This is a genomic window from Metabacillus sp. 84 (genome assembly GCF_050107715.1).
GTDB lineage: Bacteria > Bacillota > Bacilli > Bacillales > Bacillaceae > Metabacillus_B.
Window position 1 is genome coordinate 229186 of record NZ_JBNILN010000003.1, and the last position, 56465, is coordinate 285650.

General features: G+C 45.2%; 60 protein-coding genes, 1 other RNA gene and 1 riboswitch (2 of these 62 only partly in view). Of the genes, 49 read left to right on the forward strand and 12 right to left on the reverse strand.

The annotated features are described in order from the left end of the window. The 11 genes from panB to ACQCV8_RS07955 form a co-directional block, all read left to right on the forward strand. Positions 1 to 347 carry the 3' portion of a 3-methyl-2-oxobutanoate hydroxymethyltransferase gene (gene panB / locus ACQCV8_RS07905; protein WP_426844032.1) on the forward strand. 493 nt of this gene lie to the left of the window's left edge, so 347 of the gene's 840 nt are visible here — the last part of the coding sequence; its start codon lies off the left edge, out of view; the stop codon is at positions 345 to 347. Continuing rightward, complete coding sequence (panC, locus tag ACQCV8_RS07910) at positions 344 to 1201, forward strand: pantoate--beta-alanine ligase (RefSeq protein ID WP_426844033.1); 858 nt, start codon at positions 344 to 346, stop codon at positions 1199 to 1201. Before panB ends, panC begins: the two co-directional genes overlap by 4 nt. Positions 1202 to 1219: 18 nt before the next feature. Further along, positions 1220 to 1606, forward strand: a complete 387-nt coding sequence (panD, locus tag ACQCV8_RS07915; protein WP_426844034.1) for an aspartate 1-decarboxylase — start codon at positions 1220 to 1222, stop codon at positions 1604 to 1606. A gap of 163 nt (positions 1607 to 1769) precedes the next feature. Continuing rightward, on the forward strand, positions 1770 to 4571 hold the full coding sequence (gene dinG, locus ACQCV8_RS07920; RefSeq protein ID WP_426844035.1) for an ATP-dependent DNA helicase DinG: 2802 nt from the start codon (positions 1770 to 1772) through the stop codon (positions 4569 to 4571). A 207-nt stretch (positions 4572 to 4778) separates the two neighbouring features. Then, complete coding sequence (locus ACQCV8_RS07925; RefSeq protein WP_426844036.1) at positions 4779 to 4949, forward strand: YpmA family protein; 171 nt, start codon at positions 4779 to 4781, stop codon at positions 4947 to 4949. A gap of 13 nt (positions 4950 to 4962) precedes the next feature. Further along, positions 4963 to 5487 (forward strand): hypothetical protein, encoded by a 525-nt coding sequence (locus tag ACQCV8_RS07930; RefSeq protein WP_426844037.1) that lies wholly within the window; start codon positions 4963 to 4965, stop codon positions 5485 to 5487. Positions 5488 to 5499: 12 nt separating this feature from the next. After that, positions 5500 to 6684, forward strand: coding sequence for a pyridoxal phosphate-dependent aminotransferase (locus ACQCV8_RS07935; protein WP_426844038.1), 1185 nt, complete (start codon positions 5500 to 5502; stop codon positions 6682 to 6684). A 122-nt stretch (positions 6685 to 6806) separates the two neighbouring features. Further along, positions 6807 to 8099 carry an asparagine--tRNA ligase gene (gene asnS, locus ACQCV8_RS07940; protein WP_426844039.1) on the forward strand — a complete coding sequence of 431 codons (1293 nt, stop codon included), beginning with the start codon at positions 6807 to 6809 and terminating at the stop codon, positions 8097 to 8099. Between the two features lie 169 nt (positions 8100 to 8268). Next, positions 8269 to 8970, forward strand: coding sequence for a DnaD domain-containing protein (locus tag ACQCV8_RS07945; RefSeq protein WP_426844040.1), 702 nt, complete (start codon positions 8269 to 8271; stop codon positions 8968 to 8970). Between the two features lie 34 nt (positions 8971 to 9004). After that, positions 9005 to 9670 (forward strand): endonuclease III, encoded by a 666-nt coding sequence (nth, locus tag ACQCV8_RS07950; RefSeq protein WP_426844041.1) that lies wholly within the window; start codon positions 9005 to 9007, stop codon positions 9668 to 9670. Continuing rightward, positions 9660 to 10208 (forward strand): YpoC family protein, encoded by a 549-nt coding sequence (locus tag ACQCV8_RS07955; RefSeq protein WP_426844042.1) that lies wholly within the window; start codon positions 9660 to 9662, stop codon positions 10206 to 10208. Before nth ends, ACQCV8_RS07955 begins: the two co-directional genes overlap by 11 nt. Before the next feature lie 161 nt (positions 10209 to 10369). Here ACQCV8_RS07955 and ACQCV8_RS07960 read toward each other — a convergent pair whose 3' ends face one another. Beyond that, a complete protein-coding gene (locus ACQCV8_RS07960; protein WP_426844043.1) occupies positions 10370 to 12979 on the reverse strand; it encodes a PBP1A family penicillin-binding protein in 2610 nt (869 codons plus the stop codon). Between the two features lie 58 nt (positions 12980 to 13037). Further along, positions 13038 to 13634 (reverse strand): Holliday junction resolvase RecU, encoded by a 597-nt coding sequence (recU, locus tag ACQCV8_RS07965; RefSeq protein WP_426844044.1) that lies wholly within the window; start codon positions 13632 to 13634, stop codon positions 13038 to 13040. Between the two features lie 128 nt (positions 13635 to 13762). On the opposite strand from recU, the gene ACQCV8_RS07970 reads away from it, so the two are divergent. From ACQCV8_RS07970 to ACQCV8_RS07980, 3 genes are all read left to right on the forward strand, one after another. Then, positions 13763 to 14752, forward strand: coding sequence for a DUF2515 family protein (locus ACQCV8_RS07970; RefSeq protein ID WP_426844045.1), 990 nt, complete (start codon positions 13763 to 13765; stop codon positions 14750 to 14752). Positions 14753 to 15046: 294 nt separating this feature from the next. Then, a complete protein-coding gene (locus tag ACQCV8_RS07975) occupies positions 15047 to 15301 on the forward strand; it encodes a hypothetical protein (RefSeq protein WP_426844046.1) in 255 nt (84 codons plus the stop codon). Between the two features lie 35 nt (positions 15302 to 15336). Further along, a complete protein-coding gene (locus ACQCV8_RS07980) occupies positions 15337 to 15693 on the forward strand; it encodes a DUF1798 family protein (protein ID WP_426844047.1) in 357 nt (118 codons plus the stop codon). A gap of 119 nt (positions 15694 to 15812) precedes the next feature. Here ACQCV8_RS07980 and ACQCV8_RS07985 read toward each other — a convergent pair whose 3' ends face one another. Beyond that, positions 15813 to 15974: a hypothetical protein gene (locus ACQCV8_RS07985; protein WP_426844048.1), complete on the reverse strand. Its 162-nt coding sequence runs from the start codon at positions 15972 to 15974 to the stop codon at positions 15813 to 15815. 164 nt (positions 15975 to 16138) lie between these two features. On the opposite strand from ACQCV8_RS07985, the gene ACQCV8_RS07990 reads away from it, so the two are divergent. Then, positions 16139 to 16591 carry a YppG family protein gene (locus ACQCV8_RS07990; RefSeq protein ID WP_426844049.1) on the forward strand — a complete coding sequence of 151 codons (453 nt, stop codon included), beginning with the start codon at positions 16139 to 16141 and terminating at the stop codon, positions 16589 to 16591. Between the two features lie 1837 nt (positions 16592 to 18428). Here the strand turns inward: ACQCV8_RS07990 and ACQCV8_RS07995 are convergent. Both ACQCV8_RS07995 and ACQCV8_RS08000 read right to left on the reverse strand, forming a co-directional pair. Beyond that, positions 18429 to 18560, reverse strand: a complete 132-nt coding sequence (locus ACQCV8_RS07995; RefSeq protein ID WP_426844050.1) for a hypothetical protein — start codon at positions 18558 to 18560, stop codon at positions 18429 to 18431. Between the two features lie 70 nt (positions 18561 to 18630). After that, positions 18631 to 19071: an Hsp20/alpha crystallin family protein gene (locus ACQCV8_RS08000; RefSeq protein WP_426844051.1), complete on the reverse strand. Its 441-nt coding sequence runs from the start codon at positions 19069 to 19071 to the stop codon at positions 18631 to 18633. A 187-nt stretch (positions 19072 to 19258) separates the two neighbouring features. Here ACQCV8_RS08000 and ACQCV8_RS08005 point away from each other — a divergent pair, with 187 nt between their 5' ends. The 13 genes from ACQCV8_RS08005 to ACQCV8_RS08065 all read left to right on the forward strand — a co-directional run bounded on the left by ACQCV8_RS08005 (position 19259) and on the right by ACQCV8_RS08065 (position 33137). Next, positions 19259 to 19759 carry a PTS sugar transporter subunit IIA gene (locus tag ACQCV8_RS08005; protein WP_426844052.1) on the forward strand — a complete coding sequence of 167 codons (501 nt, stop codon included), beginning with the start codon at positions 19259 to 19261 and terminating at the stop codon, positions 19757 to 19759. Positions 19760 to 19909: 150 nt separating this feature from the next. Beyond that, positions 19910 to 22210 (forward strand): DEAD/DEAH box helicase, encoded by a 2301-nt coding sequence (locus ACQCV8_RS08010; RefSeq protein ID WP_426844253.1) that lies wholly within the window; start codon positions 19910 to 19912, stop codon positions 22208 to 22210. Then, positions 22161 to 23447 carry a ribonuclease H-like domain-containing protein gene (locus ACQCV8_RS08015; protein WP_426844053.1) on the forward strand — a complete coding sequence of 429 codons (1287 nt, stop codon included), beginning with the start codon at positions 22161 to 22163 and terminating at the stop codon, positions 23445 to 23447. Before ACQCV8_RS08010 ends, ACQCV8_RS08015 begins: the two co-directional genes overlap by 50 nt. Before the next feature lie 321 nt (positions 23448 to 23768). Beyond that, positions 23769 to 23993, forward strand: a complete 225-nt coding sequence (locus ACQCV8_RS08020) for a CotD family spore coat protein (protein ID WP_426844054.1) — start codon at positions 23769 to 23771, stop codon at positions 23991 to 23993. A gap of 56 nt (positions 23994 to 24049) precedes the next feature. Beyond that, positions 24050 to 24598 (forward strand): DUF1273 domain-containing protein, encoded by a 549-nt coding sequence (locus ACQCV8_RS08025; protein ID WP_426844055.1) that lies wholly within the window; start codon positions 24050 to 24052, stop codon positions 24596 to 24598. A gap of 95 nt (positions 24599 to 24693) precedes the next feature. Beyond that, positions 24694 to 24990: a cell division regulator GpsB gene (gene gpsB, locus ACQCV8_RS08030; RefSeq protein WP_426844254.1), complete on the forward strand. Its 297-nt coding sequence runs from the start codon at positions 24694 to 24696 to the stop codon at positions 24988 to 24990. Between the two features lie 97 nt (positions 24991 to 25087). After that, positions 25088 to 25482: RNase P RNA component class B (rnpB, locus tag ACQCV8_RS08035), an RNA gene on the forward strand. A gap of 136 nt (positions 25483 to 25618) precedes the next feature. Beyond that, positions 25619 to 26761 carry a THUMP domain-containing class I SAM-dependent RNA methyltransferase gene (locus ACQCV8_RS08040; protein ID WP_426844056.1) on the forward strand — a complete coding sequence of 381 codons (1143 nt, stop codon included), beginning with the start codon at positions 25619 to 25621 and terminating at the stop codon, positions 26759 to 26761. A gap of 57 nt (positions 26762 to 26818) precedes the next feature. Further along, entirely contained in the window at positions 26819 to 27016 is a 198-nt protein-coding gene (locus ACQCV8_RS08045) for a hypothetical protein (protein ID WP_426844057.1), read from the forward strand. Positions 27017 to 27154: 138 nt separating this feature from the next. Then, the gene (locus ACQCV8_RS08050; RefSeq protein WP_426844058.1) at positions 27155 to 29092 is read left to right on the forward strand and encodes an ATP-dependent DNA helicase; all 1938 of its coding nucleotides are present in this window, start codon (positions 27155 to 27157) and stop codon (positions 29090 to 29092) included. Between the two features lie 252 nt (positions 29093 to 29344). After that, a complete protein-coding gene (locus ACQCV8_RS08055; protein WP_426844059.1) occupies positions 29345 to 30850 on the forward strand; it encodes a carboxypeptidase M32 in 1506 nt (501 codons plus the stop codon). 99 nt (positions 30851 to 30949) lie between these two features. After that, positions 30950 to 31051, forward strand: a riboswitch (purine riboswitch). A 182-nt stretch (positions 31052 to 31233) separates the two neighbouring features. Beyond that, positions 31234 to 31821 (forward strand): xanthine phosphoribosyltransferase, encoded by a 588-nt coding sequence (locus ACQCV8_RS08060; RefSeq protein WP_426844060.1) that lies wholly within the window; start codon positions 31234 to 31236, stop codon positions 31819 to 31821. Further along, entirely contained in the window at positions 31818 to 33137 is a 1320-nt protein-coding gene (locus ACQCV8_RS08065; protein ID WP_426844061.1) for a nucleobase:cation symporter-2 family protein, read from the forward strand. The genes ACQCV8_RS08060 and ACQCV8_RS08065 overlap by 4 nt, the downstream gene beginning before the upstream one ends. Positions 33138 to 33508: 371 nt before the next feature. Here the strand turns inward: ACQCV8_RS08065 and ACQCV8_RS08070 are convergent, their stop codons facing one another. Then, complete coding sequence (locus ACQCV8_RS08070) at positions 33509 to 33922, reverse strand: chemotaxis protein CheX (protein ID WP_426844062.1); 414 nt, start codon at positions 33920 to 33922, stop codon at positions 33509 to 33511. Positions 33923 to 34074: 152 nt separating this feature from the next. Here ACQCV8_RS08070 and ACQCV8_RS08075 point away from each other — a divergent pair, with 152 nt between their 5' ends. The 9 genes from ACQCV8_RS08075 to ACQCV8_RS08115 all read left to right on the forward strand — a co-directional run bounded on the left by ACQCV8_RS08075 (position 34075) and on the right by ACQCV8_RS08115 (position 42654). Further along, the gene (locus tag ACQCV8_RS08075) at positions 34075 to 34611 is read left to right on the forward strand and encodes an N-acetyltransferase family protein (protein ID WP_426844063.1); all 537 of its coding nucleotides are present in this window, start codon (positions 34075 to 34077) and stop codon (positions 34609 to 34611) included. A gap of 125 nt (positions 34612 to 34736) precedes the next feature. Then, complete coding sequence (locus ACQCV8_RS08080; RefSeq protein WP_426844064.1) at positions 34737 to 35837, forward strand: type III polyketide synthase; 1101 nt, start codon at positions 34737 to 34739, stop codon at positions 35835 to 35837. After that, positions 35834 to 36388, forward strand: a complete 555-nt coding sequence (locus ACQCV8_RS08085; RefSeq protein WP_426844065.1) for an isoprenylcysteine carboxyl methyltransferase family protein — start codon at positions 35834 to 35836, stop codon at positions 36386 to 36388. Before ACQCV8_RS08080 ends, ACQCV8_RS08085 begins: the two co-directional genes overlap by 4 nt. A 465-nt stretch (positions 36389 to 36853) precedes the next feature. Continuing rightward, entirely contained in the window at positions 36854 to 40429 is a 3576-nt protein-coding gene (locus tag ACQCV8_RS08090) for a dynamin family protein (RefSeq protein ID WP_426844066.1), read from the forward strand. Further along, a complete protein-coding gene (locus ACQCV8_RS08095) occupies positions 40426 to 40617 on the forward strand; it encodes a hypothetical protein (RefSeq protein ID WP_426844067.1) in 192 nt (63 codons plus the stop codon). Before ACQCV8_RS08090 ends, ACQCV8_RS08095 begins: the two co-directional genes overlap by 4 nt. Then, positions 40618 to 40878, forward strand: coding sequence for a DUF2533 family protein (locus tag ACQCV8_RS08100; RefSeq protein ID WP_426844068.1), 261 nt, complete (start codon positions 40618 to 40620; stop codon positions 40876 to 40878). 64 nt (positions 40879 to 40942) lie between these two features. Then, complete coding sequence (locus ACQCV8_RS08105; protein ID WP_426844069.1) at positions 40943 to 41083, forward strand: hypothetical protein; 141 nt, start codon at positions 40943 to 40945, stop codon at positions 41081 to 41083. 215 nt (positions 41084 to 41298) lie between these two features. Continuing rightward, a complete protein-coding gene (locus ACQCV8_RS08110) occupies positions 41299 to 42192 on the forward strand; it encodes a 5'-3' exonuclease (protein WP_426844070.1) in 894 nt (297 codons plus the stop codon). A 195-nt stretch (positions 42193 to 42387) separates the two neighbouring features. Further along, positions 42388 to 42654, forward strand: coding sequence for a DUF6123 family protein (locus ACQCV8_RS08115; RefSeq protein ID WP_426844071.1), 267 nt, complete (start codon positions 42388 to 42390; stop codon positions 42652 to 42654). Between the two features lie 50 nt (positions 42655 to 42704). On the opposite strand, the gene ACQCV8_RS08120 is transcribed toward ACQCV8_RS08115, so the two are convergent. Further along, positions 42705 to 43094 (reverse strand): reverse transcriptase-like protein, encoded by a 390-nt coding sequence (locus ACQCV8_RS08120; RefSeq protein WP_426844072.1) that lies wholly within the window; start codon positions 43092 to 43094, stop codon positions 42705 to 42707. 153 nt (positions 43095 to 43247) lie between these two features. Here ACQCV8_RS08120 and ACQCV8_RS08125 point away from each other — a divergent pair, with 153 nt between their 5' ends. Together ACQCV8_RS08125 and ACQCV8_RS08130 are read left to right on the forward strand one after the other, a co-directional pair. Beyond that, positions 43248 to 43907: a reverse transcriptase-like protein gene (locus ACQCV8_RS08125; RefSeq protein WP_426844073.1), complete on the forward strand. Its 660-nt coding sequence runs from the start codon at positions 43248 to 43250 to the stop codon at positions 43905 to 43907. A gap of 14 nt (positions 43908 to 43921) precedes the next feature. Beyond that, positions 43922 to 44098: a zinc-finger domain-containing protein gene (locus ACQCV8_RS08130; protein WP_426844074.1), complete on the forward strand. Its 177-nt coding sequence runs from the start codon at positions 43922 to 43924 to the stop codon at positions 44096 to 44098. Positions 44099 to 44331: 233 nt separating this feature from the next. Here the strand turns inward: ACQCV8_RS08130 and ACQCV8_RS08135 are convergent, their stop codons facing one another. Next, positions 44332 to 44604: a DUF2564 family protein gene (locus ACQCV8_RS08135; RefSeq protein ID WP_426844075.1), complete on the reverse strand. Its 273-nt coding sequence runs from the start codon at positions 44602 to 44604 to the stop codon at positions 44332 to 44334. A gap of 199 nt (positions 44605 to 44803) precedes the next feature. Here ACQCV8_RS08135 and ACQCV8_RS08140 point away from each other — a divergent pair, with 199 nt between their 5' ends. Beyond that, complete coding sequence (locus tag ACQCV8_RS08140) at positions 44804 to 44989, forward strand: hypothetical protein (protein ID WP_426844076.1); 186 nt, start codon at positions 44804 to 44806, stop codon at positions 44987 to 44989. 50 nt (positions 44990 to 45039) lie between these two features. On the opposite strand, the gene cspD is transcribed toward ACQCV8_RS08140, so the two are convergent. After that, positions 45040 to 45240, reverse strand: coding sequence for a cold-shock protein CspD (cspD, locus tag ACQCV8_RS08145; protein ID WP_426844077.1), 201 nt, complete (start codon positions 45238 to 45240; stop codon positions 45040 to 45042). Positions 45241 to 45517: 277 nt separating this feature from the next. On the opposite strand from cspD, the gene ACQCV8_RS08150 reads away from it, so the two are divergent. The 3 genes from ACQCV8_RS08150 (at position 45518) to ACQCV8_RS08160 (ending at position 47152) form a co-directional block, all read left to right on the forward strand. Further along, positions 45518 to 45670, forward strand: coding sequence for a hypothetical protein (locus ACQCV8_RS08150; RefSeq protein ID WP_426844078.1), 153 nt, complete (start codon positions 45518 to 45520; stop codon positions 45668 to 45670). 94 nt (positions 45671 to 45764) lie between these two features. Next, a complete protein-coding gene (locus ACQCV8_RS08155) occupies positions 45765 to 46457 on the forward strand; it encodes a class I SAM-dependent methyltransferase (protein ID WP_426844255.1) in 693 nt (230 codons plus the stop codon). Then, on the forward strand, positions 46457 to 47152 hold the full coding sequence (locus ACQCV8_RS08160; RefSeq protein WP_426844079.1) for an AIM24 family protein: 696 nt from the start codon (positions 46457 to 46459) through the stop codon (positions 47150 to 47152). The genes ACQCV8_RS08155 and ACQCV8_RS08160 overlap by 1 nt, the downstream gene beginning before the upstream one ends. 38 nt (positions 47153 to 47190) lie before the next feature. On the opposite strand, the gene ACQCV8_RS08165 is transcribed toward ACQCV8_RS08160, so the two are convergent. From ACQCV8_RS08165 to metA, 3 genes are all read right to left on the reverse strand, one after another. Then, entirely contained in the window at positions 47191 to 48183 is a 993-nt protein-coding gene (locus ACQCV8_RS08165) for a metal-dependent hydrolase (protein ID WP_426844080.1), read from the reverse strand. A gap of 65 nt (positions 48184 to 48248) precedes the next feature. Beyond that, positions 48249 to 49409, reverse strand: coding sequence for a diglucosyl diacylglycerol synthase (locus tag ACQCV8_RS08170; protein WP_426844081.1), 1161 nt, complete (start codon positions 49407 to 49409; stop codon positions 48249 to 48251). A gap of 297 nt (positions 49410 to 49706) precedes the next feature. After that, the gene (gene metA / locus ACQCV8_RS08175) at positions 49707 to 50630 is read right to left on the reverse strand and encodes a homoserine O-acetyltransferase MetA (protein ID WP_426844082.1); all 924 of its coding nucleotides are present in this window, start codon (positions 50628 to 50630) and stop codon (positions 49707 to 49709) included. 184 nt (positions 50631 to 50814) lie between these two features. Between metA and ACQCV8_RS08180 the strand changes: the two genes are divergently transcribed. The 6 genes from ACQCV8_RS08180 to ilvD form a co-directional block, all read left to right on the forward strand. Further along, positions 50815 to 52500: a formate--tetrahydrofolate ligase gene (locus ACQCV8_RS08180; protein WP_426844083.1), complete on the forward strand. Its 1686-nt coding sequence runs from the start codon at positions 50815 to 50817 to the stop codon at positions 52498 to 52500. Next, positions 52500 to 53018, forward strand: a complete 519-nt coding sequence (locus ACQCV8_RS08185) for a hypothetical protein (protein WP_426844084.1) — start codon at positions 52500 to 52502, stop codon at positions 53016 to 53018. The genes ACQCV8_RS08180 and ACQCV8_RS08185 overlap by 1 nt, the downstream gene beginning before the upstream one ends. 3 nt (positions 53019 to 53021) lie before the next feature. Beyond that, positions 53022 to 53522 carry a glutathione peroxidase gene (locus ACQCV8_RS08190; RefSeq protein ID WP_426844085.1) on the forward strand — a complete coding sequence of 167 codons (501 nt, stop codon included), beginning with the start codon at positions 53022 to 53024 and terminating at the stop codon, positions 53520 to 53522. 38 nt (positions 53523 to 53560) lie between these two features. Next, a complete protein-coding gene (locus ACQCV8_RS08195) occupies positions 53561 to 54196 on the forward strand; it encodes an HD domain-containing protein (protein ID WP_426844086.1) in 636 nt (211 codons plus the stop codon). 35 nt (positions 54197 to 54231) lie between these two features. After that, positions 54232 to 55362 (forward strand): conserved virulence factor C family protein, encoded by a 1131-nt coding sequence (locus ACQCV8_RS08200; protein WP_426844087.1) that lies wholly within the window; start codon positions 54232 to 54234, stop codon positions 55360 to 55362. A gap of 295 nt (positions 55363 to 55657) precedes the next feature. Next, positions 55658 to 56465, forward strand: the beginning of a protein-coding gene (ilvD, locus tag ACQCV8_RS08205) for a dihydroxy-acid dehydratase (RefSeq protein ID WP_426844089.1). The gene runs 899 nt beyond the window's last position; the window shows 808 of its 1707 coding nt (coding positions 1–808); the start codon lies at positions 55658 to 55660; its stop codon lies beyond the right edge, outside the window.

The following is a 56465-nucleotide window of genomic DNA, read 5'->3' on the forward strand; positions in this document are numbered from 1 at the left end:
AAGATGCGAAATCGTGTGAAAAAGCAGGTGCAGTTGCCCTTGTGCTTGAATGCGTGCCGCGGCAGCTGGCTGCACTAATAGCGGATCAGCTATCCATTCCGGTCATCGGAATAGGCGCAGGAGCTGGAACAGATGGCCAGGTCCTCGTTTACCATGATGTAACAGGCTACGGGGTCAGCCGGGTTCCGAAATTTGTCAAACAATACGGAAACAGTGACCTTGAGATGGAGCGTGCATTAGCTCAATATGCAGCGGATGTAAGAGAAAAGAAATTTCCGGCAGACGAGCATACGTTTACGATGAATGAGGAACTGCTCGGCGGTTTATATGGAGGAGTTTCAAAATGAACGTCGTCAGCAAGGTGAGTGAAGCCAGAAAAGAAATTGCAGCATGGAAAGAATTTCACCAACTTTCTATCGGCTTTGTCCCAACGATGGGTTTCTTGCATGAGGGACATTTAGAGCTGATCAAAAAAGCCAGGACTGAAAACGATAAAGTAGTGGTCAGCATCTTTGTGAATCCCGCCCAATTCGGACCGAATGAAGATTATGAATCGTATCCAAGAAATCTTGACAGGGATCTTAAGCTTGCCCAGGAGGCAGGAGCGGATCTGGTGTTTACTCCTGATGCCTCTGAGATGTACGGTCCTGTCCCGGCTGTTTCCTTGAAGGCTTCGGCCCGGACGGATGTTCTCTGCGGAAAGTCCAGACCAGGCCATTTTGATGGGGTTGTAACGGTTCTGACCAAACTCTTCAACATTATTCAGCCTGCCAGAGCCTACTTCGGCAAAAAGGATGCACAGCAGGCTGCGGTCGTTAAAGGTCTGGTGGATGATCTGTTTTTTCCGATCGAAATCGTTCCTGTGGAAACTGTAAGGGAAAAGGACGGACTTGCGAAAAGCTCCAGAAATGTTTATTTGACGGACACTGAACGGCAGGAAGCTCCTAAAATATACAAAAGCCTGCTCGCGGGCAAAAATTTGTTTATGGAAGAAAAGCTGTCCGCTGAAGAAACCAAAGAATATATCCTTTCTCTTTTGAACGAAATACAAGGGGCGGAAGTAGATTATATGGAAGTTCTTCCATATCCTGAACTGATCCCCGCTGCCGGACAAAGCAAGCAAATGATTGCGGCCGCTGCTGTGAAATTCTCAGGCGCCAGACTGATTGATAATATCATCTGGAACCTGGAAGAAAAATAAAAAAACGGAGGGAATCCAATGTTTCGCACCATGATGAATGCGAAAATCCATCGCGCCCGTGTTACAGAAGCCAACCTGAACTATGTAGGCAGCATTACGATTGATGAAGATATTTTGGATGCTGTCGGAATGACGGCTAATGAAAAGGTCCAGATCGTAAACAATAATAATGGTGCCCGATTTGAGACGTATATTATTCCAGGTCCGAGAGAAACTGGGGTAGTATGCCTGAACGGTGCAGCGGCTAGGCTCGTCCAGGAAGGGGATGTCGTGATCATCATTTCCTATGCCCTGATCGCTGAGGAAAACGTCCGCAGACATGTTCCGAAGGTTGCTATTATGGATGAGCATAACCGGATTGCAGAAATGCTCGGAACAGAGCCTGCAGCCACCATCCGCATGTAATGACGGATAAAATGACGGCCGGCGCTGAGCCGGTTTTTTTCTTTACAGAGCTAAAGGGATTCCGCTTCCTTTGAAATTTCCGCAAAGCCGCCATTCTGCTTGCGCGATTATTAAGGGTTAATGGTACAATGGACGAGAATGCAAGCTGATTGAGGTGTCATGAATGGAACAACGCCGTTTTGTTGTATTGGACGTTGAAACAACAGGCAATTCTCCAAAAAAAGGGGAAAAAATTATCCAATTTGGTGCAGTGGTCATTGAAAATGGGGCAATATCCGAACGTTTTATGAGTTATGTAAACCCACTGCAGCCAATTCCTGCTTTTATAGAAGCTCTAACAGGCATTAATGATGAGATGGTGAATCAGGCACCGGTATTTTCGGAAATTGCAGAAAAGGTATTCAGCCTCCTCGACGGGGCATGGTTTGTGGCTCATAATGTGCATTTTGATTTGTCCTTTGTCCAGGCAGAACTGGTGAATGCCGGATTTCCGCGCTTTATCGGCGGGCTTATGGATACGGTAGAGCTTTCTCGAATGATGTTTCCTTCGCTTGAAAGCTACAAATTATCCGATCTCTGCAAAGAACTTAATATAGAGCATGACCGGCCCCATCAGGCCGACAGTGATGCAGAGGCTACTGCTGAAATCCTTACAGTCATTCTTAGCCGTCTTGAGGAACTTCCTGCTGAAACCCTGAAAAGCCTCAGAAAGCTTTCAGATGTATTCATAAGCGATCTGCACGAAATACTGGATGACCTTATAGAAAATGCGTTATCCGTACCCGCAGCAGAAAAGGATGCAAACTGCGAATTGTTTGGCTCACTTGCTTTTTCAAAGGTCTTCACAGAGCCTGATCCGGAACCCGGTCCACAGGCGGAAAACGAGGTTTCCGGCCTTCTGCCCTTAAACAGGCTTATGGAAGAAAAGATGGCGGATTATGAGGACAGGCCTCAGCAGCAAAAGCTGATGAAGGAAGTGTATCAATCGCTGGCGAGCCATGAGCATATGGTAGCGGAGGCACCGGCAGGAAGCGGCAAGTCACTGGCATTATTGCTTCCGGCACTCGTATACGCCACGGAAAATCAATCGAAGGTTGTTTATAGTACTCACACGACTGCGCTGCAGCATCAGCTTCTGGAACGGGATACAAAAATAGCGGGGGAGATATTATCTGCTGATTTGTCCGCCTGCATATTAAAAGGCGAATCCCACTATATTTGCCCGCATAAATTTGAAATGGCGCTGATGGAGACAGATGAAAATTACGACTCAAATCTGGCGAAAGCACAAATTTTAATCTGGCTTTTAAAGACCCGTACAGGGGACGCAGATGAATTAAATCTTCCGTCCGGAGGAAGAAACCTCTGGCAGAGGATTCACCATGACCGGACATCCGGCCATCCAAAAAACCCTTACCGGGACCGCTCTTTTTATCATTTAGCGAGGGAAAGAGCAGAAAAAAGCACCATCATCATCGTGAATCATGCGCTTCTTTTGAACGATGCTGCAGCAGGTAAAAAGCAGCTTCCGGAATTCGATGCTGTTATGATTGATGAAGCCCATCATCTGGAACGTGCTGCCGGCGATCAGTGGGGCTTCAGGCTGGAATATGTGACCATTCACTCCTGGCTGCAGAGACTGGGCCACATGTATTCTGGTGATTTGCTTGCTTATGCGGCAGGGTGGTTTGAGCGGGAGAATGAAAAAGGCTATGATTATTGCCTTGAGCTGGATGTTCTCCTTAAAGAGTTTTATGAGGAGCTTAATGATTTTTATACAAGTCTGCATTCTTATGTCCTAAGGAAAAAATCAGAAGAAGCCAATCGAATTTCCATCGTAATCGAGCATGATGAGAATGAGAATCTGTTCTGGTCAGCGATCGAAGAGCTTGCAGACCGGATCAGATTTTATATGCTGGACATTATCACCATTATGGAAAAGCAAAAAAGGCTCCTGGATACGGACAATCTTCCTATGGCTTTCCAAGTTAAAATGAATGAATACTTCTCATATGCTGACCGTTTCAGACAGGCTGGTGAAGCCATTCAGTCGCTGTTTAAAGGCGCAGATTCTGAAAATGCGTGCTGGATTGAGGCTGAAGCAAAGGGGGCAAAAAATGCCGCCGTCATCTGCGGCAGACCTGTAGATGTTTCCGAAAAGCTTGCATCCTCCCTTTTTGAGAAGAAGCGCTCGGTTATTCTTGTTTCGGCGACGTTAACGGTAAATGGATCATTTCAGCATGCGGTCAGTCAGCTGGGCCTGCATGATTTTTACCCAAAACAGCTAATCCTGCCGTCTCCTTTTGATATGAAAAAGCAGGCACAGCTGTTTGTGCCATCCGATATCCCGGCAATCAGGGAAGTCTCCCTGGAGACCTATACAACCTCTGTTGCTTTTTCCATAAGTGAGTTTGCTCCCATGATAAACGGCAAAATACTCGTCCTGTTCACTTCATATGATATGCTCAAAAACACGTATCAGCATTTGAAATCAATGCCGGCTATGGAGGAGTATACGATCCTTGGACAGGGTGTAAGTTCCGGAAGCAAAGGGAAACTTATTAAATCCTTCAGGCAAACGGGAAATGCCATTCTTCTTGGAACAAACAGTTTTTGGGAAGGAATTGATTTCCCAGGAGAAGAACTGAAAGCAATCATCATGATCCGGCTTCCTTTTGCGCCCCCGGATCAGCCGGTCATGTCTGCCAAACTAAAAAAGCTTGACCTTGAGGGGAAAAATGCCTTTTATGAATACTCTTTGCCTGAGGCTATATTACGGTTCAAGCAGGGATTCGGAAGGCTGATTAGAACGGAGCGGGATAAAGGCCTGTTAATCGTGCTGGACCGGCGCATCCTTACATCAAGATACGGTCAGTATTTTATAAAAGCCATCCCGGGCTTGGATGTTCATTATAAACCCGTACGGGAGCTTGCTGCGCAGGCATCTCAATGGTTTAGTGAATAAAAAAAGGCTGGAAGGTGGCATATTCATGCTGCCGCTTATCCAGCTGTTATCAGGTGTGGGGTAAGGAGAAATTTATTTTCACTGTTCTCAACGGTTCTTGTTATAATGGGAACAAGCACAACAATCAATGCTGTTGTATTGTTATTGTGTCCTTGCTTTAGGTACATAATGAGTGACAATATTTGCGGCGTGCAGGAGGAATTTGTAATGGAAAGCAAAATAGAAATCCTTTCAACCGTAAAAGTAGACCATTCTGATGATTTGTATAAAATCGTCGATTCTTTGAACCGGACACTGAAAAGGGATAATCTGATGTTTGGCCTTGCCCTTGATGAAGAGAACAAGAGCAAAGCTGTCTTCACGATTTACCGTACATAATGGAGCCGGCAGTATGAGCAGAAAATGGCTGATTATTCTAACCATGATCCTGGCAGCCGCCGGTCTTGGCTGGTACGTACTCTCTTCCTTCCAGGCAGGCACCGCTGTTCTGAAAAAAGAGCATGACGCAGCGATGGCAGCGGCGGTTGATAATAAGTTTCTTGCCACTGCGGAAAAAGCCACCCTTTTTAACGGCCCGAATACCGATTCGAAGAATAAGCCGGTTCCCTTTTATGCTGTGCATGGAAAAGACGAAAGCGGACGCCCTGCTGCAGCGCTTATGTCTGCAGGCGATTTAAATCAAGAACCGGTTACGGTGGTTTTAGCTGATGGCATAACAGAAGAAAAAGCAGCGGAAATTTCCGGAAAAGAGCATTCCCCGAAGAAAATGTTTTCTGTTAAGCTGGGCGTTCTCCTGCGGGCAGGCAGGCAGGTCCCGGTATGGGAAGTGAAATACATCGACAGCTACGACCGGTATACATATGATTATATAGATTTTAAATCAGGAAATATTCTCACACACATTGCAATAAAATAGGAGGGCATTCTTATGGAATTAGCTAAAAGAGCAGCTTCATTAACACCTTCATCAACACTTGCCATTACAGCAAAAGCGAAAGAACTGAAAGCTTCCGGTCATGATGTGATCGGCCTTGGAGCAGGGGAGCCTGACTTTAATACACCTGAAGCCATTATTAAGGCAGCAGCCGCTTCTATGGAAGAAGGCTACACAAAGTACACGCCTTCCGGCGGACTGAAAGAGCTGAAAGAGGCAATCATAGCGAAATTACAGGCAGACCAGAATCTCAGCTATACGCCTGGAGAAGTCATTGTCTGCACCGGTGCAAAACATGCATTATACACACTTTTTCAGGTATTGCTGAATGAGGGGGACGAGGTCATCGTTCCATCCCCGTATTGGGTCAGTTACCCGGAGCAGGTCAAGCTTGCGGGCGGCGTCCCACTCATCATTCATGGAACAGAGGAAAATGAGTTTAAGGTGACTCCTGAACAAATAGAAAGAGCGGCTACACCGAAAACAAAAGCTTTGATCCTGAACTCTCCGAGCAACCCTACAGGGATGATTTACTCGAAGGAAGAGCTTGAAGCGATTGGCGAAATTTGCGGGAAGCTCAATTTGCTGATTGTTTCAGATGAAATTTATGAGAAGCTCATTTACGGGGAAGCGCGTCATGTTTCTATAGCTCAGTTATCACAGCCTTTGAAAGAACGCACCGTCATCATTAACGGTGTCTCAAAATCCCACTCGATGACCGGGTGGAGAATCGGATATGCTGCAGGACCGAAAGCGGTCATTGAAGCGATGACAAATCTCGCAAGCCACAGCACCTCTAATCCGGCGGCGATGGCTCAGTATGGGGCGATTGAAGCCTATCGGGGATCACAGGCACCGGTAGAAGAAATGAGAAACGCCTTCAGCAGCCGTCTGGATGAAACCTATAAGCAGCTTACAGGAATCCCTGGTTTTACCTGCATCAAGCCTCAAGGTGCTTTCTATCTTTTTGCAAATGCCAGCGAAGCGGCGAAAATGACAGGCCACGACTCAGTGGATGCGTTTGTAGAAGCCCTTCTTGAAGAGGAAAAAGTGGCTCTTGTACCCGGATCGGGATTTGGATCGCCTGAGCATGTCAGGTTGTCATATGCGACGTCACAGGAACTGTTGTCCAAAGCGATGCACAGAATAAAGAGGTATGTGGAGAAAAATAAAGGATAAAAGAAGGGCGGCGGCCGTGCCGCCCATTTATCTTCAGCCGCTCATATTGACCTGCTGCAAACGGCCTTAGTATAATAGAGCACATACATATTCGGACAAAGGTCCGTGGAGGGAATATTGAATTGAAAACAACTATTTCTCAAGTACATCAATACACAGGAAAAGAAGTTACCATTGGAGCATGGATTGCCAACAAACGATCTAGCGGAAAGATTGCTTTCCTGCAGCTTCGTGACGGGACAGGCTTCATTCAGGGAGTCGTCGTGAAAGCAGAAGTTCCCGAGGAAGTATTTCAAAAGGCAAAATCCATCACACAGGAAACGTCCGTTTATGTCACAGGCATCATTCGTGAGGACGAGCGCTCGCCTTTCGGGTTTGAGATGGGTGTGACAAATGTTGAAATCATTCACGAAGCAACGGACTATCCGATTACCCCTAAAGAACACGGCACAGAGTTTTTAATGGATCACCGTCATCTGTGGCTCCGTTCAAAGAGACAGCACAGTGTGATGAAAATCAGAAATGAGATCATCAGAGCAACATATGAGTTCTTTAATAAAGAGGGTTTCACAAAAGTGGATCCTCCAATCCTTACAGGAAGTGCTCCCGAAGGAACTTCCGAGCTGTTTCACACTAAATACTTTGAGGAAGATGCTTATCTTTCGCAAAGCGGACAATTATATATGGAAGCTGCAGCGATGGCTCTCGGCAAAGTGTTCTCATTCGGTCCAACTTTCCGCGCTGAAAAATCCAAGACACGCAGACATTTGATCGAATTCTGGATGATCGAACCCGAGATGGCTTTTTATGAATTCGAAGACAACCTCGTAGTTCAGGAAAATTATGTTTCATATGTTGTTCAAAGCGTATTGGAAAATTGTGCTCTTGAGCTGAAAACATTGGGACGGGATACCTCAAAGCTTGAAAAAATCAAAGCTCCTTTCCCGCGGATCTCTTATGATGATGCATTAAAGATGCTGCATGAGAAAGGGTTCGGGGATATTACCTGGGGCGATGACTTCGGAGCGCCGCATGAAACGGCAATTGCCGAAAGCTATGAGAAGCCGGTATTCATCACCCGCTACCCGACATCACTGAAGCCGTTTTATATGCAGCCTGCGAAAGACCGCGAGGATGTTGTGCTGTGTGCGGACATGATTGCTCCGGAGGGATATGGAGAAATTATTGGGGGCTCTGAGAGAATCCATGATCATGAGCTTCTTCAAAAGCGCCTTGAAGAACACGGCCTAGATAGCGAAGCGTACAAATGGTACCTGGAGCTTCGGAAATACGGCTCTGTCCCTCATTCAGGCTTTGGGCTGGGACTTGAACGGACCGTGGCCTGGATCAGCGGAGTGGAGCACGTCCGTGAGACCATTCCATTCCCTAGACTGCTCAACCGTCTTTACCCATAAAAGAAGCAACTGAAAGTCTCCAGCAGTGGAGACTTTTTTCAGGCCGGCTGATCATCGTTCCCGCACCGCGGCTTGCTGCCGGCTTGATTACGCTTTATGGCAGACGAAGGCTGTAGCCCTGGATTTAGCCTCAGACTGCCAAAAAGACAGAAAGAAAGGAGGGAGTTAAATGAGAAAAGAACAATTCATATCCATTCAAATGGAAGGGGCGCTGTCTGTGCCCGGCGTTCTATTTCTTCATTATCCCAAGCTTGGCTTAACTGAATCAGAGATGATGCTGCTCTTTCAGGTTCAGCTGTTTATCCAGCAGGGAAAGCCATTCCCGACTCCTGATGAGCTGGCCGGAAGAATGTCCGCTACATCTCCAGATTGCTCCATGATGCTTAGAAGCCTGATTCAAAGAGGTTTTTTAAAAATAGAAGATGAAGAAATACAGCAGGTCCGGTTTGAAAAGTACTCACTTGAACCGCTTTGGGAAAGGCTTTACCGGTTCGTAACAGAGGCAAAGGAAGAAGTATGCGAACCCGAGAAAACAGAAGAAAGCCTTTATACGGTATTTGAACAGGAATTCGGGCGTCCCTTATCGCCATTCGAATGCGAGACGCTAGGGATTTGGATGGACCAGGATCACCATGATCATGACATCATTAAAGCCGCATTGAGAGAATCCGTCATTTCCGGGAAGCTGAATTTCAGGTACATTGACAGAATTCTTTTCGAGTGGAAACGCAACGGGATCAAAACGATTCAAGAGGCAAAAAACCACTCCAGGCAATTTCGTCAGGGACAGGGGAAGAGCAGGGACCAGGACCAGCCGGAACCCGGCTCTTATCAGCGCAAGGTTCCTTTCTATAATTGGCTAGAAAATTGATTGGGCAGCTGCTTGCTGAATAGAGGGGGACATCATGCTTACGAAGGTTCAAATACGAGAAGCGCTTGATACGATAGGAGAGCTATTCCCTGATGCACATTGTGAATTGGTTCATGACAATCCATTTGAGCTTGTCATCGCTGTCGCTCTCTCCGCTCAGTGTACCGACGCACTCGTTAATAAAGTAACGAAAAGTCTTTTTGAAAAATACAAAACACCTGAGGATTATTTGGCCGTATCATTAGAAGAGCTGCAGGGGGATATCCGTTCAATCGGACTGTTCAGAAACAAAGCCAAAAATATCCGCAATTTGTGCACAATGCTGCTTGAACAATATAACGGGGAAGTTCCGAAAGACAGAGATGAGCTGATAAAGCTTCCCGGGGTGGGAAGAAAAACAGCCAACGTTGTCGTTTCTGTCGCTTTTGGCGTTCCTGCTATTGCAGTGGATACCCATGTAGAAAGAGTTTCGAAGCGGCTGGGGTTCTGCCGCTGGAAGGATTCAGTCCTTGAAGTGGAAAAAGCTTTAATGAAAAAACTTCCAGCTGAAGAGTGGTCCGTGGCCCACCACAGGCTGATTTTCTTTGGCCGCTATCACTGCAAGGCTCAAGCTCCAAAATGTGCCGAATGCCCGCTGTTTCCCATGTGCCGGGAAGGCGCAAAAAGAATGAAAAAAGGTCTTATTAAGTATGGAAAATAGCCAAGTACCCATCCCTTCCTCCTTTGATGTTCAGCCATTTGTCTCCCATTCGTATTTGACTTTAAGCGAATCAGAGGACCCGCTGGCAAGGCTTGAGAGAGAACCTCTAGTATACGATATGCTGAAAGCAGCGGGAGCTTCAATTCCATATAAGCCTTGGGAAGACCAGCAGGAAGCCGTACAAGCAGTGCTTAAAGTGTGGAGCAAGCTTAAGCACGAACAGACAGAGAACTTCAGGAGCAAAAAAGGAAAAGCCGACCCGAAGCTGATGGGAAAAGCATTCTGCATCTGTTTAGGCATCCTTTATTGGGTAAATGGCAGATATGTGCCGTCTTTAAGAGTTGAGGAGCTGCCGGAGGTCATGGAGCTGCAATATAAACCGGTGAACAGCTTGGAAAGGCTTCAGTACATTCATCGTCAGCCAGTCCAATATCATTCCTTCGTCCAGATCGTTCAGCTTCTTGAGGAAATTGAAAAGCTGCATGTCAAATTGATGATTCTCAGCAGAAATGAAAAGAAAGAGGGTGCCCAAAGATAAAATCTTTGGGCACCCTCTTTTTCGTAAGGAATGGTGCTTTAAAAAGCGCATCGATCTAATGAAAAAAGAAAAAATTCCGGGAGCGGGGATTAAAAGAAGAGGTGACCCTTAGACCAAATATACTCGGCCTAAGAGTCAGCCTCTATGATTACTTGAGGTGGTTAATCATCCTCACCATCATCATCCTCATCTTCATTTCCATTTCCGCCGCCTTGGCCGCCATTTCCGCCTTGCCCTCCCTGGCCGCCCTGACCTGGAGTCGTACCAGGCTGGCCGGGCTGCTGGCCACTATCGCCTTCACCGTCCTGGCCGCCGCCATCTGAAGGCGGTTCTGCTGGAGGAGGTTCCTGTCCAGGGGGCTCCTCACCGGCAGGCGGTTCTTCGCCAGCAGGCGGTTCTTCCTCTGCAGGAGGGGGCTCTTCCTCTGCAGGAGGCGCCTGTTCTTCTGCAGGTATCGTAATGGCCGCCGCAGCAGGTGCACTCTTCGTGTTGTCGCTGCTTCTGACAGCTGTTACCTGGAATCGGTAAGTGGCCCCGGGCTGAGGATTTGGTATAGTTAACGAAGTATCACCGGTCGTTGTAAGAGCTTGAGATGGTCCTCCATCCTGGGAAACGCTAACTTCAAACGCGATGCCTTCCCGTTTCTCCTCATCATAGCCCCATGATAAAGAAATGGAATTGGCTTCCTGATCGAAATTGACCGATAATCCGGACGGTTTCTGAACAGCCTTTTCTTCAGGCTTTTCTTCTTCTTCAGGTTTTTGGTATTTGCTGGATTGTTCAGAAGGTTCAGTGCCCTTCACGAAATACTCTTTTGACTTTTCGCTGGCAGGCGTATATGGTCCAGCCTCTACTGCAGGATCCGAGCCTTTCAGCACTTCCACTTCTGATACGCTCCCCGGCTTCTTGAATGTTGTATCGTTGCTGAAGCCTGGCTGAGACATGACCGCTTTAAAGATTTTTTTTGCGGTATCATCCTCTGTATCAGTCAGTCCAGATTTATTGCTGGTCCCAGTCCAGATTGAAAGAGTCGTGGAAGGGGTGTAGCCGACGAACCAGGAATCCTTCGAATTATTGGTCGTTCCTGTTTTTCCGGCAATATCCAGTCCCGGCACATTGGCTGCCGCCCCGGTCCCGCCTTGCTCCATCACTGAGCGAAGCATATCCGTAATGATAAACGCGGTAGAATCGCTCATCGCCGCTTTAGGCTCAGGAGCGACATCCATTTTGCTTCCATCCTGGAATTCAACGGATTTAACGACATGGGGTTCAATATAGATCCCGCTGTTTCCAAAGGCGCTGTAGGCTCCCGCCATCTGTGCGCTGGATACACCATTCTCAAACCCTCCAAGGGCGTATGCCTCTTGATAATCGCCATCAGGCATTCCAAGACCCAGAGCAAATTCCTTTGCCCGATCCAGTCCGACTTCCTGAAGCGCTTTAACGGCAGGTACGTTATACGATTCCTTAAGTGCCTCACGGATCGAGACTTTTCCGTGATAAGTATCCCCGTAATTTCTGAACGGAGTTCCATTTGAATACTCGTATTTTTCATCCACCACCTGCTGATAGGTGGACCATTTAAGGTGTTCCACGGCTGGGCCATAATCAAGTATAGGTTTGATTGTAGAACCCGGCTGTCTTTTTTCTTGAGTAGCATAATTCCATTCGGTTTGCGATCCCAGGGAGCCTAAAGCCTTAATCTCGCCCGTCTGAGTGTCGAGCATGGTCATACTGGCTGCGAAATCCGGTTTATCCGGAATCGTGACGACTTCGCCTTTCACGACTGAATTCATGTATTTTTGCGCATCGGGGTCGATGCTCGTATAAATTTTAAGGCCGGACGAGCTGACCTCCACATCCGTTTTTGCCTTGATTTCATCTGTAATCTGGTTGACGAAGGCTTTATATGGATTGCTGTCTTCCTTCGGGGCGACCAATCCGGCAGTGACATCTGTCTGCTTCGCCTTATCTGCTTCTTCCTGAGAGATAAATTCATGCTGCACCATCAGGTTAAGCACGGTGTTCCGGCGCTGTGTAGCCCGCTCGGGATCAACACGCGGGTTATAATTGTTCGGAGCCTTGACCATTCCTGCGAGCATCGCAGCCTGGTCAAGCGACAGATCTTTCACATCTTTCCCGTAAAAGTTCTCTGCTGCTTTGCCGATGCCGTACGTATTGCCTGTGTAGTAGAGCTTATTTAAATAAAGCTCCATTATTTCCTGCTTGGAAAATTTGCGTTCCAGCTGAAAAGCCAGCCATGCTTCCTGAACTTTCCGCTCAACCGATTTTTCACTCGTAAGCAGGTAATTTTTGATAACCTGCTGACTGATTGTGCTCGCGCCTTCAGAGCCAAAGCCTTCTTTAACATTGGCGATCACGGCGCCGCCGAGCCGGATGAAGTCCACACCGCTATGTTCATAAAAGCGGGCATCCTCTGTTGCCAGAAATGCATTTTCGACATTTTCAGGGATTTCTTTGTAAGGGACATAAGTCCGTTTTTCTTCCCCGCCGATCTCAAATAGTTCATTGTTGTCCTTGTCATAAACTTTGGATGTATAAATGGATTTCAGTTTTTCCGGGTCAAGGGAAGGGGATTTGGACACAATTACTCCGAAAGCAACGCCTCCGGCAATCATAAGAACAACACATGCGGCTAATATGCCAACAATGATTTTTTTCCACAGTGATCCGCCTTTACGGCTCTTCGGCTGCTTAGAAGGTTTTGAAGCCCTTCGCCGTTCTTCACGGCTTGAATAATTTTCTGACATTTGATCTCTACCTTTCGCTGCAAAAACATGATCGTATCGCAATCATGTACGTAGTTAGTTAAAAATAAAGGGATTCCAGCACTTTAATGTAATCAATTCTCGGCTGGTAGCCGAGCGGAATGCGGACTGAATGTTCTTCCACTTCGCTTCGTTTGATGGACTTTCGGCCTCCGTCTTCTTTTCGCTCCCAGTATTCGATCAAATAAGGTGCAGGCATTAGGAAAATGCCGCTGAAGGCTGATAAAATGACAAAGCAGATTCCGTCCTGGTCCAGGATTTGCTTCATATGGTTAATTTGATGGCCATGAAAATTCTGAAGCGGAAAGGAAGATGTGTTTTTCGTTTCCTTTGCTTCAAAATCAAGATACCTTCCTTTATAGATCCCGTTGTAGTCCGTTGTAGAAGACTGTTTAAAGTAGGCTTCCTTAATGACGGCCGCGCTTCTGCGGGGATAGTCGACGTTGACAATCTGGACAGGTGTAGGTTTTTTGTGAATGACGGCAATGCCTCTATTAAGATAATATTGATTGGTTTCATTTAAATCCTCTTCAAGAGTCATTCCGCGGTTGCTGTATATAGGATTGCTCTTTTTAGCAGCTGCCATTTCTTTTTTTTCCGGCGTATAGATTTTACCGTTAGGATATCGATAAGTCATATTTCCCCTCCCATGGCAAAGACTATACCTTATCATATCAGAAAATTGTCCTATAGCCTAAAAAAATGAGATATTTCCCATTCATACCTCTGTATTTGCGGGGAAGGCTATTAACCGAGGTGAGGGCCATGCGCGTAATAGTACTGACAATGAAGCAGCAGAGCTGGGTCATAGCCCAGGTCAGCAGGAAAACAGCGTACTGGAATTTGGATAATATCTCCCGGACAGATGCTTATTTCCGCTTCTACAAACGGCATCCTGAAATCAAGTGGCCTTTTCTTGCCAGCATGGTTTCGAGAAATGCCGGCTACAATATGACGGATCTTCATTCTTCCTGCTTTGCCGCAGCTCTCGGCAGCCATTTAAGAGAAGAGCTGTTTTTAACTTACGAAGCCGCAAACTGGCTGATCTTTTCCGATGCGTATCCGCAGCTTTTAATCTATGAATACTCCAAATATTTAGGGCTCCCGCTTTTTCCCCTGCTTGAAGCATTCGATATTTCCCCCTTTATGGTCCGGGAATGGGAGAAATTCTGGGCAACCCGCGATCAAAACCGGCTCATGGTGTCTCTGATCATTAACGAGCAGCATTTGATAGACGTCCCTGTTATTGGCCACCCCGTATTTAAAACAAGAGTCTTTACATCATTCGCATACCGCTTCCAGGATTTGTTCCATTTTTCGACGGTTCTTTTTCCCACCCGAAAAGGAGAGCTGTATGGATTTTCTGTTTATCGGTTTAAAAATATCGGTTCAAGAATCAATCTTGGGAAAAAACTTGCCCGGCTTTTATTCGACAGCAGATGGAATCAAGCCTTCTATCGGTTTGCGTGTTCAGTACCGCATACAGGGTCAAGGTATGATTATGAACAATTTTTTCATGAGAAGAGAAAAAGGCAGACCCCAATGCTCAGAATGGTTTGCCCCGCTGTTCCCCATCATATAGACGAAGCAAAACGAAAATGGTTTCACGGACAAAACTTGTCAGCTTATTATAAAGAACCTGCAATGGATCATCGGGCAGAGCTGACAGACTGGTTCAGAAAAAAACGCAATGAGCTTCAGATGATCTCCTATGTGAAAGAGTTTATGGACAAGCAAAAGGGGGCAGGGAGATAACCCTGCCCTCCACGTTATACAGAAGGACGGTTTGGACCGTTTAGTTTTTTATTTCCGGTTTCACGTTTGCCCGGTTCCGGTTTAGGCTGATTGGCTGGTTTTTGATTTTTCATCTTCGCACCTCCTGATATCTATTGTTCTCCTTCAAAGAAATTTCATTCTTGCTGCCGAAGTTTGAATGTCGAAAGAAGACAGTCACATTCTATGTTTGGCGAAACCCTTCTAGTTTTGTCATCAAGGAAGGGAGGAGGGAAATGAGGGAGAATGGTATTTACATGAAAGGAGTGAACGTTCATGGAAAAAATAATTAGCCGCAATGAAATACAAAAGCTTCTTCAGGAGATTGAAGAAGAGCTCGACAAGCTGGAGGAGAAAATGGGTTCTGCCATTCTTTCAGAAGGTTTGAACAAGGAACAGGTTCTCAGTGCCAAAGCAAGTACAGCTGTCATCCTGATGGAAAAAATTGAACGCACTGCGCAATTTGCAGCATCCGGGAAAACTTGGCCGATGGATCGTGCTCTTGCATTTCATTCTCCATTTCAATCATAAACCAGTTTTGTTATGATGGTTAGGAGGTGAACCTGTTGATTAAAGAGCTAGAATTATCCTACAGCCTGAAAAAAATAAACGAAGAGTCTTTGAACAGATTTTTAAAAGGAAAAGAAGAAGCAAAAGACTTCGACTTTTATTCAGATATTAAGCCTGCTTTTGAAAAGGGGTCTAAATTAGCAGCTGATTGGAAAACTCTCCTGGAAGAACGCTATAAAACCGACCGCCCCAAACATATCCACCCATCCCAGCTGGATTCTACGGTATCGAATCTTGAACAGCAGATTCTCCAGTCATTTGATCCGAAAGCAAAATCCCTTCGGTTTAAAAATACAAAAGAGTCCATTGATTATGTAGTCAATTCAGTGATCGAGTGGCTTGAACACAAATAAGAAAGCTGGCGTTTGCCAGCTTTCTTAATGTGTTTTCGGCAGGACGGCTGCACGTTTGATAACGGAAAACGATGCTGCAGTGACCCGCAGAAAGAATCTTTTTCATCCCTTTTTACCTGCTATTCAGATTTTATTTCAACCGGACGGTCGCCTTCGCTTGCAACCGGCTCGATCACATAGCCTGCTTCTTTATGATTTTTAGCCGGAACATTCATGCCATGCTTCGGCAGTTCGGGCTCATGTCCTTTTTGTTTATGATTAAAATGCTTGCCTCTACCCATGCTCAACCCCTCCTTCTTCATTAATATGTTGATTTTCAACCCGGATTATTCCGTACAAAATCATGTGATCATGAACCATTTAGGCAGCCTTGAATAAGATGGTTACTAGCCTAAACCGTTCGGCAGCGCGGACAGAAACAATCTTTAAGAAGGGGGATATAACGATGTTTTATCCATATGGGAGTGAAGGGTCAGAATATCAGAATTCCAGGGTAAAGCGGAGGCGGGGCAGCAGAAATGCGCAGTGGGGAAATCAGATTCATCAAGGCTATCAGCATGCCTATCCATATGAAGCATATCAGCAGGGGAATCCCTATTTCAATCAGACGCTTTATCAGTATCAGCCCAGCCAGCCAACCTTGCCATATCTTCAGAACCTTTCCCAATATACACCTAATACAGCTTTCCAGCCTTCAACCCCTTACCCATACCCCTATCCGAAACCCGGACCGGTCCAAAATCAGCAAACACCAGCCATGTCTTCCTTCATGTCGCAATTTAAAAAATCCAATGGCCAAATGGATTATAATAAAATGATGGATACTGCCGGTCAGATGATGAGTGCTGTAAATCAGATGAGCTCTTTATTCAAAGGAGTAACGGGATTCTTTAAATAACAGGAGGCTGTTTTTGGCTTGAGGATGATCTGCAGAGTTTCTGAAAAATTTGCCTCTTAGGCCAGGTTCCGCTTTCAATAGCGGCCACTCGTCTGCAAAAGTGGCCACCCGGTCTGCAAAACCGCCCGCAATAGGGTACGCCTCCGAAAGAGAAGCTCCATAAAGATGCATGCCTGTTTTAAAAAGCATGATTATTGAAAGAAAAGCCGGCTCTTTTACTAAAAAGAGCCGGAGCCGTTTATTGTATTTTTGCTGTCTGGAGGCAAGAGCCAGGTTTTTTTTGTATTTTTATTCACAGTACGTTTTAGGAGAAGCTGATCAAGAGTGGTCCAGCACTTTCCGATTGAATACCGGGCGGGGTGGGGGAGCTATTTGGGACGGGCTTTTTCGGTTTTGATCATTTTCTTCGGTTTTTGGCAGATGAACAAGCGGGGGCGCTGATTCCTATTAGATGCCTTTCTCTTGTTTGGCGGCGGGAAAGAATAATCAGGATGCTGATTTGTATGTTTATTTAGTGGTCATTGATTTTTGGCCCAGGCATTGATGATTAACCGGCTTTTTTGCAAAATCAGCTACGTTGGACAGGCACATTGTATACTGGACTGCTTTTTTTAGGCTAAAACCGTAATTAGGCGTTAAAACGGTCCGGATTTTGGTGTACGTTACGGTCCGGAAATTTTTTATTGTCCGTATTCCTGATTTATTGTCCGTACTTTTGTTTTATTGTCCGTACTCCCCATTTTATTGTCCGTACTTTCGTTTTATTGTCCGTACTTCCAATATAATTACTTTTCGACAAAATACGCCAAAACGTGCAGTGGTATTTTTACCGGTCTGCCGATTTTGAGTCTGAAAGCTGCACCTTGGCGTTGAACCTCAAAGATTTTGGTCCAGTTCCAGTAAGGGATTTGTTCTATTGTCCGTACTCCAATTTTATTGTCCGTACTTCCAATATAATTACTTTTCGACAAAATACGCCAAACCGTGCAGTGGTATTTTTACCGGTCCGCCGATTTTGAGTCTGAAAGCTGCACCTTGGCGTTGAACCTCACAGATTTTGGTCCAGTTCCAGTAAGGGATTTGTTCTATTGTCCGTACTCCAATTTTATTGTCCGAATTCCTGATTTATTGTCCGTACTTTTTGTTTTATTGTCCGTACTTTCGTTTTATTGTCCGTACTCCAATTTTATTGTCCGTACTTCCAATATAATTACTTTTCGACAGAATCCGCTAAACCGTGCAGGGGCATTTTATCCGGCCCGCCGGTTTTGAGCCTGAAAGCTGCACCTTGGCGTTGGACCTCACAAATCTTGGTCCAGTTCCAGTAAGGGATTTGTTTTATTGTCCGAATTCCTGATTTATTGTCCGTACTTTTTGTTTTATTGTCCGTACTTTCGTTTTATTGTCCGTACTCCAATTTTATTGTCCGTACTTCCAATATAATTACTTTTCGACAAAATCCGCTAAACCGTGCAGTGGTATTTTATCCGGTCCGCCGATTTTGAGTCTGAAAGCTGCACCTTGGCGTTGAACCTCACAGATTTTGGTCCAGTTCCAGTAAGGGATTTGTTTTATTGTCCGTACTTCCAATATAATTACTTTTCGACAAAATCCGCTAAACCGTGCAGTGGTATTTTTACCGGTCCGCCGATTTTGAGTCTGAAAGCTGCACCTTGGCGTTGAACATCACAGATTTTGGTCCAGTTCCAGTAAGGAATTTGTTTTATTATCCGTACTTCCAATATCTTTACTTCTCAGTAAAATCCGCTAACCGTGCAAAGCGCATTCATTTATTCAGCGTCTGTATTAGACTATTGCTTCAGCATAGAAGGCCTGTTCATTGTTTGCTTTCCTTTTTCTTCTCTTCTCCGGGCAGAGCCGCTCCGATGGAAGGGGAAGTGGAAGGCTGGACAATAACCCGGTCATTGAGCTGCTTAAAATCCGGCATGTTTTGATTATATTTTGTCATATAAAGCACCTCCTTCGATTAGTATGATCGAAGCACCCCCGGATTATCGAAAAAAGACGCGGCAGCCGCGTCATTTTTTGGGCATCCTTATAATTAGATTTCCATCCTTTAGAAACGTAATCATTCTGCTGCTCTCCACTTCAGAAGGGAGGTAAACGGACCTTGAAAAATGGCTGTATGTCGTAGATTGGGCATAATAGGGGCCGGTTTGCTCAGAGGAATGCTGTACTTTTCGGTCAATTTCAAGCGTGAGTGTACGCCCTGTTACATCGATATCAATATCCTGCATTGCCGTATCAGGAAGATGGGCCTCTACGAGCACTTCATCCTCTAATTCATATGCCTGCAAATCCATATAAGGAAAGGCAGCATTTTGAACCATAACCTCTTCAAATTGCTTTAAGAAATGTCTGACTGGGGATGAGTGGAAAAAATGATCAATGGCATTAGAGAGATCCCCGTTAAAATCGAACAGCTCTGAAGGACGCTCTTTTTTGTTTTTATCATTCATTCGTTTCCCGCCTTTCAAAATTGGGCTACTATACAATATGCACCGTTCACAAAATGGTTATCAATTGTAACATGCTCCGTTTTTATGCTTTAATGAATTTGTACATACATGCTTTGCTTTCTGCCGTGGTTTAGCTTCATGAAACACGGGTATGTTTAATAATGACCACTCCGTAGGAGGAATTGCGATGTTCAAAAAGTTATTTGGAAAAAAAGAAGAGGTTTCTAAAGAAGAATCTGTATTTGCTCCGATGAAAGGAAAGCTCGTTTCTCTTGAAGAAGTACCGGATCCGGTGTTCTCTCAAAAAATGATGGGGGACGGAGCAGCGATCATCCCATCTGAAGGGAAAGTAGTTTCGCCGGTAAACGGAGAAATCATTCAGCTTTTCCATACGAAGCATGCGATTGGACTGCGTTCTGAAACAGGCATGGAATTGCTTATCCATGTTGGACTGGAAACAGTAGGAATGAATGGAGAGGGCTTCGAGGCTCATGTCAAAGAAGGAGACAAAGTCTCAGTTGGAGATGCATTGCTTACGTGCGACCTTACCCTGATTTCTGAGAAAGCCTCCAGCATCATCACTCCGATCGTAATCACAAACGGTGATATCCTGGAATCTGTAGAAAAAGCAGAGCCTCAGGAAACCGATTTGGGTAAAACGGAAATTTTTCAGGTTAAAGCTAAATAACAGAACACAAATAAGTTTGCTGGCTGAGAGTGCTCGAAAAGAGCGCTCTTTTTCATTCCTGCCCTCCCGGATTAAAAAACTCTTTATAAACGAACACGCATTCGATACAATAGCATGAAAGAGGTGATCGTTTTGTTTAAGAAAAAGAGTATGGATCAGCTGATCGATTTGCTGAAGCATGATGAAGCTTATAAGGAGAAAATTGTCCATTGGAAGACGATTGAACCGCGTGAGGCTAAAATGGCAGAAATGCCTGAACATCTCCACCCTAAGCTAAAGGAAGCCCTCGGTGAACGAGGCATCCATAAGCTATATACGCATCAAAAAACAGCTTATGAAACAGCTAAAAGCCATCAAAGTTTTGTTGCTGTTACACCTACAGCCTCTGGGAAAACGCTCTGCTATAATCTTCCTGTTCTCCAGACCGTAATGGAAAACCCCGAAAGCCGGGCATTGTATTTATTCCCTACAAAAGCATTAGCCCAGGATCAAAAGAGCGAGTTAAACGAACTTATTGAAGCGATGGGCGTATCCATCAATTCCTATACCTATGATGGAGACACATCGCCTGCAATCAGGCAGGCTATAAGGAAGGCCGGGCACATCGTCATGACCAATCCGGATATGCTTCATTCGGCTATTCTGCCTCATCATACAAAATGGGTATCCTTGTTCGAGAATTTAAAATACATCGTCATCGATGAGCTTCATACGTACAGGGGGATTTTCGGCAGCCACGTAGCCAATGTCATCCGCAGACTCCTCAGGATATGCAAATATTACGGAAGCGAACCGGTATTTATCTGCACTTCGGCTACTATTGCGAATCCGAAAGAGCTGGGGGAGCGGCTTACCGGGGCGGGCATGAAGCTGATTGACAATAACGGGGCCCCTGCCGGCAAAAAGCATTTTGTATTTTATAATCCTCCTATTGTCAACAAAGCAATGAATATCAGGAAAAGTGCTACTCTGGAAGTGAGGGACCTGGCCGGCCGGTTTTTAAGCAATGGGATCCAGACGATTGTGTTTGCCCGGAGCCGGGTAAGGGTTGAAATCATTCTGACCTATCTTCAGGAGCTGATCAAAAAGAAGCTCGGCCCCAAAACGATCAGGGGTTACAGGGGAGGATATTTGCCGCAGCAGCGAAGGGAGATTGAAAAAGGCCTGAGAACAGGAGATGTGATTGGAGTAGTCAGCACAAATGCGCTGGAGCTTGGAGTCGACATCGGCCAGCTGCAGACGTGCATAATGACAGGATATCCCGGAACGATCGCCAGTGCATGGCAGCAGGCCGGGAGAGCGGGAAGACGTCACGGAGAGGCTTTCATTGTAATGGTAGCAAGCTCAAATCCTCTTGATCAGTATATTATTCAGAACCCGGATTACTTTTTCAATCAAAATCCTGAAACGGCAGTTATCGACCCAGATAATTTAATTGTGCTCGTCGACCATATCAAATGTGCAGCTTTTGAGCTTCCTTTCGGTGAGCAGGAAACATATGGCGAGGCAGATATTACCGAAATTCTTGAATTCCTGGCAGAGGAACAGGTGCTTGTCCGGAACAGAGGGCACTATCATTGGATGAATGCATCCTTCCCTGCTCACAACATATCCCTTCGTTCGGCATCCCAGGAAAACGTTGTGATCATTGACCAATCGGACCTTTCTGCAGTAAAGGTAATCGGTGAAATGGACCGGTTCAGTGCAATGACGCTTCTTCATGACGAAGCGATTTATCTTCATCAAGGGATTACCTTCCAGGTAGAGTTTCTGGATTGGGATGAAAAAAAGGCATTCGTACGCGAAGTGAAAACCGATTACTATACAGATGCAAACCTGGCCGTGCAGCTCAAAGTGCTGGAAACGGATTTGGAGAGCCGCACCGCCCGGTTCCAGACAGGTTTTGGCGATGTTGCTGTTCAGGCGATGGCGACTATTTTTAAAAAGATTAAATTTGATACCCACGAGAATATTGGTTCAGGACCGATTTCACTGCCAGAAGAAATTTTGCATACGAACGCGGCGTGGATCAGCCTGGAGACGGAGGAGAACGACTGGGGTGAAGATCGCGTGGAAGAGGCACTCATGGGGATGGCGAATGTATTTCGGCATATTGCTCCTTTAAAAGTGATGTGCGATCCTTCCGATCTCTATGTTGTACCACAGGTAAAGGCCTCCCATAATGAGCGTCCAACTGTATTTTTGTATGACCGGTATCCGGGAGGTGTAGGGCTCTCTAAAAAAATTTATGAGCAATTCAGCAGTCTAGTGGCCGAGAGCTATGATTTAATCACTGGCTGTCCCTGCGAACAGGGCTGTCCATCGTGCATTGGAACCGATGGAAGCATGGAATCTCAAAAACGGGATACACTCATTCTTTTAAATGAATTGAGGGAAACGCATGTCGATAAAAAACAAACTGAACCGTTTGAAGAACCATATAGTAACTGAATCCGCAGCCGGGGTTCAAATGACGGAAGTAAGCACTGACCGTCCCAAAACCGGTTCAGAGGGGGAAGGTTCACCATTTAAGGCAGTCAGATACGGAGACGATTTTTGCCTTCTACGGGAAGTGGTTTATCCACTGGATCACCTCCACGGGATTTACCGGTTAGAGGATTGTGCAGAAGCTGTTAGAGAATGGAATAAAAGCAAGCTGAACCATCCTCTTTCCGCTGCAGGACACCGGCCTGAGGACTTATTCTTTTTTGATACGGAGACGACAGGACTTGGCGGGGGAACGGGGAACATGATTTTCCTCCTCGGACATGCGTCCTTTACGGAAACGGGAGTGATCGTCCGACAGCATTTACTGCCTAAACCGGGGAACGAGGCTGCTTTTTATAAAAGCTTCCTGGGCTGCGCAGATATTTCTACGCTTGTAACGTATAATGGCAAATCCTTCGATTGGCCGCAGGTTAAGACACGCCATACGATGCTGCGCAACCTGGTCCCCGAGCTTCCTTCATTCGGCCATTTTGATTTATACCATGCTTCAAGAAGGCTTTGGAAGCATCGAAATTATCCCCTGAAGCTGGTTAACGTTGAATCAGAAATTCTCGGGATCTATCGAGAAGATGATGTTCCGGGGTATCTGGCGCCAATCATCTACCAGCATTACGTCCAAACCGGAGATGAAGCTGTCCTGGAAGGCATTATGAAGCATAACGAGCTGGACGTATTGACATTGATTACCCTTTATACACATCTATCAAGGAAACTTTTAAGTGCAGGCACCCGGAGCAGCATGGATGAAGGAGAACAGTATGAAGTGGCAAGATGGTATGAAAATGCCGGAGAAAAAGAAACCGCATTAAACGAGTATGAAGACATTGCAGAAAAAGGATCTGAATGGTCATTGGAAGCTAAGCTCAAAGTGGCAGATCATCTTAAAAAAGAAAAACAGTGGGAGAAAGCTGCTTCCATTTGGAAAGACATTTCAGCAAAAGGATCCGGGAAATTAAAAACCGAAGCTTGTGTCCAGCTGGCCATGTATTTTGAACATACTGTCGGGGAATTGGAGACAGCTCTAGAATGGACAGAGGAGGCCATTACTGCTGCAGATGACGTGACAGACCCTGGCAATGCCAAGAAAAGTGCTCTCATAATGGCTGCCCTGAACAAAAGGAAACTGAGGATTGAAGGGAAATTACTCAGGAATTATTCCCCGGGCAAGCGCAGGAAATGAGAAATTCCGCCAAATTTTTGACGTTTTTGTGACATTTTCGAACAAGTCTAAACAGTAATTGTAGATTTTTGCTGAACCATGTAAAATAGATGACTGTAAGCCAATCATCTGTTAGGAGAATGCAAAAATGCATAAAGGTGTTTTCTACCTGTTCTTTGTCGTGCTAATCATTACGGTGTATGTTTTTACTGCTTTTAAGGAAACGTTTTACGCATACCTTTAATTTGTACAGAAAAATAGGTGTTTATAATAGTACATGTACCCTCCTTTTGGCATAACTTGTATGGAAAGCAAGATAAGTCACTATAAGGAGTGGAGAAAATGTTCGGAAGAAGACCTTGTATGATGCCAGCTATTATTCACCCAACTCAATGCTGTGTGCAAAATACCTATTCTACGACGGCAGTACCCCATATTCATCCTCAGCACACTACAACTGTTAACCACCAGATGTACCAGCATCTGCACTATTACCCGCAAACGCAATCTGCTGAGAATCAAGTTTCCCATCAGCACTTTAACTGCAGCGGCCCGGGACCGCGCTAAAGACCAGGAAGGAGCTGAAAGACTCAGCTCCTTCACTTATGCATGCAGGTGATTATATGAAAACCATTGCCGTAACGGGGTATAAGCCTCATGAGATTGGCGTTTTTTCAAAGAGCCATCCGGCTGTCTTTTACATAAAAAAACTGATTGAAAAAGAATTAAGAGTCCTTGTTGAAGAAGGGCTGGAGTGGGTTGTGATCAGCGGACAATTAGGTGTTGAGCTTTGGGCTGCTGAAGTGGTTATTGAACTGAGACTTGAATACCCTGAGCTGCAGCTCGCAGTGCTGACTCCCTTTCTGGGGCAGGAAGAGAAATGGAATCCTGCAAATAAAGAGCAGTATGAAAGCATTCTGATGGAGGCCGATTTTACAGACAGCATCACGAAGCGTCCGTATGAGAGTCCGAAGCAGTTCATCCTGAAAAATCAGTTTATTATCCAAAAAACCGATGGTTTGCTGCTCATTTATGACGAAGAAAAGCCGGGTTCTCCAAAATTTTTATACGACACCGCCCGGAAAATGAGCACTCAGCACGAATATACCATTAGAGCCTTTTCTTTTTTTGATTTACAGATGATTGTCGAAGAACTTCAAAACGATGAATAAAGCATTTGTTTAAAAAAATGCGCTTATGGGGAAATTGACAATTGGAAGGATTTCTGAAAAAATATGAAGTAACCATTTCGAACGGGGTGAAAGAGATGCTTTCTGACAAAGTGAAGCTGACTGCCAAGGAAATACTTGAAAAAGAATTTAAAACCTCTGTAAGAGGCTATAGACAAGAAGATGTGGATAAATACCTTGATCTTATCATTAAAGATTATGAAACATTCCATCAGGAAATTGAAGAACTGCAGCAGGAAAATCTCAGGCTGAAAAAACAGCTGGAAGAAGCCTACAAAAAACAGCCGGCTCAAAGCAATACAACAAACTTTGATATTTTAAAAAGACTTTCAAACCTGGAAAAGCACGTTTTTGGAAGCAAGCTTTACGATTAATACATACATTTCCTTCCCTTCCAAAACAAACTATTGCTTTGCGGGGTAAAAACGGTTATACTTTACTATGCTGTTAACAGCGGCTAACTAAATAATAACGTTCAGGTAATCGCTGCAGTCTTCAGGGCTGCAGAGGAAAGTCCATGCTCGCACGGTGCTGAGATGCCCGTAGTGTTCGTGCCTGGCGAATTCATAAGCCAGGGTAGCCCGGTCTAGACTGGGCTAACGGCGGGGAACGAGCCTAAGTTTCATCATGGAATATGGCTCTACTACTCTGAAAGTGCCACAGTGACGTAGTCCTGCAAGAAATTGCAGGAGTGGAACGCGGTAAACCCCTCGAGCGAGAAACCCAAATAATGGTAGGGGCATTTTCCCGGAGAAACTGAACAATGGGAAAGACAGGGGCAACGGCCTCTGTAGATAGATGATTGCCGCCTGAGTACGAGGTGACAGCCGTTTGCAGTACAAAGGAACAAAACATGGCTTATCGAACGTTATTTAGTAACAGTTATCCACTATATCATGTATGGATTCGGCTCTCCTTGTTACAGGAGAGCTTTTTCGTTACAATATGAACGGGTCCCTGGCTGGACGGGACCGCCATTTCAAAGGAATGGGAGCTGGAACAATGAAGGATGTTACCCTGATTGCTACTTCCGCTATGGGCCTTGAATCCCTGGTGGCAAAAGAAGTGGGCACTCTTGGATATGAATATGAAACGGAAAATGGAAAAGTGATTTTTAAAGGGGATGCAAAAGCGATAGCGCGCTCCAATTTATGGCTGAGAACGGCCGACCGGATTAAAATCAGAGTCGGGGAATTTAAAGCGGAGACCTTTGATGAGCTTTTTGAAAAGACAAAATCCCTGAACTGGGGAGATTACATACCGGAAGATGCTGAGTTTCCTGTAATCGGGAAGTCTGTAAAGTCCAAACTTTTCTCAGTGCCGGACTGTCAGAGCATTGTCAAAAAGGCGGTTGTTGAAAATTTAAAAAGGCATTATAAAAACCAGTCAGGCTGGTTTGAAGAAAAAGGGCCGCTATACCGAATTGAAGTGGCGCTTCATAAAGATATTTGTACATTAACCCTTGATACTTCCGGCACAGGTCTTCACCGCCGGGGATTTAGAGTAGGCCAGGGAGAGGCGCCGATAAAAGAAACGCTGGCAGCTGCTCTCGTTATGCTGACGAACTGGAATCCTGATAAACCTTTTGCAGACCCTTTCTGCGGCTCAGGAACCATTCCTCTTGAAGCTGCCCTGATCGGACAAAACATCGCACCCGGGTTTAATCGTGACTTCGCTTCAGAAAAGTGGGGCTGGATCGGCAAAAGTGTATGGGATGAAGCCAGAATGGAAGCGGAAGATCTTGCCCGCTATGATCAGCAGCTTGAAATTCGCGGGAGTGACATTGATCACAGAATGGTCGAAATTGCTAAAGAAAATGCAGAGGAAGCCGGGATGGCTGACCTTATCCATTTTAAGCAGATGCAGGTCCGTGATTTCACTTCATCCTCTGATTACGGTGTGATTGTAGGGAACCCGCCCTACGGGGAGAGGCTTGGAGATAAGAAGCAGGTCGAACATATGTACAAGGAGATGGGTCAGGCGTTTGCGGCATTGGATACATGGTCTGTATACATGCTTACCTCCCATCCTGAATTTGAACAATTTTATGGAAAAAAAGCGACGAAAAAGCGGAAGCTCTTTAATGGCTTTATCCGGACGGATTATTATCAGTTCTGGGGGCAAAGACCCCCAAAGAGAGTATAAAAAGTGCCCCGCCTGCATAAACTGGCAGTAACTGTGCAAAAAGGGGAGGAGCCGTTTATGCTGGGCAATGAAGAGTTCCAATTAATTACAAGAGCACTCGATCGTTCATATGAGCAGCTCTCCGGACAGGAGGAGGGCGGGGCAGCTGGCATGCAGTCAATCGGGATAGCGAAAGAAGAGCTGCTGCAGGCTATGGCCCATGCTTCCTCTGTTGAAAAGAAGCTGATCATGCATACACTATATAATCGGTGTTGAGCAATAAGACAAGGCTCTTGTTAAAGAAGAGGAACCGGATGATGGTTCCTCTTTTTATCTTGCGTAACTATTGCAGCTTGAACCGCATCATGATAAAATTAAAAATCTGAATTTATATTGAGGAACGGTGTGAAATACATGACAACTGCCCGATTGCCTTTTCCTATTTCCAAAGACGAAACATTCTATGAAGGACTGTCCAACTGGATTGGAGACGTTTTTTACGATATCCTGCCTGAAAAAGGCTTTGACTTAAGAGATGAGCAGATTTTTATGGCATTTCAGCTGGAAAGAGCGTTCAAAGAAAAGAAAACCATATTCGCTGAAGCGGGAGTCGGTACAGGGAAAACCCTGGTGTATCTTCTTTTTACCATTGCTTATGCCCGATATACTGGAAAGCCTGCTGTCATTGCCTGTGCAGATGAGACATTGATTGAGCAGCTTGTTAAAGAGGAAGGCGATATCCGTAAAATCTCCAGGCACCTTGATTTAACGGTAGATGCTAGATTAAGCAAGTCTCAGGAGCAGTATTTATGTGTGAAAAAACTTGAAGAAGCGGTGAAGAAAGAAGACGTTGAAGTCTTCGATCAGATCCATGAGGAGCTGCCTGACTTTGTTCATCAGCCAGGCGGTATGCAGCGTTATACGCCTTATGGCGACCGGAAGCTTTACCCCGGAGTATCGGATGATGAGTGGAAGCGCATTTCCTGGGACCCCTTTCAGGACTGCCAGAGCTGTGAATTGCGTCAGCGTTGCGGTCTGACCCTTTCAAGGGATCATTACCGTAAATCTGCGGATTTGATTATTTGCTCCCATGATTTTTACATGGAGCATATTTGGAGCGCCGAATCCAGAAAGAGGGAAGGGCATCTGCCCTTTTTACCTGAACACAGCAGTGTGGTTTTTGACGAAGGCCATCTTCTTGAATTCGCAGCCCAGAAAGCATTAACATACCGAGTGAGAAAAAGCACACTGGAAGCAAGTTTAGAAAGACTTCTGCAAAATGAGATCCGGGAGGAATTTGCGAATTTAGTGGAAGAGGCCCTAATGATCAATGATGAATTTTTCAGCCTGCTGGAAGAATCGTCCCTTAAAGGAGAGGACTCAGACCGGTATGAAATCCTGACAGGTCCGAAGCTTAGCCGAATAGCTGCGAGCCTTCAGTCTGCCCTTGAAAAAATTGGAGAAGCACTTGTTTTTGAAGGGGAATTGTATACGATTGATCCTTTTGAACTGAAAATTGCGGAGGAGACGCTTGAGCAGATGGAATACTCCTTTCAGCTTTTTAATAAAGGAGGCCATGCTGTATCCTGGACAGAAAGCCAGGAAGGCGATCTTTGTCTCGTAATTATGCCGAGAACAGTTGAAGAAGTTTTAAAAGATAAAGTATTCAGCAGCGACAAGCCCGTTATCTTTTCATCCGCTACACTATCAAGCGCGAAATCGTTTGATTACATGGCAAGCAGTCTTGGAATTTCGGATTACTTATCCTTTACAGTGGACTCACCCTTTGATTATGATAATCAGATGGAGCTGTCTGTCTGCCATACTGAGACACAGGAAGCAAAGCTTGAAAAGCTAAAAGCTTCATTAAACAAAGCTGCCGGTAAAACGCTCATTCTTTTCCCTTCATTCAAAGAAATGAACTGGTTCAGGCTTCAAATGGATCAGGAAGGGTTTGAATTCCCTGTTTATTTTGAGGGGGATCGGGAGATTAGTGAAACGGTTTCAAAGTTTCAAAGAGAAACCCATTCTGTACTATGCGCGGTCAATCTTTGGGAAGGACTCGATGTTCCCGGTGAATCATTATCCAATCTGATCATATGGTCGCTCCCATTCCCTCCGGCTGATCCGGTTTTTAATTCCAAACGGAATCATTCGAAAGAACCATTCAGCCAGGTGGATCTTCCCTATATGATTTTAAGGCTGCGCCAGGGACTTGGCCGATTAATCCGCTCAGGAGCAGATTCAGGAACTGCGCTGATCTTTATTGACAGCGGATTAAGCCAAGAAACCCTTTCAGCGGTTCAGGCTGTTTTACCAGTTGCCCCTGTAACAGAAGAGACTATAAGTTGAGGCCTGAGTAAAGGCATCCCTTATAGGGATTTATAAACCGCTCTAAAAAAGCCCGGGATTGCTCGTACAGCGTTCCCGGGCTTTTTTTGCATTTGTTAGAAATAGCGTAGAGGGGGAATTGCTTCGAGCTGAAGGTGAATGTTTTCTTCTCTCACTGTTTAATCAAGCGCCAAGAATAGATTGACACCTGTTTCTTCATTGGATTAAGCTGATAGTGGGAATTTTCCCGCAATAAAAGAGGGGGTTACATACGTGGAGAGGACCAGTATTAAAAACCGTTTTTACGACCTGCTGCAGAAAATAGAGAGCTACAATGAAGCCTTGAACGTCATGTTCTGGGATTTACGCACAGGAGCGCCCAAAAAAGCAGTAGATCAGCGCTCAAAAACGATCGGGGTGATCTCATCCGAGGTCTTTCGCTTAAAAACCTCCCCGGAAATGAAAGAACTCCTTGAAGAGCTTAGCCATCAGCAGGGGTTATCCATTAAAACCGCGGCTGCTGTGGAACAGTCGCAAAAAGAATATGACAAATTCAAAAAAATTCCGGAAAAGGAATATGAAGAATACGTAATGCTTCAAACAAAGGCTGAATCTGTGTGGGAAACAGCTAAAGAGACGTCTGATTTTCTTCTATTTGCCCCCTACTTAGAAAAACTGGTAGATATGAACAAAAAATTTCTCCAGTATTGGGGCTATGAGGGGACTCCATATAATACACTGCTGGATTTTTATGAACCGGGGATGACGACGGATGTCCTGGACCGGGTATTTAAAAGCTTGCGGGAAAATATAGTCCCGCTAGTCCAAAAAATTGGAGCAGCGGATAAACAGCCGGACACAGGGTTTGTGTCTCAGTCTTTTCCAGCTGAAGGGCAGAAGAAAGCCAGCGGATTTTTCCTGAAAGAGCTGGGCTATGATTTTTCTGCCGGGCGGCTGGATGAAACGGTTCATCCATTTCAGATTTCACTTAACCGAAACGATGTGCGGGTGACGACAAAGTATGATGAATATGATTTCCGGACAGCGGTTTTCGGAACCATTCATGAATGCGGCCATGCCCTATATGAACAAAACATTTCCCCGGATCTGGAAGGAACGCTTCTTTGCAGCGGGACGTCCTACGGGATCCACGAATCCCAATCCTTGTTTTATGAGAATTTTGTAGGAAGAAGTTTTGGATTCTGGAAAAGATATTACCCGAAGCTGAAAGAGTTTTCTCCGGAGCAGCTTGAACATGTGTCCCTGGAGGATTTTTATTTCGCTATAAATGAATCCAAGCCTTCTTTAATCCGGATTGAGGCGGATGAACTGACGTATCCGCTTCATATTATGATCCGCTATGAGATTGAAAAAGAACTGTTTAACGGAACACTTGCCGTATCGGATCTGCCTGGAGTCTGGAATAAAAAATATGAGGAGTATCTCGGAGTAACTCCGCCGGATGATGCAAAAGGGGTGCTTCAGGATGTCCACTGGTCCGGAGGAAGCTTTGGATATTTTCCTTCCTATGCGCTGGGTCTCCTCTATGCAGCACAAATCCGTCAAGCCATGCTGAGGGATTTGCCGAATCTCGAGGAACTGATCGAAAAAGGAGAGCTGCAGCAGATTTTATCATGGCTTACAAACCGGATTCATCAGTACGGAAAAACGAAGAAACCTCTTGACCTGCTTTGGGAAGTAACCGGAGAGAATCTCAATCCTGACTACCTGATTGATTATTTAAAAGAAAAATATACTGCGTTATATTCGATCCAATAATGGTCGTTTTATAATCAAAAATCCGAACGATTTAAGTTTGATAGTATAAATTTGTTCGGATATCTTTCCAACAGCTGCAATCAATGCTATAATCCTAGTTAACTTAAACAGAACAGCACTCATATAATCGCAGGAATATGGCCTGCAAGTTTCTACCGGATTGCCGCAAACGATCTGACTATGAGTAAGCTTAAGTGCGGACCGGCCTGGATTTTATTCAGGTCTCTAAAGGCATTGCTTACTTCATAGTAGGCGATGCCTTTTTTGATGCCCGGGAAACCGTCAAAGAGGACCTGGTGGAAAAGTGTAAGGCAGGCGGGTCTTCATTATCCCTCGAGTGCCTTTGTTCTGTTGGCAAAATGAATGGAAAAGGAGTTTTACACATGCAGCTGCTAAAAGAGAAAATCATAATGGATGGAACTGTTTTAAACGAACAGGTTCTGAAGGTAGACTCCTTCTTAAATCACCAAATTGACCCTTTGCTGATGCACGAGATCGGCAAGGAATTTGCAAACCGGTTTCAAGATGCAGGAATCACCAAAATAGTTACCCTTGAATCATCCGGCATTGCACCGTCGGTTATGGCAGGCTTACACCTTGGCGTTCCCATTGTTTTTGCAAGAAAAAGAAAGTCCCTGACTCTGACTGACCAGCTATTAACAGCATCTGTGTATTCTTTTACAAAACAGGAAGAGAACGTGATCGCTGTTTCCGGTTCACATTTGAATGAAAAGGATTGTGTGTTGATTATCGATGATTTTCTGGCCAATGGACAAGCAGCAAAAGGACTGGCACAGATCACGGAACTAGCAGGAGCCAAGCTTGCAGGGATTGGCATCGTGATTGAAAAAGCTTTCCAGGAGGGGGGAAGAGCCTTGAGAGAGGGCGGCGTCAGAGTCGAATCACTGGCTCGTATTGAATCCCTTGAAAACGGAAAGGTATCCTTTGCAGAGGAGGAAGCGGCGCTATGAAACTGACGGCAGGAAAAACGGCTTCCCTCGCGATTCAGCATGTGTTAGCCATGTATGCAGGAGCGATGATTGTTCCCCTCATCGTCGGCAGTTCTCTCGGGTTAAATGGCGAGCAGCTGACCTATCTCGTATCCATCGATATTTTCATGTGCGGGGCTGCGACCTTGCTGCAGATTTACACGAACAGGTTTTTTGGAATCGGCCTGCCCGTTGTCCTCGGCTGCACCTTTACCGCGGTAGGGCCGATGATTGCCATCGGCTCGGAATACGGCCTCCCCTCTGTATACGGGGCTATTCTCGCTTCCGGACTTTTTGTTCTTTTGATGGCAGGTGTCTTCAGCAAAATCGCAAAGTTTTTCCCGCCGGTAGTAACTGGCTCTGTTGTAACAATTATCGGAATCACCCTGATTCCCGTTGCGATGGGGAACATGGCAGGGGGAGAGGGAAGCAGCGATTTTGGTGCGGCTTCTAACCTTGCGCTTGCCTTTGGTGTTCTTTTTTCCATCATCCTTTTGTTCAAATTTACAAAAGGGTTTATCCGTTCCATCTCCATTCTGATTGGCCTGGCCGCTGGAACGATAGCGGGTGCATGGATGGGAAAAGCTGATTTCCAGGCGGTGCAGGACGCTTCGTGGCTGTCCGGAATAAAGCCGTTTTACTTCGGAGCTCCATCCTTTGAATGGGCCCCCATCCTTACGATGATTCTTGTAGCAATCGTCAGCATGATTGAATCAACAGGAGTGTATGCGGCAGTAGCAGATATTTGCGGGAAAAAAATCGGTGAAAAGGATCTTGCCAGGGGATACAGGGCAGAAGGAGCGGCTTATATCCTTGGCGCAGTGTTTAATGCATTTCCCTATACGGCATACTCTCAAAATGTAGGCCTCATTCAGCTTTCAGGCATTAAGACAAAAAAGGTAATTTTTACTGCCGCCATGATGCTGGTCCTTCTCGGGCTAGTCCCCAAAATTGCGGCGCTTACTACGGTTATACCAGCTCCTGTCCTTGGAGGAGCGATGGTCGCTATGTTTGGAATGGTCATTGCCTACGGCATTAAAATGCTGTCCCAAGTTGATTTTACTTCCCAGGAGAATCTATTGATCATTGCATGCTCAATCGGGATTGGCATGGGGGTTACAGCCGTTCCGGACATGTTTGCCCAGCTGCCTGAAGCAGTGAAAATCTTGACTAGCAATGGGATTGTGGCTGGAAGTACAGCCGCCATTTTACTGAATTTGCTGCTGAATATGCGACCTGATGACAAAAGCAAAAGCCGGTTTGAATCAAACAGCATGGATAATACCAGAGTCTCGTGATATTCATGACCAAAGAGACGGCTTTAAATAAAAACGATAATAAGCTAAGCGATGAGTTTTTAATATAAAGGCTATGTTAAAGCATGGTGTTGATTTTTCACACCTGTTGATTGGAGCAGAAGGCGTGAGACTCCGAGCTAAGAGCAGCGGGACAGGTAAGACCCCGCCCAAGGATAAGCGAGCGCCTGCAGCGGAAATCAACAGCCAAGTTTAACAGAGCTAATAAAAAAAGGCATCCGTTCGGAACAATGCGGATGCTTTTTCAATGTAAGCTCGTATGATAGTATGCCAGGCTGCCATTTGCATAGTCAGATGGCCTCACTGTTTCACCTGCTCTGCAGAATTTTCCGCATTTAGGGTTGCCTCATATCCTATGCAAATAGGCTGTTTTCCGCTGTAAATGAAACCTTCAAAGAGCCTTCCTGTTTTTCAGCTTGTGACTGGTGGGCATCCGATTTTCCAACAAGTCTTGGCGTTGTGATGTCGAGCTTAATGCCTTTTGAAGATAGAGAAGTCGCCATTTGGCCGGCGGCCATATTGGCAAATTCCCCAATAAAAGAATGAAGCATTTCACCTTCAAGTGCCATCCCATATAATTTTAAACCAAAATCTTTAAAAATTTCCTCGTCGCCTTCAATAAGCAGACTGCCTTTTACTTCCCCGATAATCCCAACTTCAACCGCAGCAAAACGGCTGATCTCCAAATCAAGAAACGTGCCGGGAATCATGGTTTTAATTGAATCAAACGTACTAGAAATGATCATATCATAAGCGGTAGTTGTCATTAAAATAGTTCCTCCGACTTATTTTCTTCGTTTTCATCATACCATAGTTCCGGATAATTCGAACACTGCTTTCGCTTGAAATTTGTCGAAAATTGTTTCATAATTGTGTTCTTGCAGGGCAAATATAAGATTGAGTAAGGAGCTGATCGGCAATGCTGATGGAAATTCCAATAAAACAGATTAACGTAAAAGACGGCCGGACGGCCACGATTCGCCCGGTTCATGAAGAAGATGCATCCGGTATCATTGCGGCTGCAATAGAAGTCGTTCAATCCGGTGTTTACATACAGAAAGAAAAAGTGCGGTCTCTTGACGAAGAGCGCGCGTTTATTGCAGAAATGAAAGCGAAAGATAATATGTATGCTGTAATCGAACTGGACGGAGAAATAGCGGGGATAGCGAGAGTCATCCGGGGAGATTTAAAAATGAAGCGTCATACAGGCCTGTTCCGGACGTGGCTTGCGGGTTCTGCACAGGGCCTGGGCCTTGGAAAAGAGGCCATGGCTTATACTTTGGAGTGGTGCAGGCTTCATAATCTTCACAAATTGTGCCTTACTGTTTTTAAAAGCAATGAAATTGCCGCGAAGCTTTATGAAAAAGCAGGGTTTTCAGTAGAAGGGATACAGAAGGAACAAGTATACCTGAATGGACGGTATGATGACGAAATTTTTATGGCTTATTTTTTTTAAAGGGCAGTGACCAGATATTGATCCGGTTCTTTCATCTGACAGATGAGAGAACCGGATTTTTATTTTGAATGAGAAGGGGAGTGAATGGAAATAGTATCCTTATTCTAATCAAAGGTTGTGCATATATGGGATACATACTTTCCTGCGGAACTTCAACGCCTGCTTATGAAATAAACCAGGAGACTGGAGCGAAATTTGCGGAAGAAATGTTCCGTGGGTCCTTTAAAGATCTCCCAAGACTTCTTAAAGCGTTTCAAAATGGAGAAATTGAATCCAGGCAATTTGTGGAGCCGATGGAATGGTATTCATCAGAACATTCATTGGAGGAGAAAAACAGCCGCTATTGCACGCATGCTGTTCAGCATGGAACTGTGGCTGTCGACCGTGCGCTCAACAATCCGGACTTCCTTTATTCCGGTGTCAGCTGCTCAGAGATAGATGCGATTTTTTTCATTTCAAGCACAGGGCTTTCCACACCGAGCATCGATGCGAAAATAATCAATCATCTGCCCTTCAAGGAAAGCGTTAAAAGAATTCCGGTGTGGGGGCTGGGATGTGCTGGAGGTGCTTCAGGGCTTGCAAGGGCGCTTGATTACTGCAAAGCATACCCTGATGCTTGTGTTCTTGTGCTGTCCGTAGAATTATGCAGTCTCACTTTTCAAAGAGGGGACCTGTCCAAAAGCAATCTGATCGGAACCTCCTTATTTGCCGATGGCATTGCCTGTATGCTTGTAGCAGGCAGCGAGTCACACCTGCTGGAGCTTTCTAAGCTCAGGTTTATGCCTAACCTTAAAGCCTCAAAGTCTGTTTTTATGAGGAATTCTGAAGAGGTAATGGGCTGGGATGTCAAAAATGACGGGCTGCATGTTGTTTTTTCCAGGGATATCCCGGCGATTATCCAAAACTGGCTTGGTCCAAACGTCCGGACCTTTTTAGAGGAGCAGGGGGTTTCTCCGGAGCAGATCGGCATGTTTCTCGCTCATCCCGGAGGAAAAAAGGTACTGGATGCCTATACAAAAACACTGAATCTGAACGACGATGCACTCCTGCACAGCAGGGAAATTTTAAGAAAGCATGGAAATATGTCTTCGGCGACCGTTTTTTATGTCATTCAAAGGGCAATGAAGGAGAAATATTCTTCGCGGCCGGCGCTTTCCTTATCCGGAGCCCTCGGACCCGGATTTTGCGCTGAGCTGCTTCTGATTAAATGGGAGGAAATGGAATGACGGTAATACTGCTGTTAACGGTGATGGTTTTGCAGCGTTTGTCGGAACTGGTTATCGCCAGTAGCAATGAAAAGAAGCTCAAAGGCCTGGGCGGTGTAGAATATGGGCAAAACCACTATCCGTATATGGTCATTCTGCATGCTGCCTTTTTGCTTACGCTTGCAGGGGAAATTTTTCTTTTCAGCAGGACCATTTCTCCGTTATGGGGCATCATCGTCCCGTTAATTTTGATCACACAGGTCATACGGTATTGGGCCATTGCCACCCTCGGAACAAGATGGAATACGAAGATTATCCTCATGCCGGAGGAAAACGTCGTCGTAAAGGGGCCTTACCACTATTTTCGCCATCCAAATTATGTGGCAGTAACAGCCGAAATCCTATTATTTCCGCTCCTTTTTCAGGCATATGGCACAGCCATCCTGTTTACAGCTCTAAATGCGCTGATGCTTTCCGTCAGAATCCCTGCAGAAGAGCAGGCATTAAAGGAGCATACAGATTATACAGCTGCTTTCAGGCTGAACAACAGCCAGCCGGAATCTGAATCATGATTGCTTGCATTGAAAATCCGTGATACTGTAAAAGCAGGTTGAAAATCGTTCTCAATTGGGGGGTCATTATGATTGTGGCAGCTATAGCCTTTTTAGCATTTTTGTACACAGGATTAACCCGATTTATTTTAAAGAAAGTATTCACTGCATGATAAAAGTATGGCTGCCTGCAGGCAGTTTTTTTTTGCTTTCAGGCCGCCAAATTTGTCTTGAAAAGACCCGCTAAGAACCTTCAGGCTAAAGTCTATCTGTGCATGGTTTCTGCCGCCCCTCAACCGGAAATCAGGACTTAAAAAGCAGCCGGAGCCAACCTGAAAGCAGGCCTGTCCGGATTCCGCACGGCGAATTTGAGCCCTTCTTCCGTTTGGAGAGGAATACTTCTTTCGGAAAACGCATAAAACAGGTGCCTATATGCGAACTTTTCTGTAAAATAGAAGGAAATGAACATTCAAAGGGGTATGTTTCATGGCAGTCTATCAGCAGGATTCAGCACTAAAGCCGCTAGTATCAATTCAAAATGAAATGAGCGGCTCACAGGATGTAAAATCGGCAGCTAAGTTGGACGATCTGATTTTAAAAGCCATGAGCGGTGAAAAGCAAGTAGCGTTTACCGGTCATTTTTCAGCAGGAAAATCCACTCTCATAAACACATTGCTTCAGGAAGAAATTTTGCCTGCAAGCCCGATTCCTACAAGTGCAAATCTTGTTTACGTCCGGAACGGGCAAAATAGGATTTTACTTGACTTGCACTCCGGGGAACAGGCTGAAGCGAATCCGGAGCTTGAGCTTGACGAACTGCAGCGCTATTGCAGGGAAGGGGAAGAGATTGCAAGAATTCATCTATGGAAGCCATCGGAGGAGCTGCCCCAGTCGGTAGCTCTTATTGACACGCCAGGGGTTGATTCAAATGATTCATCCCATATGGAGTCCACTCTATCTGCCTTGCATGCAGCAGATTTTATTTTTTATGTAACCGATTATAATCACGTTCAGTCAGCAGGAACGATTGAATTTGTAAAAAGGCTCATAGATGATGGCCAGGAAGCGGCTCTAATCGTGAACCAGATTGATAAGCATCAGGAGCAGGAGCTTTCATTTTCTCAATTTAAAGAGAGGATTGCCGGTAGCTTTGCAGCTATCGGTTTGGGAGAGAGCCGCATCTATTACACCACCATGAAAGAACCCGGCCATAAGCACAATGAATTAAAAAGAGTAAAGCAAACGCTTCAGGAGCAACTGGCCGATTCTAAAGTAAGAAGCGAAACGAGCCAGGCTGAGCTCGTAATAACCGAGCATATCCAGGTTCTGGAAGATCGTGAAAACGTCAGTACAGAAGAAAGACGTTCCCTTGAAGAAAGAGGCAATCAGCTGGCAGCGGAAATTCAGCGGATTAAAGACAGCGAAACGGATCAAAAGCAAAAGATTGCGGCTGCTGTACGCCAGGCGAAATCTGAACTGGCTCAGGTTCTGTCGAATGCCAATATTACCCCTTTTGAAGTGAGGGAGCAGGCTAAACGGTATATTGAATCCAAGCGGCCCGGTTTTAAGGCCGGGTTGTTTTTCTCGAAAAAAAAGACCGAAGAGGCAATCAAAGCAAGGCAAGATGAATTTATTGCGTCCTTAAAGGAGCTTACTGCTTCTCAAATCGATTGGCATCTTAAGGAATTGCTTTTGAAAACGGCTGGGCTCCTCGGTGTAAAAGAGCAGTCGGGGACTGACATTTCCGAATTCGTCACACCCCATATGGAAACAGCGGCGGCTAAAGGACTTTTGCCGGGAGCAGATCCTACACCAGAATTTGTGATGAACTATTCAAAGCAAACAGCAGATATCATTAAAAACGAAGCAAAGAAACAGGCGCTTTCCATCCTTGAAAACATAGAGATCAAAGCTGTGGAAAGGTCAAGTAATCCAGAGTCTGCTGCCCGGATGGGTTCTCTCCTTACGGAAGCGGCAGAAAATGATCAAAAGCTGCTGGCCATTTTAAAGCTTCTTGAGAAAAAGGAGTATATGCTGAAAGTGCTGCATCGGGAGATTCCGGCTGCTGCCGATGCCAAAGAGTGGATTCAAAGCAGAAAGAACAAGGACATGGCCCGGTATTCCCCCCTTCGTTCCACGGTCAAGGGAACAGATGCTGTCAAGAACGGCAGGGAGGAACGGGCTCCACTAATCAGCAAGTCCATTCAGACGAACAAAGTCTTAGACCGCGCACGTGCATTAACGGCTGTAACAGAAGGGGTAAAAGGGCTAGAGGAAAGAATCAGGCTGATTAAAGAAAAGTCGGGCCGGGTAGAGCAAAGGACCTTTACAATCGCATTGTTCGGGGCATTCAGTGCCGGAAAATCGGCAGCGGCAAACGCGCTGCTTGGCGAAAAGATTCTGCCATCCTCCCCTAATCCGACGACTGCAGCCATCAACAGGATCGTGCCGGTAACGGATGAACATGTCCATGGCCGTGTTGCCATCAAAAGAAAGACTCCTTTGCAGCTAATGGAAGAATTAAAGGAAATTCACCCGGCGGGGCCCTTCACGGACCAGCCTTCGTTTTCATCTTTACTGGAGGATATCCGAGCCTTGCTTGCCGGAGGGGCGCTGGACTCAAAAAGGAAAGACAAACTAGCGGTATATGAAGCAGGATTGCAGCAAGAGCAGTGGGGAGACGAATCTGTACTCTGGACGGATCTTACCCATTTTAGTCCATACGTATCAGACGAAAAATTAGCTGCACTTGTGGAAGAAGCGGTTATTTATTATGACTGCCCCCTTACGAGAAGAGGGGTTTCCCTTGTTGATACGCCTGGTGCGGATTCACTTAACAAGCGGCATACAAAAGTTGCTTTCCAATTCATAAAGCAGTGTGACGCGCTTCTCTATGTAACCTACTACAACCATCCTTTTTCAAAAGGGGACCGTGAATTCGTTCAGCAGCTTGGCCGGGTAAAAGACGCTTTTTCCCTCGATAAAATGTTTTTCCTGATCAATGCCATTGATTTGGCTAAAAACGGTCAAGAGGCTGCCGAAGTGAAAGAATACATTGAATCCCAGCTTGCTTTCGAGGGAGTCCGAACTCCGAGAATGTTCGGGATTTCCAGCCTATATGAACTTGCAGGAAAAAAGCTTTCTGTACCGTCCGATTTTGAACGCTTTCAAAACGAATTGTCGGGCTTTATTGAACACGATCTCGTAGAGACTGCAGTTACCTCTCTAAAAGACGAAATGAACGGGGCAGTAAGCCAGCTGCAGGAATATAAGAAAGAAGCAGATAAAAGCAGTGATGAAAAGAAGGCGGCATTTGCACAAAAGCAAATGGAGCTTGTAGACGGTGTCCGGTACCTTGAATCTGTGAGCATTCTTCCATACAGCAGGAGGTCCGGGCAGGAAATAAAGGAGCAGCTTTACTATTTGATTCAGCGGCTCGGCCTGCAATTTCCAGATTTGTTCAAAGCCCACTTCCATCCTGGTATTTTCAATCAGGAGGGCGCTGCCAAGCTGATTCTGGCAGAGCAGATGGAAGAACTGCTTCAAGTACTTAATCACCGGTTAATGCAGGAACTTCAGGCAATCACTCTGAGAATGGAAAAGAAATCTGGACAGCTGATAGGGGAAATGACAGAAAAACTCTCAGCAGGACTGGCTTCCATTATGAATCTTTCCCGCTTGACCTCTCCGGAATTTAAAGAGATGGAAACGCCCCCTCTTGGAAATATACTCGAAGGGAACGCATCTGCCTTTAAGAAGGAAATCAGCTTATTCACAAGCACAAAAGCCTTTTTTGAAAAAAATGAGCGGGCAGCGATGAGCGTTGCAGTATGGGAGAAAATTCACAGAGAACTGACTGACAGGCTGGCGGAAACCGAAACCGGCTTTGCAAATTTTTATGAGATAAAGCTTGAAGAAATGGCAAATATGGTCAAAGAAAAATTTAAAAAGGATGCTGAATCCCATTGCAGAGGTTTTGAGGATTTGTATTCGGATAGTTCCAAGCTCGAAACGATGAAGGAGATCCACAGCAGGGCGGTTGCCATAATGGAGGATCTATGACTGTAAAAAAAACAGACTATCAGTGCTGTGCAGCATGTGTGCATTTCCAGCCTGTAAAAATGACAGGAGGCGGCATGAACTATTTCTGCAGCAGACTCGGATATGAAACGAAGCCTCACTATTCGTTCGCATGCTGGGAACCTAAGCCATCCGTCATAAATTTAATGAAAAAAAGAGGGGAATCCTAAATGGAAGAAGTTCATAAAGCAATCAGCAGGCATTCACAAACCCAGCATGAGGAAGTGCGCTATTTTGCACAGTTAGATGCTATGCGGGAAGAAAAAATTGAAGAAGCAATCGTCAAATGCGAGAAGCAGGAGCCTTTTACCGTTACTGAAATTAATGAACTATCCAAGAAAATGAATGCCCTCGCTCGTAAAGTAAATCTCCCGCCACGTCGTTTAATCACGGTTGAAATGGTCAGGGAGTTTGTGGAAACGAGGAAATAACCGGTCCATACAGGCTGATTTTGCACACAATAGAGTTAATTCCCTTTGAAAGGGGGGTTACGCAGTGGGCAAAACAAAAGCAGCCAACTCAAATGCAATGGCCAATAATAATGCAAAAAAGAAAAATGGCTTGCATCATGAATTTGCTTCCTACGCTGAAGCAGAAGCAGCAAAGCTCAGCAATACAAAAAAGACCAAATCCTGACCGGGTTTGGTTTTTTTTTCTGTTTGACGGGAACCATGAAAGTCCACTCACTCTTTTGAACGCAACGTGATTCCGAGCAGAACAAAACCTTAGAGGAATGTCTGGTAAAATTATCCTCACCTTCCTGAATGCTATTCCCGGAAATGGATAGTCATTTCGCGCCTTCTAAGGATTTGTGGTAAAATTGCAATACGAGAGCAAAGGAGCGGATTAAAATGGAACGAAAAACAGATATACTGCTTGTAGACGGAATGGCCCTGCTATTCAGGGCGTTTTTTGCGACATCCGTCCACGGCAATTTTATGGTAAACAGCAAAGGTGTGCCTACAAATGCAGTGAGCGGCTTTTTGAAGCATTTGCTTATGGGCATTGATGCCTTTAAGCCTTCTAAGGTCATCTGCTGCTGGGATATGGGAAGCAAAACGTTCAGAACGGAGTCCTTTCAGCATTACAAAGCAAACCGAAATGAACCGCCAATTGAATTGCTTCCCCAGTTTGATATGGCAAAGGAAGCGGCTGCTTCCCTGGGAATTCCGAACATCGGGGTCAAGGGGTATGAAGCGGACGATTGCATCGGGACAATTGCTTCCCAATTAAAAGATACGATGAGCATCAAAATTCTGACGGGGGATCGGGATCTTCTTCAGCTGCTTGATGAGAATGTTGAGGTCATCCTTCTCCAGAAAGGCATGGGGCAATACCTCCCGTACAGTGTGGAATCGTTTCAGGTGGAAAAAGGCATCCACCCCTCTAAGCTGATTGATGTAAAAGGCCTGATGGGAGACTCAAGCGACAATTATCCGGGAGTTAGAGGAATCGGAGAGAAAACAGCGTACAAGCTGATCAAGGAGCATCAGTCCGTTGATCAGCTTCTTGAAAGCCTCCATATGCTCACTCCTTCGCAAAGAAAGAAAATCGAAGAAGACATGGAGATGCTCCATTTATCAAGATCGCTCGCTGAAATTCACTGTCAGGTTCCGCTGGACTATGCTTTAGAAGAAGCCATGCTCAGCATTAACCTTAATATGGCTCAAGCGTGGCTGCTTAATGCGGAAATCAGAGGGATGGACGGGCTCATCAAAAGGGCGGCAGAAAGAGAAGCCGTTTAAACAGCCAAGGACAGGGATGGCGTGAAATGGATCTCCCCGCACTCCAGTTATCGTTTAAATAGAATCAATCAGTCCATGATCAGGACAAAGGCGCCAATCTTCGACAGTTTTTAATAAAAAAATCTGGTAGTTTTGCGAAATTTGACGTACTATTCTAGAGGGCAGTTATTTCCTTTCTGGAGGCGGATGTCTGATATGGCTAACGATCTGGCAGAGTATCTGGATCAAATGTACTGGAAAGGGTTTAAATTCGGAGATGAAGCAATCGGTTTTATTTACTTCGGCAAAAGCTTTACCGGAGCTAAAGACAGCCAGGTCATTTCTGCAATTGAGCATACCTTAAAGATACAGAAATCTTTTGAAGGCTCCTTCTACTTGTCTCTTCTGGAGGCTTTTGTGGAAGGGCAGGTTCGGACCAAGGCCGAAGCGCTGCGGAAAGTCCAATCCCTCAAGCTTTTATAATGGCCCGTATACCAGGCATAACTAAGAAAATCAAAGCCAGCGGCAGCTGGCTATTTTTTGTTTTTTTGTATCCCTTCCTTCGCCGCACGGTCAGCTGGATTATGTTTGGACGGAATCCATTTAATAAAAAACAGATCAAGCCGGTCTATCATCAGCAAGGCCTCTTCCAGCAAAGGGGTAAAGCGTTTGTTTTTGACATATCGGTTTTCTGCGGCTCTTTCTACAATCTGTGAGTCTGTCCGGAAAGAAACAGTGTTGAATTCCCGTTCCATACACAATCTTAGAGCTAAAACAAGCGCGTGGAACTCAGCCTCATGATTGGACATTTCGCCTAATGGAAAGGAAAAAGATTCAGTTTTTCCGCTGTTTTTAATGATAATGCCGGCTCCTGAAGGGCCGGGATCGCCTGCACTGGCTCCATCAATGTAAACTTCGATCATGCAAGTCAGCCTTTCTTTAAAAACTATGCCGGTCTGCATTTAATGAAAAAGCATGTTAAAATGTAAAAATGCGGCATGCAAAACACTTCCATAGTGTAGCATAAGAATATACAATAAGTCTTAAGATTTTCATGTCTCAAGGAGGCAAATGCGATGAGAGTCAGAATAAATTGGACCTACCAGTCCCCTAAAGCGAAACAAACCGTGTTATTTCAATCCGACGAATTGGAAGCAGATTCGGCTCTCATGCTTTCGCACGATCTGGAAAAGACAGGCAGGACGAAAACATTGGAGTTTTTGGATTCCAGAGGAACAGCCTGGAGCAAAAAGGAATTGGGAAAACTTATGGAGGAGCTTGAGAGCGAGCCTTCTTCCGTAACTGTATTTTTTGACGGAAGCTATGAGAAGGAAACGGGCAATAGCGGCGCGGGTGCTGCTATTTATTATACGTTAGAAAAAGAAAAATTCAGGATAAGAATGAACCGGAAAATAGATGAATTATCATCAAACAATGAAGCAGAATTTGCTGCACTGCTGCTTGCCGCAAATGGATTGGCTGATCTTGGTGTAAAGGGTCAGGATGTATCGTTTAAAGGAGACTCACTGGTTGTAATAAACCAGCTCTCCGGTGAATGGCCCTGCTATGAAGAGCAGCATCAGATGTGGATCGGCCGCATTGAGGCAGTCCTGTCTGCCGCTCATATAACGGGGGATTTCCAATCTGTTCCCAGAAAAGAGAACAAAGAGGCAGATCAGCTTGCCAAACAGGCAGTCCTTGGTGTAGAAGTCAGCAGCCAAATTAAACTGGATTAATTGGAGTGAACAAAATGAAGAGGAAACAAAAACTGGATGAAATCGGAGAACTTCTTGATACGTACTGTGTGGACTGCCTCTTAAAGCAGCATTTTCGAAAAGAGCAAGGAAAAACATACGCTCACTCTTTTTGCATCAGTCAATGCACAGTCGGGCTGAAATTGAAAGAGCTGGGAGAAAAACTTTCCTGATTGACGATACGGGGGGCGTTCTTATTAGTCCTGCCGAGAGAAAATAGGCGTAACAAAACCCCCGGAAACCGGGGGTTTTCTTTGTGGTAATGTCTCGTCAGGCTGATTGAAGCGAAAGGTCATGTACGGATGCATGTGCAGCGGGCAGCGGCAAGACCTTGCGTAAAGATTGAGTATCACTGCCTGCAGAGCTGAAAAAGTGAAATGTAAAATCAAAAAAGAGTTAAACGGGCTTACTGGTCAGTCCCTTTTTTCTGTGCTTCATTCAGCTGATGTTCGCACTGATCGAGTAATTTTCGCTGATTATCGAGAAATAATTGATCGACCCCTGTCAGCTTAACCTGCTCCAGCTGGGTTTTTGCATTTTCAATGGATTGCTGTGCATGCTTTAAGGCTTCTGGGTCCATGCTCATCGTTCCGGCCCCCGTCATTTTCTGGGAAGCCTCAATCGCGAGCTTAACCTGTGCTAAATCATTGTAGCCATTGTATTCGCTGTTTTGGTTCATTTTGATGCACCTCCAATAATAATATGAGGCTGATGGAAAAAAAATATGCGAAATCGTGACTTAAAGGGTGCAAAAAGATGAATTTACTGGTATATTCGTTATAACGGATAAAAATAGTTCATAAGAACGACTTTTTGTAAAAAGAAGGGATGATCAGGAACAGTTTTTAACCTGACCCAGAAGGGAGCAATTAGGGAGCGTGAAAAATAAACACCTTGAAGAACATATTAAACAGGCGTTCACAGAGATCTATCAGGATCTGGATAAGCTTGTATATATTGCAAACCATGCCAACGTATTTAATCATTTAGAAATTACGCGTGTTGAAAAGAAGATCAAGCAAAATGTGAAGGCTATTGAATATTTAATGGTTAACAGCAAATAAAAAGAGACCGGATACCCGGTCTCTTTTGATCTATTGGTCAGTCTCATGGATTATAGTTTTGTTACGTTTGCTGCTTGAGGTCCGCGGTTCCCTTCAACAATTTCAAAAGAAACTTCCTGACCTTCTTCAAGCGACTTGAAGCCGTCTCCCTGAATAGCAGTGAAGTGAACGAAAACATCGTCTCCGCCTTCCATTTCAATAAATCCGAAGCCTTTTTCATTGTTGAACCATTTTACTTTACCGTTTTGCATATTACATAATCCTCCTAATTTCTGTAGCGCAGTAACAGCGCTAAAAAAAGTATTCACCATTATGCCAAATGCTTTTATACCTTTTTTTGCACACCCAGCCTAATGATGCTTTTAATATACAAAAAAAAAAGCGGGCAGTCAAGAAGCGGGAAGGAGATTTTCGCGAAATTTTCTGAATTGGTAAGAACAGCAGTGAACTCATAAAATATTGACTTCCGGGCATGTTAATTTCAAACCGGGCTATTCTTAAATCGTTAATATAGGGAGGCGATCAGAAATGGCTAAAGGATACCAAGAGGAATCCTATATAGCGAACAAAGAACTGGAAGAAGCTTTGAAAAATGATACAAAAGTCTGTACTGCAGGAATGTATAATGTCGAAGCAGCACCATTAGTTATAAACGAGGAGCCCAAAAAGGAGCAGCAGTAGGCTCCTTTTTTTTATGGTTCATTTTTGCAGGGGATTTGTGCCCATACGGAGAAGTGGTAAGGGAAGGGCGGGGAATAAACTACATATGAAAAAAATGAGCGGATTCAACTGGAGCCGGGAGGCAGAGCAGCTATGGAATGGTCATTCAGCAAATTGGCACGCACGCAGCATGGATATGTGGGAGAACGGAAGCAGAAAAGAAATTATCCCATTCTTTGAAAAACATTTATCCCCACCGGCTGAAGTGCTTGACATCGGATGTGGAGACGGCTATGGGTCAATGAAGCTTGCGCAGCACGGTTATTCAGTAACAGGGGTTGATTTCTCGAGTGAAATGATTTCCATAGCAAAGGGTTCAGGCGAAATGGATAATCTTTCATTCATTATGGGGGATGTTATGAACCTGCCTTTAAAGGAAAATGCTGCAGATGCATTGATGGTCATTAACTGCCTGGAGTGGACAGATGATCCAAGGCAGGCGGTCCATGAGCTGGGGAGAGTGCTGAAGCCGGGAGGATATGCATGCATCGGGATCCTGGGGCCGACAGCGGGTCCGAGAGTGAAGAGCTACCCGAGGCTCAACAGCGAACCATCCGTATGCAATACGATGATGCCATGGGAATTTGTAAGGCTGGCAGAAGAAAACAATTTGAAACCATTGGCTGAGCACCACGTATATAAAGATGGAGTTACGAGCGGACTCACGGGTTCTTTAAGCTTTGAATTGCGCCAGGCACTATCATTTTTAACATTATTTATGCTTCAAAACGAAAAGGGGAGAAAATAATGGACGATCGCTACTCAATCAGGGAGTTTGTAGAGAGCACGAAACAATCAGAAAAAAAACAGGGCTTTTTCGAGCTGGAAACTCCGCGTATGCTGGAAGTGAATTTAAATGGTCAGGTCTGGTCAAAAGCCGGTGCGATGATTGCCTACAATGGGCAGGTTAAATTTGAGAGAGAGGGGGTCCTGGAGCATGGCGTTGGCAAGTTTTTGAAAAAAGCATTTACAGGCGAAGGGTCCTCTCTGATGAAAGCCAATGGGAACGGCAAGCTTTACTTAGCGGATCAAGGGAAAAAGATCACCATTCTATCGCTTCAGAACGAATCCATTACGGTAAACGGCAACGATTTGCTTGCATTCGAACCTTCAGTCAGCTGGGATATCAAATTGATGAGGAAAGTGGCCGGTATGCTTTCCGGAGGATTATTTAATATCCATTTATCAGGAAACGGATTAGTGGCGATCACCTCACATTATGAACCTTTAACATTGTTTGCAGAGCCGGGACGCCCGGTTTATACCGATCCTAACGCAACCGTAGCCTGGTCAGGAGGACTTAAGCCGGAGTTCGTAACAGATGTGTCCTTAAAAACCTTTCTTGGAAGAGGCAGCGGAGAGTCGATTCAGATGAAATTCGAAGGAGAAGGATTTGTAGTTGTCCAGCCCTTCGAAGAAATTTATTTAAGCCAGCAAAGTTAAATGTTAAAAAACCATGCCAGTTCGGCATGGTTTTTTCTCTAGTGGGAAACGGACTCATAAAGGGATCCTGCATTGTCAAAAGTCTTTACATGATGGAGCCATCCAGTTTTGGAAGCCTTTATGGTCCCATCGTGATCCAGCCTGACAATGGTCATGAACGGATAATGGTTTTTCGTTCTGTACCTGACATCGAACCACCTTACTTCGTATCCGCTGTTTGATTTAATAAGAATGGGGTGGGCCCATTCCGCATTCACAAGGAAGTGCTGAACATTTTGATCTCTAAGGGAAAACTGGACAATGGGCTCATCCTCTTCAACCTTATTAAACGTATGAACCCATTCTATTTTTCCTCTGCGAAATTCTCCTGTCCGGAACTCCCGATCAGATTCAGCGCAAACATTCCAAATTCCCCACCGAATAGTCGGAATCGCTTTTGTTTTGAAAAAGTCAGACTCCAGGCTTTTGGCTGCCTTATGGCGTACAGACCTGGAGGCAAAGGCTCTTTGAATGATATAAAGAAGCATAATAGCATAAACAAAAGCAAATACGATCCCTGAGGAAAACCCGGCTCCCCATAAGACAAAGCCAATGATATGAAGAACCATAATAAAGGGGTCAAAAATATAAACAGCATCAAACGTGATCCATTTTTTATAGAAGGGTCTGCCTGCCTGGGTCCCATAGGAATTAAACAGGTCCACGAAAACATGGATGAGAACAGCTGCTAAAATCCAGGCGGACAAATGAAGCACAGGCACCCCTTGAAAAAAGGGAAGGATGCAGACGGTCAGCAGGAGGGTCCATAGTAACCATGCAAAAATGGAATGAGAGCCTGCTCTATGATGCCTCAAATACGCGCCTTCTCCTTTAAAGAGCTTGACGGCATAATCAAAATCGGGTGCGTTGGAGCCCAGTATTGTACCTGCAAGAACAGCCTGGGCGAGTGCAGAGTCATTTGCTACTGCCGGATCAAGGGCAGATAAGCCTGCAAGTCCGGCACCCATTGCGATGTGAGTGCTTGTATCCATTGTTTCCCTCCGAGAAGCAAGTCGTTGCCCCGGCATCCTAAGTTCCAACTGTGATCGTACTGCGGTCAGTAATTAACCGAGCCAACCATCTTTTTCTGGTTCTCTTTTGTAATTCTGTATGCTTCTTCAATAATATCATCTAAGATGACATCGGCAGAGGCAGCATGGTGAAGCTTTTTAATATTTTCTTTCATATTGGAAAGCAATTGCCCGTTAGTAAGCAGGTAATCTACACTTTCCTGAATTTCTTCATATTTGTTTACGACGATGGCTGCACCGCTGTTTTCAAAAAAGATGGAGTTCTCTTTTTCCTGTCCGGGCACCGGTTTATAAAGAATAACCGGAAGGCCGATGGCTGCGGCTTCACTCAGCGTGATTCCTCCAGGCTTTGTAATCATGCAGGAGGCTACCCGAAACAGTTCGTCAACTCTTTCTACATATCCAAGTGCTCTGATCTGATCAGGATAGGCATTAGCAAGAGGTGTAAGGCTGTCTTTAAGCACCTGGTTTTTCCCGCAGACAACAACGGTCTGCAGATTAGTATGCTTTAAAAAAGACTGGCACAGCTCTCTGACATTTTTTAATACTCCATGAGCACCGGCCATGATCAGAAGGGTTTTTTTATCAGGATCCAGTCCGTACTTTTCCGCAAGCTCCTTTTCATTCAGCCTGTCTTCAAACTGAGGGCGGATGGGGATGCCTGTCACTTTGACGGCGGATGGCTGAATTCCGAGGCGGACAATCTTTTCTTTTACAATCCGGTTCGCTACATAATATTTATCAATGTTTTCATGAACCCAGATTTTATGAAGGCAGAAATCTGTTATCACATTGAATGTTGGAATAACGGTTCCGGTCCGTCTTCTGTATTCCGGAACGACAATCATCGGAAATGTGTTAATGATCACATCCGGGTCTTCCCGCATAATGATTTCATGAAGCCGCTTATGGCCCATTTTATAATAAAGGTTCATCATTCGCTTATTATACATTTTGTCTACTCCGTAATAGAACAAACGGTAAAATTGTTTTCCGATTGAGAAGCTCTTTAAATACAGATACTGGGTGATCTCTGAAAAAACAGGATGTGATTCGTTGTAAAGGTCACAAACGATGACATCTTCAATCCCTTTATTTCTGCAATGATTCACCAATGTGTTTGCTACCTGAACGTGCCCGTTTCCATACTTGGCCGTCAGAATCAAAACTTTTTGTTTAGATCTCAACGTTTTCACCTCAATCAAAAATAAAAAACTCACCATTTAACTTTCTGCATTCTCTGTACCTGTGCTTTAAGGATTGCTCCGTTCCGCTGGCGGCGTGGCATTATCCGTTTTTCAGGGGTACGTACGAAATGAGCCTTTATCTCTCTAACTATTAATTTATTATATAGAGTACCATATCCCCATTCCAATTTTATAAAAATAATGTAAAGTGTTTGTTATTTTCGGTTACACAGCGCTATTCGTTATCCATTTTAACAAATACAGGAATTTGATGGTACACATTTTTGTTTTTTCCTATCATTTCCCATTTTGTTCATCCCAGCTGAATGGCGTCTCCTGATAAACGTAATAATTGAGCCAGTTGGAGAAAAGCAGACTTGCATGAGATTTCCATCTGAACAAAGGTCCCTTTTCAGGATTATCTTCTTTATAATAATGCAGCGGTTTTGAGATAGACATCCCCCGTTCCAAATCCCTCCTGTATTCCTCGTCAAGAGTACCGGCATCATATTCAGGATGGCCGGTTAGAAACACCCGCCTGCCATCTTTCGACATCAGCAGGCATACACCGGCTTCTTCCGATTCGGATAAAACAATAAGGTCACCCTGCCGTGCAGCTTGTTCTTTTGATATATCTGTATGCCTCGAATGAGGAACATAGAATTCCTCATCAAATCCCCGGACAAGTTTTTCCGAAGGAGCTTTTACAATGTGGGGGAAAACGCCGAAGCATTTGCTTTCAAGCAGAATTTTTTCAACTCCATAATGATAGTACAGTCCGGCCTGTGCTCCCCAGCATATGTGCAGAGTTGAGGTCACGCGGCCGGTACTCCATTTGAGGATCTGCTGAAGCTCATTCCAGTAGGAGACCTCTTCAAAAGGCAAAAGTTCTACCGGAGCTCCGGTAATGATCAACCCGTCAAAGCTGCGATGCTTAATATGATCAAATGTGGTATAAAACTCTTTGAGGTGCTGTGGTTTTACGTTTTTCGACTTATGGGTTTTCATATGCAAAAACGTGATGTTCACCTGCAGCGGAGTATTCCCCAAAAGCCTGAGAAGCTGTGTTTCTGTCTTTTCTTTCTGGGGCATAAGATTCAAAATGAGGATATCAAGCGGTCGTATATCCTGGGAAGCAGCGCGGCGTTCATCCATAACGAAAATATTCTCATTCTCAAGAATGGCTTTTGCAGGCAGATTAGAAGGGATATTAATGGGCAACTGAAACACTCCGATCTATAGGAATTCTTGCGAAATGCATGCTGCTTTTCAAAAAGCGGTTTCAATAGTGATAAACCTTCATCACAGAGAAATGGCTGCAGGTTATGTTTCAATGTACAATGCTTTGTGATCAAAAATGACTAATGATAAAATGATGCAAGTACGCTGAAATGGAGTTGAAGGTATGACTGGCAAGGAAAAAAGCTTAACGGACCTGGAGATCGCTTCCAGGGCAGCGATGAAACCGATACGCGAAATTGCTCATTCACTCGGAATCGATGAGGATGATCTCGAATTATACGGAAAATACAAAGCAAAGCTCTCGGACTCTCTTCTTAAAAAGCTTGAGGCCAAAAAAGAAGGCAAGCTTATTCTCGTTACATCCATTAATCCTACACCCGCCGGAGAAGGCAAGTCAACAGTGACGGCAGGCTTAGGCCAGGCGCTTTGCCTGCTTGGAAAGAAAGCGGTAATTGCCATGAGGGAGCCTTCGATGGGCCCTGTAATGGGAATGAAGGGAGGCGCCGCGGGAGGGGGATATTCCCAGGTGCTGCCGATGGATGAAATCAACTTGCATTTTACTGGGGACATGCACGCAATTACATCTGCCAATAACGCCCTATCTGCGCTTATTGACAATCATATTCATCAAGGAAATGATCTTGGCCTCGATCCTGGCAGAATTGTTTGGAAGCGGGCGCTCGATCTGAATGACCGGGCGCTTAGAAACGTCGTTACCGGACTTGGCGGAGCTATGAATGGAACAGTGAGAGAAGACCAATTTGATATAACGGCTGCCTCAGAGGTCATGGCTGTTTTATGCCTGGCCCGTAACCCGGAGGATTTGAAAGAGCGTCTCTCAAAAATAATAGCCGGCTATACGGCAGCTAAAGAACCAGTTACTGTAGGGGATCTTGGCTTTGAGGGTGTCCTCTCGCTCCTTTTAAAAGATGCCGTCAAGCCCAATCTTGTTCAGACAATTGAACATACACCTGCATTGATTCATGGAGGGCCTTTTGCCAATATTGCACATGGATGCAACAGCCTTATTGCGACAAAAGCTGCTCTTAAGCTTGGGGATTACGCTGTCACAGAGGCAGGATTCGGGGCGGATCTTGGTGCAGAAAAATTTCTGCATATTAAATCTGCTGCAGGAGGACTGAAGCCCGCTGCCGTTGTGATTGTTGCAACGGTAAGAGCTCTTAAAATGCATGGCGGCGTAAAAAAGGATGAACTCGGAAAGTCCGATCCTGCTGCGGTCCTTGAAGGATGCAAAAACCTCGAAAAACATATCGAAACGGTAAAAGATTTTGGTCTTCCTTATGCTGTTGCGATCAATAAGTTTACATCTGATACACAGGAAGAACTGAATTTGCTTATTAAATGGTGCTCGGATAACGGACATCCGTGCGCGCCTGCTGAAGTTTGGGAAAAAGGGGGGGAAGGCGGAGTTGAGCTTGCATCCCTTGTGACAGCCCTTGCGGACCAGGATTCAAATCTGTCATTCCTGTACAAGGCGGAAGATCCATTTAAAAAGAAGGTTCAGCAAATTGCCCTTAAAGTATATGGTGCAGAAGATGCTGTACTGACATCAAAAGCAGAAAAGCAGCTTGCGGAAATAGAAGCAGCCGGGTACGGCCATCTTCCGGTTTGCATCGCTAAAACCCAATACTCATTATCGGATGATCCGGAAAAACGCGGAAGGCCTGAACAATTCACGGTTACCATCAGGGAGCTAAAGCTTTCAGCAGGTGCGGGTTTTATTGTAGCTCTGACCGGAGATATCATGACAATGCCCGGCCTCCCCAAACGTCCGGCTGCGCTGGAAATGGACGTAGATTCCTCAGGGCGTGCAAGAGGATTATTCTAATGTTTGATCCGACTGTATTCGATAACCTGAAGTTCTTGCTTGAAGGGGCGGTCTATGATTTGGATCTGGATGGAATGGTTGAGGTAACGTCCAGAAAAGATCTTGTAAATCTCGCGGATATGTCCAGATCATGGAGCATCACGTTCGCTGAAGCAGGCATGCAATCAGAGGCCATCGCTGTCATTCATCTTTCTATTCATTTGGATCAGCTGGAAGCAGAGCTCCTCCGCCAATCACCATCAGCAGGGTGTTCACTTGAACTTCGTTTTATCCAGAATGTGCAGGAAGAAAAAAATCCTTTAAAGGAAACAGAGAAGTTTAGACAGCTCTGGGAGGAAGATTTTCAAATATCAATGAGAATAGCCTATGACCCGCTTAGCGGCATCAGGGAATATAAACAAACGGCCACTCTTCGTTTCGGCCGCCTGTTGACCGAGGAACATGCAGGAGATTTGACCAGATTTGTGGAAACAGTACTTCGAACGATCCAGGTGATTAATGATGAGAGAGGGCGGTAAAGGTTGAACGTATATCATTTCCAGGCTGAGACGATTAGCGGAAAAGAACAGCAGCTATCCGACTATGAAGGAAAAGTGCTTTTAATTGTCAATACGGCGAGCAAATGCGGATTTACCCCTCAATTTGAAGGGCTACAAAACCTTTACTCCAGCTTTTCCGAAGCAGGGCTGGAAGTTCTCGGATTCCCCTGCAACCAGTTTATGAATCAGGATCCCGGGAGCGGGCAGGAAATCGAATCCTTCTGTAAACTGAACTATGGAGTAACATTTCCTATGTTTGCGAAAGTTGATGTAAATGGGAAAAATGCGCATCCGCTCTTTACATACTTGACGGGCGAGCTTCCGGGAATGCTCGGCTCAGAGGGAGTTAAGTGGAATTTTACAAAGTTCCTCGTTGACCGGAGCGGAAAGCCTGTCAAACGGTATTCACCAAATACAAATCCTAAGGACATCGAAGGGCGTATAAAGGAACTGCTCGCTGACGAGCCGGCTCCGCTTAATTAAGAGCCTTAAAGTGCACTAAGGGAATTGGAGGAACCGTTATGGATAAGCAATATATCCTGTCAGAAGCCCGTTTGATGGTCAAAGAGCTGCTAGGGGACGAAGGTTCAGGCCATGACTGGCGGCATATAGAGAGAGTCAGGGACCTGGCGCTGCAACTGGCCTGTGGAACAGAAACTGATCGGTTTATTATTGAGATGACAGCCCTCTTTCACGATTTGCCGGACCGGAAATTGGAAGAAGCCAGAAGGATGAGTGGTTTAGAAATCAGAGAGTGGCTGAATTCATACAGCGTCGAAGAAAAGGAAATCAGCCATATCTTTCATATACTTGATAAAATTTCTTTCAACGGATCAGGAACTGATGTGCCTTCTACAGAAGAAGGAAAGCTTGTTCAGGATGCAGACCGGCTTGATGCAATCGGTGCAATCGGAATTGCAAGGACATTTGTGTATGCCGGAAGCAGAGGCAATCCGATTTTCGATCCCGGCAAGCCTGATTCAGCCATTCAGCATTTTTATGATAAGCTTTTAAAACTGAAGAATCTGATGAATACAGAAGCTGGAAGAAAAGAAGCGGAAGCAAGGCATGCTTTTATGGAGCTTTATCTTGAAACGTTTTTCCGTGAATTGAAAACGGGGGCGTTAAGGTCCGCTTCACCGGATCGCTTATGTTAAAATAGAGGAAAATTTCAGCTAGGAGGGTTACCAGGATGAATATAAAAACGATTGAACCGACACCGAGTCCGAACACGATGAAGATCATCCTTACAGAGGAGCTTCCAAAAGGGACAAGCAATAACTATAAAAAAGGCGGAGAAGAGAACGCGCCTAAAGTAATTCAGGATATTCTCCAGGTTGACGGAGTCAAAGGGGTCTATCATGTGGCTGATTTTCTCGCAGTCGAACGGAATTCCAGATTTGATTGGAAAGACATCTTATTTTCAGTAAGGTCCTGCTTTGGTGAAGATTCTGAAAAAACCGTTCAAGCTGGTGAAGCAGCGGAAGGATTTGGAGAAATAAAAGCATCTGTGCAGATGTTCAATGGCATCCCGATGCAGGTAAAGCTGACAGATGGTATGGAAGAGAAACGTTTCGCACTCCCGCAGCGTTTCCAGGAGGCTATTTTCAGTGTTCAGCAGCAATCATCCAATGTGGTGCTGGATCGGGTTTGGAAAGACCATGGTGTCCGTTATGGAGATATGGATGAAATTGGCGGGGACATTGTCGAAGAGCTTTCCGCTGCATATCAGGATGACCGGCTTAAAAGAATGGCTCAGCAAATGCTGAATAAAGAAGAAGGAGTGCAGCCAATCAGCCGCACAGCTTACAAAGTAACGATTGAGATGATGGAGGAACCTGAATGGACTTCCCGGTATGCACACTTGGAGCAGATGAATCCTTCTGCGGATGACTTAAATGTACTGGAAAAAGCCCTCGGTGACGAAAAAGCCTCGATCAGAAGGCTGGCAGTCGTTTATCTTGGCATGATAGAGGATCCCGCTGTGCTGCCTCTTTTATATCGGGCTTTGGAGGACAAGTCAGTGACGGTAAGAAGGACGGCGGGGGACTGCCTTTCTGATATTGGAGATCCTAAAGCAATGCCGGCCGTCATCAAATCTCTTAAGGATAAAAACAAGCTCGTCCGCTGGCGGGCGGCTATGTTCTTATATGAAGTGGGGGATGAGCAGGCATTGCCGGCATTGAGAGCAGCCCAGGATGACCTGGAATTTGAAGTAAGCATGCAAATCAAGCTTGCCATCGAACGAATTGAAGGCGGCGAAGAAGCTATGGGGTCCGTATGGAAGCAAATGACCGAAAGCCGGAAAGCAAGCGAATCGTAAGGGAGAAGAGGGGCTGATCTGCCCGTCTGCATAGAACGCTTCTGGAAAGGCGCAGCAGAGCCCATGGAACAGCGGGCGAAGAGGTAAGCGAGAAGACTGGAGCGTAAGCCGCCGGTCCGATGCAGCTGCTTTACTATGAAAAAGAGGGAGTCCAAAAGAATACAGCTTTTGGAACGCCCTCTTTTTTTATGTTATTAAATTAACATTTTATTAAAAATTATTAGAATATTATTGCAATATGGAAATCAACGTTTTATAGTAATACACAATCGATTATCGCAGGAGGGAAGAAGGAATGAAAAAAGATCTAAGAATAAAGAGCAGACATTTAAGTGAAGATGCTAAAAGAGTTCCAAACCGGGCTATGCTCCGCGCTGTCGGATTTCAGGATGAAGATTTCCAAAAACCAATGGTCGGCGTAGCGAGCACGTGGAGCGAGGTAACTCCGTGCAACATACATATTGATCAATTGGCGGTTCGGGCAAAACAGGGAGTAGCTGATGCAGGCGGCGCAGGAATGATTTTTAATACCATAACCGTTTCGGACGGGATCTCTATGGGGACATCGGGAATGAGATACTCCCTTCCGAGCAGGGATGTTATTGCGGATTCAATCGAAACTGTAGCTGGAGCTGAAAATCTGGATGCCTACGTTGCTATTGGAGGATGTGATAAAAACATGCCCGGCTGCCTTATTGCAATGGCGAGATCCGAAGTACCGTCTGTTTTCGTGTATGGCGGAACAATCAAGCCAGGCACCCTGAACGGGAAGGACATCGATATCGTTTCCGCGTTTGAAGGAGTCGGACAATATAATAAAGGTGATATCAGCCGGGAAGAGCTTCATCAAATTGAATGCAATGCCTGTCCGGGAGCAGGTTCCTGCGGAGGCATGTATACAGCAAATACAATGGCATCAGCCATCGAAGCTCTGGGCATGAGCCTGCCGGGCAGTTCTTCAAACCCGGCAGAGTCAGAATACAAGCTTCAGGACTGCTATGATGCAGGCGAAGCGGTCCTTAAGCTTTTGGAAGCCGGAATCTATCCTAAAGACATTATGACAAAAGCGGCTTTTGAAAATGCCATCACGTTAGTCATGGCCC

Excerpts from the sequence above, each read along its gene's own strand:
- panC (WP_426844033.1), top strand. The coding sequence starts at position 344 with ATGAACGTCGTCAGCAAGGTGAGTGAAGCCAGAAAAGAAATTGCAGCA.
- panD (WP_426844034.1), top strand. The coding sequence starts at position 1,220 with ATGTTTCGCACCATGATGAATGCGAAAATCCATCGCGCCCGTGTTACA.
- dinG (WP_426844035.1), top strand. The coding sequence starts at position 1,770 with ATGGAACAACGCCGTTTTGTTGTATTGGACGTTGAAACAACAGGCAAT.
- ACQCV8_RS07925 (WP_426844036.1), top strand. The coding sequence starts at position 4,779 with ATGGAAAGCAAAATAGAAATCCTTTCAACCGTAAAAGTAGACCATTCT.
- ACQCV8_RS07930 (WP_426844037.1), top strand. The coding sequence starts at position 4,963 with ATGAGCAGAAAATGGCTGATTATTCTAACCATGATCCTGGCAGCCGCC.
- ACQCV8_RS07935 (WP_426844038.1), top strand. The coding sequence starts at position 5,500 with ATGGAATTAGCTAAAAGAGCAGCTTCATTAACACCTTCATCAACACTT.
- ACQCV8_RS07945 (WP_426844040.1), top strand. The coding sequence starts at position 8,269 with ATGAGAAAAGAACAATTCATATCCATTCAAATGGAAGGGGCGCTGTCT.
- nth (WP_426844041.1), top strand. The coding sequence starts at position 9,005 with ATGCTTACGAAGGTTCAAATACGAGAAGCGCTTGATACGATAGGAGAG.
- ACQCV8_RS07955 (WP_426844042.1), top strand. The coding sequence starts at position 9,660 with ATGGAAAATAGCCAAGTACCCATCCCTTCCTCCTTTGATGTTCAGCCA.
- ACQCV8_RS07960 (WP_426844043.1), bottom strand. The coding sequence starts at position 12,979 with ATGTCAGAAAATTATTCAAGCCGTGAAGAACGGCGAAGGGCTTCAAAA.
- recU (WP_426844044.1), bottom strand. The coding sequence starts at position 13,634 with ATGACTTATCGATATCCTAACGGTAAAATCTATACGCCGGAAAAAAAA.
- ACQCV8_RS07970 (WP_426844045.1), top strand. The coding sequence starts at position 13,763 with ATGCGCGTAATAGTACTGACAATGAAGCAGCAGAGCTGGGTCATAGCC.
- ACQCV8_RS07975 (WP_426844046.1), top strand. The coding sequence starts at position 15,047 with ATGGAAAAAATAATTAGCCGCAATGAAATACAAAAGCTTCTTCAGGAG.
- ACQCV8_RS07985 (WP_426844048.1), bottom strand. The coding sequence starts at position 15,974 with ATGGGTAGAGGCAAGCATTTTAATCATAAACAAAAAGGACATGAGCCC.
- ACQCV8_RS07990 (WP_426844049.1), top strand. The coding sequence starts at position 16,139 with ATGTTTTATCCATATGGGAGTGAAGGGTCAGAATATCAGAATTCCAGG.
- ACQCV8_RS07995 (WP_426844050.1), bottom strand. The coding sequence starts at position 18,560 with ATGACAAAATATAATCAAAACATGCCGGATTTTAAGCAGCTCAATGAC.
- ACQCV8_RS08000 (WP_426844051.1), bottom strand. The coding sequence starts at position 19,071 with ATGAATGATAAAAACAAAAAAGAGCGTCCTTCAGAGCTGTTCGATTTT.
- ACQCV8_RS08005 (WP_426844052.1), top strand. The coding sequence starts at position 19,259 with ATGTTCAAAAAGTTATTTGGAAAAAAAGAAGAGGTTTCTAAAGAAGAA.
- ACQCV8_RS08010 (WP_426844253.1), top strand. The coding sequence starts at position 19,910 with ATGGATCAGCTGATCGATTTGCTGAAGCATGATGAAGCTTATAAGGAG.
- ACQCV8_RS08015 (WP_426844053.1), top strand. The coding sequence starts at position 22,161 with ATGTCGATAAAAAACAAACTGAACCGTTTGAAGAACCATATAGTAACT.
- ACQCV8_RS08020 (WP_426844054.1), top strand. The coding sequence starts at position 23,769 with ATGTTCGGAAGAAGACCTTGTATGATGCCAGCTATTATTCACCCAACT.
- ACQCV8_RS08025 (WP_426844055.1), top strand. The coding sequence starts at position 24,050 with ATGAAAACCATTGCCGTAACGGGGTATAAGCCTCATGAGATTGGCGTT.
- gpsB (WP_426844254.1), top strand. The coding sequence starts at position 24,694 with ATGCTTTCTGACAAAGTGAAGCTGACTGCCAAGGAAATACTTGAAAAA.
- ACQCV8_RS08040 (WP_426844056.1), top strand. The coding sequence starts at position 25,619 with ATGAAGGATGTTACCCTGATTGCTACTTCCGCTATGGGCCTTGAATCC.
- ACQCV8_RS08045 (WP_426844057.1), top strand. The coding sequence starts at position 26,819 with ATGCTGGGCAATGAAGAGTTCCAATTAATTACAAGAGCACTCGATCGT.
- ACQCV8_RS08050 (WP_426844058.1), top strand. The coding sequence starts at position 27,155 with ATGACAACTGCCCGATTGCCTTTTCCTATTTCCAAAGACGAAACATTC.
- ACQCV8_RS08060 (WP_426844060.1), top strand. The coding sequence starts at position 31,234 with ATGCAGCTGCTAAAAGAGAAAATCATAATGGATGGAACTGTTTTAAAC.
- ACQCV8_RS08065 (WP_426844061.1), top strand. The coding sequence starts at position 31,818 with ATGAAACTGACGGCAGGAAAAACGGCTTCCCTCGCGATTCAGCATGTG.
- ACQCV8_RS08070 (WP_426844062.1), bottom strand. The coding sequence starts at position 33,922 with ATGACAACTACCGCTTATGATATGATCATTTCTAGTACGTTTGATTCA.
- ACQCV8_RS08075 (WP_426844063.1), top strand. The coding sequence starts at position 34,075 with ATGCTGATGGAAATTCCAATAAAACAGATTAACGTAAAAGACGGCCGG.
- ACQCV8_RS08080 (WP_426844064.1), top strand. The coding sequence starts at position 34,737 with ATGGGATACATACTTTCCTGCGGAACTTCAACGCCTGCTTATGAAATA.
- ACQCV8_RS08085 (WP_426844065.1), top strand. The coding sequence starts at position 35,834 with ATGACGGTAATACTGCTGTTAACGGTGATGGTTTTGCAGCGTTTGTCG.
- ACQCV8_RS08090 (WP_426844066.1), top strand. The coding sequence starts at position 36,854 with ATGGCAGTCTATCAGCAGGATTCAGCACTAAAGCCGCTAGTATCAATT.
- ACQCV8_RS08095 (WP_426844067.1), top strand. The coding sequence starts at position 40,426 with ATGACTGTAAAAAAAACAGACTATCAGTGCTGTGCAGCATGTGTGCAT.
- ACQCV8_RS08100 (WP_426844068.1), top strand. The coding sequence starts at position 40,618 with ATGGAAGAAGTTCATAAAGCAATCAGCAGGCATTCACAAACCCAGCAT.
- ACQCV8_RS08110 (WP_426844070.1), top strand. The coding sequence starts at position 41,299 with ATGGAACGAAAAACAGATATACTGCTTGTAGACGGAATGGCCCTGCTA.
- ACQCV8_RS08115 (WP_426844071.1), top strand. The coding sequence starts at position 42,388 with ATGGCTAACGATCTGGCAGAGTATCTGGATCAAATGTACTGGAAAGGG.
- ACQCV8_RS08120 (WP_426844072.1), bottom strand. The coding sequence starts at position 43,094 with ATGATCGAAGTTTACATTGATGGAGCCAGTGCAGGCGATCCCGGCCCT.
- ACQCV8_RS08125 (WP_426844073.1), top strand. The coding sequence starts at position 43,248 with ATGAGAGTCAGAATAAATTGGACCTACCAGTCCCCTAAAGCGAAACAA.
- ACQCV8_RS08130 (WP_426844074.1), top strand. The coding sequence starts at position 43,922 with ATGAAGAGGAAACAAAAACTGGATGAAATCGGAGAACTTCTTGATACG.
- ACQCV8_RS08135 (WP_426844075.1), bottom strand. The coding sequence starts at position 44,604 with ATGAACCAAAACAGCGAATACAATGGCTACAATGATTTAGCACAGGTT.
- cspD (WP_426844077.1), bottom strand. The coding sequence starts at position 45,240 with ATGCAAAACGGTAAAGTAAAATGGTTCAACAATGAAAAAGGCTTCGGA.
- ACQCV8_RS08150 (WP_426844078.1), top strand. The coding sequence starts at position 45,518 with ATGGCTAAAGGATACCAAGAGGAATCCTATATAGCGAACAAAGAACTG.
- ACQCV8_RS08155 (WP_426844255.1), top strand. The coding sequence starts at position 45,765 with ATGAGCGGATTCAACTGGAGCCGGGAGGCAGAGCAGCTATGGAATGGT.
- ACQCV8_RS08160 (WP_426844079.1), top strand. The coding sequence starts at position 46,457 with ATGGACGATCGCTACTCAATCAGGGAGTTTGTAGAGAGCACGAAACAA.
- ACQCV8_RS08165 (WP_426844080.1), bottom strand. The coding sequence starts at position 48,183 with ATGGATACAAGCACTCACATCGCAATGGGTGCCGGACTTGCAGGCTTA.
- ACQCV8_RS08180 (WP_426844083.1), top strand. The coding sequence starts at position 50,815 with ATGACTGGCAAGGAAAAAAGCTTAACGGACCTGGAGATCGCTTCCAGG.
- ACQCV8_RS08185 (WP_426844084.1), top strand. The coding sequence starts at position 52,500 with ATGTTTGATCCGACTGTATTCGATAACCTGAAGTTCTTGCTTGAAGGG.
- ACQCV8_RS08195 (WP_426844086.1), top strand. The coding sequence starts at position 53,561 with ATGGATAAGCAATATATCCTGTCAGAAGCCCGTTTGATGGTCAAAGAG.
- ACQCV8_RS08200 (WP_426844087.1), top strand. The coding sequence starts at position 54,232 with ATGAATATAAAAACGATTGAACCGACACCGAGTCCGAACACGATGAAG.